Genomic DNA, 52,867 nt, shown 5'->3' with positions numbered 1-52,867 from the left:
CAATGCTTTGATAAATACGCATCCGTACGACTGAGCTCCGTAGGTGAGCTCAGCTATTTCGGACGGCACGCTCCCGCTACCACTGCACCACGCAGCGGTACATAACGCCATATTGATTTTACAGTAAGATATGAATATTTTATTTAGTATGGGGCGTAAGTACCGGCGGGTGCAAGTGCCTTTCGAAACATCTGAATCCCACCTCGGAGCGAGTACGGCAGGATGCGTTTATCAAAAATCAAAGCAGCAAAGCAATTAGACTTTTTGAAATCCGTAAGTGACAAGACAATTTTAATACCACCAGCTCACGGTTTCGTCAGATATCCTGAGGCAAAAATCTATATTAATTTTCCTCGGACATAAGAAATAGTATGGGCGCAATCCAATAATCGGTGTGCGAAGTTTGAGTTTAATGAAAATAAGAACGTCTCCGAGTTGTTTTGCTCGGAGGCGTTCTTTGAAAATATCGTTTTCACAGACTTATTCGGTACGTTCCTTTCCCCAGAAGAACAGAGCTACGGTTCCCGGACCGGTATGACTTCCAATCGTGGTACCGATATAATTGATCTCAACATGCCCCTTTAAATGTGGAAATGTCTGCTCAACCTTGTCGGCAACGGTTTTGGCATCTTCATAGCAGTCGGAGTGGGAGATAAAACATTTATCGGCATAATCCAGACCGTTCTCTGCATTTTCTTTCATACGTTCCACGATCGCTGCGATGACCTTTTTCTTGCTGCGGATCTTGTAGCGCGGGATCAGATGACCGGTGTTGTTGACATTTAATAAAGGGCAGATTCCAAGAACGGTTCCGACAGCACCGGAGGTCTTGGAGATACGTCCTCCTTTCACATAGAAGGAAAGGTCTGTAGAAAAGAACCAGTGCTGGGCGTTTAGGCGGTGATCCAGCGCAAACCGGCGAACCTCATCAATATCCTTTCCCTCATCGCGCAGATCGGCAAGCTTATCCATCAGCAGTCCGTAGCCGGAAGAAGCGGATAAAGAATCGACAACATATATTTTACGATCCGGAAATTCTTCGCGGAGAATTTCGGCAGCAATGTTAGCGGAATTGATCGAGCCGGAGATACCGGAGGAAAGGGTCAGATGGAGAATATCAAGACCCTGCTCCAGAAATTTGCGGAAATAGGATTCATATTCGTCTGCATTGACCTGGGATGTTTTAGTGTCCGAACCGGTTGCCATGCGGTGATAGAAATCCTTGAAATCCATGGATTGTCCCAGATCATCTGCGTAAGCGGTTCCGTCCAGCTCGTAGTGAAAACAGATATAAGAAATATTGCGTGCTTCAAACTGTTCCTTGGAAAGATCAGCTGTTGAGCAGCAACTTAAAATATATTGATCCATATTGACCTCCTTTAATGCGTGATTTTTACATAATTATATAAATTATACCATGAAATCATTAATCATACAAATAACTTCTGTGTATCCTGCCATAGGCGGAAAGTATCAGTGGCAGCATTGACAGTGAGATTTTGTATAGTTATACTTCTATAGGCGTAATTAGTCATTTTTATATCATGAAAGAAAAGAGGTTGTTGCCAAGTGGCAAAGAAGGGGTTCAATCTTGCGGAATTTCTGCCGCAGAGGCAGATGTCGGAGGCGTTCATCAATTCATTTTTTCTGGCATTGTCCGGTGGATTTCAGGACGCATATACATATAACTGCAGGGACGAGGTTTTTTCGAATGCACAGACGGGAAATGTTGTTCTTATGAGCCAGCATTTTATGGAAGGAAGATGGTACGAGGGGCTGCGTTATCTGTTGCCGCTTCTCGCGTTTGCGGCAGGAGTGCTTCTTGCGGAAAATGTTCAGTACCGTTACCGGAATGCAAAGCGGATTCATTGGAGACAGGGAATTTTGCTGGCAGAGATTGTGATATTGGCAGTGGTCGGTTTTATACCGCAGACGTATAATATGGCGGCGACAATATTAGTTTCCTTTGCCTGTGCCATGCAGGTGCAGTCGTTTCGGAAGGTCGGTGGATATTCGTATGCAAGCACGATGTGTATCGGTAATCTGCGGAGCGGTATGGCGGCGTTATCTTTATATGCAAGGGAACATAAGAAGGAGCAGCTTCGACAGATGGGATATTATTTTGGTGTGATCGCGACATTTGCGATTGGAGCCGGAATTGGAGGAATTACTTCCTCGTATTACGGTATTCATGTGATCTGGATTTCCTGTGTTCTTTTGGTGGTCAGCTTTGTATTGATGTCTCTGGAAAAGCTGAAATAGAAGTCGTTGTTGTGGAAAAGCAACAAATAGTAAGCGTGTTTATATAAAATATGTCATATATGTGTCAGATGAAATTGGTCATAATGTGCAGTTTGTTGGTTTTTTTTGAGAAAAAAAGAAAAAAATAGATGAAATTCACAAAACGAATCAATTGGCTGGGTGTTATCTTGACAATTGATATTCGATCAACTAAAATAAGTTTCGAAAATTGTTATATTAAACAACAAAATGCCTATCATTAAAATACCGATGGAGAAGAGATGAGATTTATCAGATTCAGTCTGGTATATCAGGGTGAGGGGCATAAATGTTAGGAGGCAAAACGATGAGAAGTAAGACAATCAAGAAAGCGATTGCTACAGTAGCCGCTGCAGCAATGGTAATCACATCAATCGTTCCTGCAGCACCGGCTCAGGCAGCGGTTAAGGCAAAGAAGCTCACAGTAAAGACAAAGAAGATCGTTCTTTACAAGGGCGCAGCTGCAGGTTATGGTTCAAAGCAGCTTAAGGTAACTGTAAAGCCTAAGAAGGCAAAGGTTACATACAAGATCAACAAGAAGAAAGTAGCTTCTGTATCTAAGAAGGGTCTTGTAAAGGCTAAGAAGCCGGGTAACGCTAAGATCACAATCAAGTCTGGCAGCAAGAAAGTTGTTGTAAAGGTTGTTGTTAAGAAAATCAAGAAGAAAGTAACAAAGGTTACAGCAACAAAGAACATTACAGTTAATGTTGGTGCAAAGCAGAAGATCAAGACATCTGTAAAGCCTAAGAAGGCTACACTCAAGGCTCTTGCATTCACATCAAATGCAAAGAAGATCGCTAAGGTTAACGCTAAGGGTGTTATCACAGGTATCAAGGCCGGTAATGCTAAGATCACTGTAAAGGCAGTGGACGGAAGCAAGAAGAAAGCAACTGTTGCAGTTCTTGTCACAGGTGCAGCTATCGCATCTAATCCTGCAATTACAACAGGTCCTTCCGTAACAACAGCTCCTACAGTAGCACCTACAGCTACAGTAGCTCCTACAACAGTTCCTACTGTTGCTCCAACAGCAGCACCTACAGAGACACCGGTAGTGTCACCATCTACAAGCCCAGTAGTGTCACCGTCTACCAGCCCGGTAGTATCGCCATCTACAGAGCCAACAGCAGCACCGGTTGAGACAATCGCTCCTGTTGTTAAGGATAATGGTGATCTGAGTTATAATCTTCCGGCTCTTGCTGAGGGATCTTCTTACAAGGTAAGCTTTGGAGAGGGTAACGATGCTGAGATTACAGCAGGTGCTGTTGCTGCAATCGAGACAATCCGCGACAGATTCGAGGCAAGTGCTCAGAAGGATGCTGTTAAGGCAGCGGAGTCTTTCGTAACAAAGGCATATGACAAAAAGGCGTTTGGTGGATTCGTTGTAAATAAGGAAGCTGGTAAGGATACAGCAGTTGTTTCTTACAATGGTAAGGACTACAATCTGACTGTTAAGGCTGACGGAGATGTTGCTAAGGTTGCTGTTGAGGGTGAGTTTTCTCTGACAGTTAAGGGTGCAAACGGATCTTATACAGTAAGTGACCTTAAGGTTGGTTCTGTAGAGGGTAATGGTGCATACGCAGCTACCGTAGCCGTTGCAGAGGATGGAACTGTTACAGCTACTATCACAGGCGCAGCAGGTGCTTGCACAGTGACTGTTCAGAATGGTAATGTAACATTGGATATCGCAAAGGCAGTTCAGGAGAAGTACGGATTCGTTATCTCAAAGTAATATCCAAGCGTAATAAGTAAACATGACAGGATCGTTACGTTTGTAACGATCCTGTTTTCATGAAATGATGATTGTTAAACTTCGAAATGGGGATAGAATATGGTGAGGGTTAGCAGAAAAGCAGGATGTATTCTTTTGGTGATTGCATTGCTTTGTCAGTTTAATGCTGCTTCGTCGGTCTGCCATGCCGGCAAGAAAGCTCTTTGGTTTAATACCACTAAAAAGACGATCACGGCAGGAAAAAGCTTCCGGCTTAAAGCAAAAGGAAAAGCGGCAAAGGGCAGATTAAAGTGGCGCAGCAGTAATAAGAAGATTGCTTCTGTTACAGCGAAGGGTAAAGTGACCGCCAAAAAGACCGGCAAGGTGAAAATAACGGTTCAGTCTGTAAAGAAGCCATCGCTAAAGGCTGTTTGTACCGTGACGGTGAAAAAGAAAAAGACGGCTGTACCGACGGAAAGCAGTAAGCCGGATTCGTCTGCAGCACCGGCGCCGATATCAACGTCACCGGCGGCAGCGACAGCGACAGCAGGTGTATCGTCAGCACCACAGGTAACACAGGAGCCGGCTGCTCCGACAGCAACCGTGTCACCGGTGCCTGCAGATGTCTCCACTCTGGTGGTTTCTACCAGTCTGGTGGAAAAGGACGGTATGACGATGACAGCGTATTTGATCAATAAGCAATATTATGGGAATATTACCGTTTGCTTAAATGGAAAGACGTATACCAAGAAAACAAGTGGAAGAAATCTTCTGTTCACGCTTGCGACCGGGGCAACCGGTGGCACTCCGGAGGTGAATCACGATGGCACGATCCGTGTCAGCAGGGAAAGTACCGATCTGGAGTACTGGACAGTAGAGGATCTGGAACTTCAGAAGACATATTATCTGAAGGGCGATCTGCAGAATGCCATAGATCCTTCTGTGGCAGACTGTGGAGTTGTTTATGTTCAGGGGGATGTTCGTTCTGATGTGCAAATATATACAAATGAACAGTAGGAAAGGGAAGTTATGAAACGCAGATTAACAGGATTAATAATTGGAATAGCGGCTTTTGCCCTAAGTGCTGTCAGTGTACAGGCAGGGGAGATCAATGCAAATGAGCAGAGTCTGATCTCTGCGGTGTCCCAGTCGTTTTCTTATAACGGTGCCACATATGTTGTGAAGAGCTCCTATATTGGGCAGGGACAGGCAAAGCTTGCGCAGGACGGTGTAGATCTTTCGGCGGCACAGGCACAGGGATACATTTCACAGTTCCATGGAAGTTATCAGGAGCTGGTACAGGAAGGATATTGTGATCTGATCTCAGAGGCGCCGGCATCCGGTAATGATACAGCAACGCCGGAACCGGAGCATTCCAAGAAGGAAGAGGCGAAGAATAAGCTTTTATTAAAGACAATCTTAGGAAAGCCGGGGACAAAGTCTGACGACAGCAAAAGTGATAAGACAGAGACACAGCAGATGGATGCTCAGACTGCCACGGCCACACCGGCAGCGGATCAGTCTTCTAACGGTGTGAATAACTGGGGGAAGGAAGAGGATCTTGGCAATTCCATCGGCTTTGAGGATGTGGACAGAGAGCAGGCAAAGCAGGGCAAAGTGACGATCTCAGGAAATGGATCAGCTTTTACTGTTCAGAATAACAATACCGATTCTAAAGACGACAACAGTAAAGCACAGGATGTGAAGGATAACTTTTTAAGTAAGATTGTTCATATTTCATTATGGAAAATTCTTTTCTGGGTGATTTCAGGAATTTCAGTTGCAGCAATTGCTGCTGTCGTATATTATATTGTTATGATCAAGCGCCAGCACAAAAAAAACCGCAGGCTTCGTGGAATTATTGCAGCAGGAGTAGGTGTTTCTGCCGGTGGATGGACGCTTCTTTTGATGGTTGCATTGGGATTATATTTTGGTGCATACAATAATAATTCCATTCAGCGCCAGTTGATGGAGAGTGACTATTTCCTCGGGGTGACTCAGATGATCCGCGAAACGGCACAGGGACAGCTTGAGGAAGCAGGCTATGATGGAAAGATTGCCTCTGAGGTTTATACATTGTCCAGTGTATATATTGAGGAGAAGCAGTATATCAGCAAGGTTCTTGCCGGAGAAAAGGATGCTGCTGTTTCAACAGATGGCATTGAAAATGCCCTGAAAACTGAGGTGACAGGCAAGAGTGATGAGAGTAATCAGCAGATGATTGAGACGCTGAAGGATACCTATGAGAACATGCTTCAGTTCAAGCTGGGCAGAGTGATCTATGAGAGTCGCACATCATTCCTTGGATGGTTTTATCTGACCTGTATTGTCAGCATTATTATGCTGTTAGTATTTTTTATACTTGCATGCAGATTGTATGGTTATCCGCATAAGGCGGCACGCATTATGTGCATTTCCATTCTGATATCATCCTGTCTTGTTGCAGGAGGTGCAGTGCTTGCAAAATTATTAAAGGTGACCGCAAAGATTGAGGCAACGCCGGTATATTATCTGCAGTTCTTACAGAAATATGCTGCGTGGAGCATCAATGTACTGATGTATATGGGATGTCTCGGCATTCTTGTTGCGATCGCGCTGATGATATGGAAACGTTATCTGCATACGATCTATGCAGAGTAGGGAGGGAGATTTCATGGAAACCGGGTTTTATGACATACATACGCATATCTTACCAGGAGTAGACGACGGTTCCAAAAGTCCGGATGAATCAAAGCACATGCTTCAGATGGCATATGATCAGGGAGTACGCCATATTGTGGCAACACCACATTTCTCTGTGAAGGGAGATAATCATCCGGTAGATGAACTCAAAGAAAAACTTGCCCTGCTTCAGAAGCAGGCGGACGAAATTGATCATTCCTTTACTGTTTCGCTTGGTAATGAACTGTTAAACGGTCCGGGGATGGTGGAGGAGCTGCAGAAGGGTCGTGCATTGACGATGGCTGGAACACGCTATATTCTGGTAGAATTTCTTCCATCTGACAAGTATCAGGTGCTTTACCATTCACTGCATGAGTACATTATGGCCGGATATATTCCGATCATTGCTCATATGGAACGCTATGAAGCACTGTATAAGAACTATGACCATATCGAGGAGCTTGCCAAGATGGGATGTTATTTCCAGATGAATACGGAAAGTATTGTGGGTGGCTTTTTACAGCGGAGAGCTGCTTACCATCGTCGGTTGATTTTGGATGGCTACATCCAGTTTATGGGAAGTGACTGTCATGGAATGGATTATCGTAAGCCGCTGATGAAAGATGCTCTTCGATATTTCGGGCAGAATCCGGATGCAGAACGCATTCTTCAAAAGATTCTGAACAAATATCCGGAGACAATGCTGTCTGACAAATATATTGATTAATCGGGAGATTAGAAAGATAAGAGGGAATCTATGGAAAAACAGCAAGATGAAGAAATCGAAATTGATTTATTAGAACTTTTTGGGGTAGTGCGCGCCAGATGGTTCAGCATACTGATGACAGGTATCATCCTTGCAGCAGTAGCCGGGATCGGAACCATGTTTCTGATCACGCCGAAGTATCAGTCCACTTCAAAGCTTTATATCGTAGGACAGACATCGGCACTCACATCACTGACCGATCTGCAGGCGGGAGCCCAGTTGACACAGGATTATATGGTGCTCGTACAGAGCCGTCCGGTGTTGGAGACTGTGATTGACAATCTCAGACTGGATATGGAATATGAGACACTCAAGGGTATGGTATCACTGAATAATCAGTCCGATACACGTATTCTTGATATTACCGTGACAGCAGATGATCCATATATGGCAAAGGAGATCGTGGACGAGATCAGCGAGGTATCTGTATCCAGAATCGCAGCAATCATGAATGTGGATGAGCCGACAACAGTAGAGTACGGTCATCTGGAGAACAGTCCAAGCAGTCCGAATACCAAGAAGAATATTGCTATCGGCGGTCTTTTAGGTCTCGTGGCAAGTGCCGGCTTTATCGTGCTGATGTATCTGTTAAATGATACGATCTGCAGCGAGGATGACGTTGAGAAGTATCTTGGTCTGAATAATCTGGGTGTCATTCCGATCGAGGAGGGCGCAATGGAACAGATGATGAAGGATAAGAGAAAACGTAAAGGTCATTCCGGTGGAATTTGGAATCGTCTTCTGTTAGGACAGCGTTCCAGGAAAGGAAATGGGTGAGAAGGTTGGCAAAGGTAAAGTTTGAAGGACGAAAGAAGTTAGATTATCGTGTCGATGAGGCATATAAATCACTTCGTACCAATGTCCAGTTCAGTGGATCAGGCGTTCAGGTAATTGATTTTACAAGCTGTACGCCAAACGAGGGTAAAAGTAGTGTGGCGTTCAATCTTGCCGTATCCTTTGCGGAGAGTGGCAAACGTGTTATCATGATCGATGCCGACATGAGAAAGTCTGTGCTGGCAGGACGATATAAGGTCGGAAGTGTGGATGCCGGACTTGCTCATTATTTATCCGGACAAAAGACGCTTGATGAAGTATGTCTGAATACAGATATCGATGGGATGGATATTATTTTTTCCGGTCCGTTTGTGCCAAATCCGGCAGAGCTTTTAGAGAGTACACATTTTCATGATCTGATTAAATACTGCAGAGAGAATTATGATTATGTGCTGATCGATACGCCGCCTCTTGGCTCTGTCATCGACAGTGCGATTGTTGCCAAGGAGTGTGACGGAGCAATCATCGTAGTTGAGGCAGATGCAATCAGTTATCATTTCGTACAGAATGTTAAGAACCAGCTTGCAAAAAGCGAGGTTAAGATTCTCGGAACAGTGCTTAACAAGGTTCCGATGGGTGGAGGAAAGTACGGATATGGTAAATATGGCTACGGCAAATACGGTTATGGAAAGTATGGTTATGGGAAGTACGGTCAGTATGGGCAATATGGGGAGTATGGTTCATATGGTCATGAAGATAAGTAAGATTCCCATAGCGTTGCGTACGATAGGGGGATATACAGCAGGATAATAAATTCTGCGTAAGTGGCAGATGTGCTGTGTGTGACAATTAAAGTGGGAGGTGTGATCACATGTATGTGAGAAGAGAAAAAAGCTGGCTGAAACATTTGGATTTCTGTATATTGGATATCATCAGCATTATTGTGGCATTTTATATTGGATATGTCTGCCGGCATGGTGCTGACAGCGGTATGGCAAACTATTATGTCAGACTGCTTTGTATCCTGGTTGTATTGGATATCTGTGTATCCTTGATCAGATCCAGTCATACCGCAATCGTGCGGAGAAGCTATCTTCGGGAGATGTTAGAGTCTGTGACACATTGTGTGTCGATTGACGGTATGGCGTTATTCTTGTTGTTCCTGATGCAGGAAACAGGAATTTATTCCAGAGAGAGTCTTCTGATTTATTTTGTATTACATGTTATTTTTACATATATTCTGCGCTGTGTGCGCAAGCATATGCTTCGAAAGAAGATGACATGCAATCCGAATGTCGAGCAGATGCTGATCTTTACGAACCGTGATGGGGCTGAGCAGTGTGTCCGTGAGCTTTCACAAGACGAATACAGAAATTATCAGGTCATCGGTGTTGTGCTGATGGATGATATTTATGAATCTGCGGATCAGACTGCTGCAGTGTCCGGAGCTGATCAGGATGCATTAAAGGTTATGCAGGAAGCGGCGGCAACAGAAGAGATCGAGGGAGTGCCGGTTGTTTCCGATTACCATGGTGTCAGAGATTATCTGATGGAGCATGTGGTAGACAGCGTTTTTTTGAATGTGTGGCTTGACAGCCGCAAAAGCCGCCGTCTGAATCATGAGCTGATCCGTGCCGGCGTTACGGTTCATATAAATCTGGTTCGTGTGCCGGATGATATTCCAAACCGCACAGTGGAGCGTCTGGGCAATTACACGGTTCTTACAACAGGTCTTCATCTGGCGAGTGCGCGTCAGGTAATGATGAAACGTTTGTTGGACATTGCAGGTGGACTGGTGGGAAGCTTTCTCACCGTGCTTATCAGCATTTTCATTGGACCGGTGATCTATCTGCAGTCTCCGGGACCAATCTTCTTTAAACAGACCCGTGTTGGTAAGAATGGTCGTACCTTTGAAATTTATAAGTTCCGTTCTATGTATATGGACGCAGAGGAACGTAAGAAAGAGCTGATGAAAGAGAATGAGATGGATGGTCTGATGTTTAAGATGAAGGACGATCCGCGAATCATTCCAATCGGAAAGTTTATCCGTAAGTATTCCATTGATGAGCTGCCGCAGTTTTTCAATGTACTGAAGGGAGATATGAGTATTGTTGGTACAAGACCGCCGACAGTGGATGAGTACGAGCAGTATCATGTACACCATAAGGGACGTCTTGCCTCCAAGCCGGGTATCACCGGACTTTGGCAGGTCAGTGGTCGCAATCAGATCACGGATTTCGAGGAAATCGTGGAGCTTGATACAGATTACATTATGAAGTGGTCTGTCAGCGAGGATATCCGTATTATCCTTAAAACAGTGCGTCTGGTTGTTGCAGGAGACGGCGAATAATGATATGTTAATAAGAGTATGTGAGTCTTGTTTGGGATTGCCGGAGAAGACCACATGCTCTTTTCTTTAATGTATGGGAAAAGGAAAATGCCGGTTATGAGCAGACGATGTTCAGAAATGGGGAATGATAATGCAAGAGAGCAGAAAAGTTTTATTTATTGAGGATGATGATACACTTGCGATGGGGACATCATACGCTCTGTCGAGCGAGGGGATTGATGTGACGCGTGTGTCTGACTGTGCCGGTGCGAAGACGTGCTGGAGAAGACAGGGGGATCAGTTTGATCTGGTGCTTTTGGATGTGATGTTGCCTGACGGTGATGGCTTTGCACTATGTGAGTGGTTCAAGGGAGAGAGAGAGGATATCCCGGTGATCTTTTTGACGGCCCTGGAGGATGAGGGCAATGTGGTTCATGGACTGCAGTATGGTGACGATTATGTGACGAAGCCGTTTCGGACGAAGGAACTGATCGCAAGGATCTACGCAAACACCAGGAAAGCAGGTCGGGAGAAATTAGTGCCGGTACAAAAGGAGACGGGGACATTCAATGGAGGATATAACAATGGAGAGCTTCGTCTTGATGAGGATACGATGAGTGCGTACCGCGGACAATTGCGGATGGAGCTGACCTTAAGTGAATATCGTTTATTTCAGGTGTTTATGCATCACATCGGACAGATATTGACCAGAGAGCAGCTGATGGAACGCCTGTGGTCAGTCGATGAGGCCTTTGTGGATGACAATACGCTGTCCGTCTATATGAGGAGACTGCGGCAGAAGCTTGATGCCGGAAGAGAGATATCCTGCATTACGACAATACGCGGTGTGGGGTATCGGATGGAGTCACTGAAGGAGTAAAGAACCGGAGGACAGGTCCCGAAGGTGCAGCTAACGATGGAAGAAGGAATTGGAAGGCAGAGGAAGACGCCGGACAACGATGAAAGAAAGGATTGAAGGCAGGATAAAATGCAGGAAAGAGCAGTCAGATTTTATTTATGGAGCAGTATCCTTCTGACCGGGATATGCAGTGGCGCAGTATATCTGATATGTCGTGTGATGGTGGGAAATACGCAGACGGATCTTTGTCAGAGAATTACTTTGCTGGCGGGTCTTATTGTATTATGGATATACGGGGGCTGGAGTCTTAGCAGACTCAGTAGACAAGTGGACCGGACCGGGGATGTGCTGGAGGAGATTCTCGCAGACAGCGCCAGGGAGGAGGAAATTCGTCAGCCGGAAATAGTGTGGGAAGAGAAGTTGTTTCACCGATATCAGGAAGGCGTTGTCGGACGGCTGGAAAGCCATCTGTTGGAATGTGTTCATATATTGGGACAGAGAGAAGTGTCGCATCATGCAGAGCAGAGATATTTAAAAGAGATGATGACAGATATTTCTCATCAGATCAAAACTCCGCTGGCATCGCTTCAGGTGTTTTTGGACATCTTTGAGAAGGAGCTCACGAAGCCGCCGATGTCGGATATGGTTGTGCAGGCACGAAGACAGGCAGACCGAATTCACAGGCTGGTGATGGGGCTTTTGAAGCTGACACAGCTTGAATCCGGGATGCTTCCGATGGAAAAGGAAGTCTGTAACCTGGAAATGATGTTGCGGGAATGTGGTCAGCTGGTGGCAGATGGGTTCCGGGATAAACAGCTTCAAATCCATTATCACGGAGCGCATGATTGCAGGGTATGGTGTGAAAGGGAATGGATGACAGAGGCGTTTCAGAATCTGATCAAAAACTGTTGTGAGTATAGTCCGCAGGAAGGAACGCTACAGATCCTGTGGTCGGAGACGCAGATGGCATATATTGTGCAGATCAGCGATCAGGGACCGGGCATCGAGCAGGGCGAGCTCCCAAAGATATTCAACCGTTTTTACAGGGTTCACCGGAGTGGTCAGGAAGGCAGTCCGGAGGGTATAGGTATTGGGCTGGCACTTGCAAAGGAGATCGTGGAGCGGCAGGGAGGAACCCTTGTGGCATACAGCAGCACCGATGCACCAAGCTTTACCCGTTTTGAGGTAACTCTGTTAAAGAACTTGCATTGATTACAAAGCGGATAGGGCATGGGAAGGCTTTTAATGCTACTCCGGGAGACAGAGGATGCGGATGCGATCCTGTGCTGTACGGGATACATGCCAGCGTTTGAAATACTGATGAGCTTCATCCAGATATTCCTGAGGAAGTCCGTTTTCGATACGCCAGATGTAGCGGCAGATCCTCTGGTAATGCAGAGGAAGCCAGCCTGCGGTCTGGGAACCGTTCTCCAATGGAAGGAATACTTCGTGAAGACCGGCTTCTGTCTCCTGCTGATAGATCTGTAAAAATACCGTAAGGATACAGAAAAGTTCATTGTCCTGATTTTGGGACAGATTCTCCTGTGTGAAATGAAGTGCCTCTTCGTAGTCGCGGAAGTCGATCATCGAGATCAGAGTGCTGACCGCATTGTCTCTGCTGACTGCGGTATTAGTGCTGCCATCCGTTGTCTGTGTCGCAATAAAGCGTTTACAGGCGTCAATCTCGACCTGATTATCCGGATAATATTCTTCGAGATAGGTCTTACGGTAGGTATGATAATCTTTCAGATTCTGTGCACCGCTGTCGTGCAGTACCCACGGTGTCTCCTGGTGTGGAACGGCAATGCGGTATCCGGCACGCGCAAATTCCTGACACTGGGACAGATCATAGAAATCCCATCCGGTAAACAGATCTGACCGCCAGAGGAAATCCTGTTGTGTCATCATAAGTAGTCCGTCGATCGCTTCAACAATAGCGAAGCTGCGGTTAGACGGAATCGGCACATCAAAATAATCATCGGAGGTTGTCAGCAGGTGGGAACGCAGTGCGCCGGTGCGCATTGGATTTGTCCAGATACAGCCGTTTTTGTGAAGCTGTTTCGTTCCAACCATACCGATCATACCGATCTGTGGGTTTTCCTGAAAGATTGCAAGTGTATCCTGAAGGAAGTTCTTATTAAGGATCAAAGCATCCTGATGAAGATATACTTTGTATTTGGCGTCGGTTTGAAGCATACCGGCATTGTAGCCCTCTGCCATGGAATTTGCACCGCGGATCGGCAGAACATTGACAACAAATCCCTCAGGAACCGTGAGCTGTTTGATATAAATCTCACACTCGTGAAGAGCGGACTCACTGTCGGTGCAAATAATAAAACTGACTTTTTGCGCATTCATATAGGCATCTTCCTTTCTGATCGATCATTATGCGGAATGTTATTATTTTCTCTTTTTCTTCTTTTTACTTTTATTATTTGACGGCTGGTTCGCTGCCGGTTCTGATGTCTCAAATACAAACGCCATGTCCTTTCGGAGCTTATAGTTGATGCCGAGCCCGATTCCGATCAGTGTGTAGAAGATTGGTGACAAAGCAACACAGGAATCGTTTGTCAGGCAGAGGATCAGGTACCCGATCACTGCACCAAGCACACCGACGCCGATAAAGGTCATATATTCGGAATAATGACATCTCCAGTAGATACGGATCGAATCGATCAGATACCAGCCGAAGAAGATCAGCAGTGCGATCAGTGAAAGCACACCGGTCTGCACACCAACCTGCAGATACATACAGTGCGGCTTGGTGATCAGCTCGTTGATATGACCGGAATTATACATGCCGACAAGGTCATTATTTGGAAATGCAATGATAAAGGTATCCGGACCGCTTCCGAGGAAGAAATATTTTTTCAGAAGAGGGATGGAACGATCCCACATGTAACCACGCATGTTGGCAAGCTTATAATGCTTGTCAAGATAAGGAACGCTCTCTTTGATCGTAGCAAGCTTCATCATAGCATTGTTGCCGCCGCGGCAATAGTAGCCGCTTTGTCCCTCTGTGTTCATCAGGTTGGAAAGATACCATGCATTGCCATCGATCGTAATCTCAAAACCATGGAAGGAATCATCCTGAACGGCCGCAAAGCTGAATGGGAAACGTGGGTCGGTGATATTGTTGGTCACACCGTCCTCTGCAAGTGCAAAACCAACTTCCTTGCCAGAGCCGTCTGTCAGCTCAAAATAGTCGGCTCCGTTTTTGTCCTGCAGCATCTTGATCACAAGCTGATCGTTTTTGGTGGTCTTGCCATTCTCTGCGGCGTTTCGCTCGGCAGACTGGTAGACAACCGTGACGTCATTCTCGTTTGTCTGGATCTCCTTGAGCGGATAATATTCTGCCTCAGAGGTAAACATCCCCTGCAGACGATTCAGCAAAACATTGTTGTTCATCGCATTGACGGCGAAGAAGGCGGCAATGATCAGAACGATACCGCTTGCAGCGATGATCCAGTTCTTGATGAAAACCTTTCTCATGCACAGAAGCATTACGATCAGTGAAACGGCAAGCGCAATGATACCGGCACGGGACTGGGATGCAAACAGGATAATAACGACGGCAACAAGTAATACAGCACTTGCAATACGCTGCCAGAGCTTTTTGACGGCAAAGATCAGTGTCAAAAGAACCGGAATGGTAAGTGCAGCATAAAATCCAACATAGTTTGGATTATATAAGGTCATATAAGGACGCCCCTTTTCGAAATTAAAAACGAGCTCTTCCTTGTAAGTAGACGGCTTGATCAGGCTCTGACCAAACTTAGTCTGGAAAAAGTCATGACCGAACGCCTGGGAAAGACCGAGGAATGACATGATGGCAATACCGATCATAAACCAGTTCATGGTTCGCTTCAAAGCCGATTCACTTTGCATGATAAAAAAGCTGTAGTAAACCATCAGACCGTACCCGAGAAGTACCCAGACAGATTCAAACTGCTCGAAGATTCCGTGGAAAGAGAAATAGGAATACTTGGATGCGATCGCAGAGAGAAGAGACAGTCCGCAGTAAACAGCGATCGGAATGAGCTGCTTGATCCAGATTGGATTCTTCTCAACGGCAAAGAAAAGATATATCAGGCAAAAGACCAGATAGCCACAGGTGATGATGATCCAGACCATTTTAAAATATAAGAAAAAGTCTGTGACATCCGTGTAGGTGGTAAACCACTCAAACTGGCCAAGATTGTTGTTATAGTTATGCATCATCGTGATCAGCGGAATGATCGCAAGAAATGCAATAATTGGAAGCAGCAGACCAAGAGGGAACTTTTCTTCCTTCTGGGGCTGTTTTCGTTTGTTTTTGTTGTATGACATAATTTCCTCCAGATAATATTATATTTACTTCGTAAAGTAACTCTTTCTAATTATAAACGTTTTCTTATGATTTCTCAACCGAAAAAGGAAAAACAGTGAGAGTCTCTTCTTATGTGCGTCTTCTCATGTGTATAGGATTGCCCCCTTTTAAATTGTGATAAGATATGTTATGATAACGGCAATGGTTAAGAATTAAGGAGCCGGACAGAAGGCTTCGGAGTGAGGATAGATATGGATAATTATAATGGAGAACGAGAAATGCCGGACAGATATTCGCTGAGAGGTAAGGTCTTTCATCGCCTGAGAGAGGATATACTGTCTGGAAAGTATGCACAGAATGATGAGCTGAGAGAGGCGGCGATCAGTAAGTCCATGGGGGTTTCCAGAACGCCGGTCAGGGAGGCATTAAGACAGCTTGAGCTGGAGGGGCTTGTGACGATCATTCCCAACAAGGGAGCTTACGTTAATGGCATCACCGCGAAGGACATTTTTGATATTTATGAGATCCGCTCTTATCTGGAGGGGCTTTGTGCCAAGTGGGCGTGCCGCAATATTACGGAGGAGCAGCTTGACAATCTGGATGAGATCACATATCTGAGTGATTTTCATATCCAGAGAGAACACTGGGAACAGATATTTGAACTGGATAACCGTTTCCATCTGCTGTTGTACAAGGCATGCGGCAGTACGGTGCTGGAGCATATTCTGTCGGACTATCATCATTATGTGGAGCGTGTCCGTAAGAATACGTTGTCCTCGCAGGGGCGTGCCGGCAAAGCGGCCGAAGAGCACAAGGCTATCTTAAACGCAGTCCGCGAGAAGAACGAGGAGCTGGCAGAGAAGCTTGCCAATGAGCACATTTACCGTTCCCTGGAAAATATTAAGAAGCAGGGCATGGAAAATCTGATGAAATAGACAAAGAGCCTGCGAGGGCTCTTAATGCGATGACAGGGGAGAAACAGGGGAAAGATATCAATGGAAAAAGAAATGAAAAATTACGACCCTTATAAAAGGACAATCTTATTTTTTGCATCCTTGGTCAATATTATATTAATGACAGCAATTTTTGCGTATGCCTGGTATGGTTACTATGCATCGACCATGTACCAGCTGACCTTCTACCGCAAAGGACATTATGCACTGCTTGCTTTGTATGCGCTGCTGATGTTCTTCTTTTCGACCATGTACGGCGGACTCAAGATCGGACAGCTTCGCCGGATCGAGGTGATGCTGTCTCAGTATCTGAGTCTTTTGTTTACGAATATAGTAGCATATATGGTGATCTGCCTTCTGGCGTTTGGCTTTGTAAATCCGGGGCAGCTTTGCCTGGTATTTCTGGTAGAGATGATCGTTTCTACAATATGGAATGTGATCATTATCTATTTTTATAACCGTATTTTCCAGCCATGGAAGATCCTGCTGATCTACGGGGAACGTCCGGCCGCCGATCTGGTGTATAAGGTGGAGGCAAGAAGAGACAAGTATGCGATCTACGATGCGATCAATGTGGATGAGGGCATTGATGCGATCGCCGAGAAGATGAAGTCGTTTCAGGCGGTGATCATCGGTGATATTTCTGCCATCAAGCGAAATGATATTCTGAAATACTGCTATGCGCATAAGATTCGTGCATATGTGATTCCGAAGGTGTCTGATATTATTCTGATGGGAGCGGACCGGATCCATGTATTTGATACACCGTTTCTTTTGTCGAAGGGATATACGTTAAGCTTTGACCAGCGTTTTGCCAAGAGAACACTTGATCTGGTCATTGCCGTACCGCTTACGGTACTTTTATCGCCGGTGATGCTGCTGACGGCTCTTGCAATCAAGCTGTATGACAGAGGACCGGTATTTTACAGGCAGGTGCGCTGCACCAAGAACAACCGGGAGTTTGAGATCATCAAGTTCCGCAGTATGATCGTCAATGCAGAGAGCGACGGCGTGGCGAAGTTAGCCTCGGAGAATGACAGCCGTATCACACCGGTCGGTCATTTTATCCGCGCTACACGTATTGATGAGCTGCCGCAGCTGTTTAATATCATTCGTGGGGATATGTCCTTTGTGGGACCAAGACCGGAGCGGCCGGAGATCATTAAAGAATACTGTGAGAATATGCCGGAATTTGCGTTCCGTACCAGAGTGAAGGCGGGACTCACCGGATTTGCTCAGGTCTACGGCAAATATAATACAACTCCTTACGATAAGCTGAAGCTGGATCTTTTCTATATTGAGAATTACTCCTTCTGGATGGATCTCAAGCTGATCCTGATGACTGTGAAAACAGTCCTGAAAAAGGACGCTACGGAGGGCGTTGCCGAGGGACAGGTGACGGCGCAGAAGGATGTGGCGGATCAGGATCCGGAATCAGTCGAAGAAATTGTGAAGGAAATCGTGAAAAAGTAGCGGGGATATTGGAATATGAAGGCATTGATAGTCACAAGGGTGAGCGGATTTTTGCCGCAGTTTGAAGCCAATAATGTGAAGATACTGCAGGAGATGGGCTTTGAGGTTCATTATGCTGCTAATTTTAATACGGTTGTATACGGAAAGGATAATCATCGTCTGGACGGGATGGGTCTGACCTGTCATCAGATCGATTTTGAGCGTTCACCGTTCTCGCCGGGCGTAAGCAAAGCATACCGGCAGTTAAAGAAGCTTTTAGAGCAGGAGAATTTTGACCTGATCCATTGTCATATGCCGATGAGTGGTGTTGTGGCACGTCTGGCAGCACAGGCGGTACGTAGGAAAACAGGACGCAAGGTGCCTGTTCTTTATACGGCGCACGGTCTTCATTTTTATGAGGGAGCACCGTGGAAGAACTGGATCTATTATCCGGTGGAGCGTTATCTGTCCCGATTTACGGACAGATTGATCCTGATCAATGACGAGGATTACCGCAGAGCGCAGAGCTTTCCGGTGCGTGGGAGCGTAGAGCGGATCATGGGAATCGGCATGCGGCTGGATGCACTGCAGGACAGCCGGAAGACCGATTATACCATGGGGAAGACCGATGCAAAGGTGGATCTTTATGAACGCTACAGCATTCCGGACAATTATGGAATACTGATCAGCGTCGGAGAGCTGACGAAGCGAAAGAATCATATTGTGATGATCGATGCGATGAAAGAGCTGTTGGATCTTCCTCTGGTCTATGTGATCTGCGGATCGGGACCGTGGGAGGACAAGCTTAAGGAGCATGTGAAGGAGCAGGGGCTTGAGAACCGCGTCAAGTTTGCCGGCTATGTGGATGAGGTGCCGGCGATGCTTCGCAAGGCAGATTGTTTTGTGTTTCCGTCCTTTCAGGAGGGACTGCCGGTAGCTGTGATGGAGCAATGGCAGTGGGACTGCCGGTGATCGCCACAAGGATCCGCGGAATCACTGATCTTCTGGAACATACGCAGGGCGGTTATCTGTCGATGACTGGGAGCCGGAGAATTACGCCGTGAAGGTGCGCCGTATGTTTTCGGAACGGGGCGGCAAAAGTGAGACAGACCGCGAGACGAGACGAGGTGAGATGGGACGCTGGAACCGCAGAAGAGTCAGGGACTTTGCTCTTCCGGTGGTAGAGCGCAAAATGCGTGAGATTTATCAGTCCGTGATGGAGGAGATCAATGAAAACACTACAAATACTGATGTCAACCTATAATGGAGCCGAATATATCAGAGAGCAGCTCGACTCGCTTCTGGAGCAGGACTGTGAGAAATATGCGAAGGCATCCTTTCAGATACAGATCCGGGACGACGGTTCGGTAGATGGAACACAGGATATTCTGGAGGAATATGCCGTAAGATATCCCGGAAAACTCCATTGGTATCAGGGAGAGAACGTCGGCGTGATCCGAAGCTTTTTTGAACTGCTTTCGCGGGCGGACGAGGCTGATTATTATGCGTTCAGCGATCAGGATGATTACTGGATGCCGGATAAGATGACAAGTGCCATCGAACGTCTGGAGACAATGACAAAGGAGAAGCCGGCACTTTACTGCTGTCGGCCAAAGCTTGTCGATCAAAAGCTGCAGCCGCTTACCTCAGAGATTGAACGGCCGCCGATGCGTCCGGGCTTTTGCAATGCCATGATCGAGAATATTGTGACAGGCTGTACGGCGGTATTTAACCGGGTGATGCGTGATATGATAGCCAGGGAACTTCCGCAGTTTACGGTGATGCATGACTGGTGGCTTTATCTGACAGCAGTCTGCTTTGGTGAGATTTATTATGATGAGACGCCGCATATTTGTTACAGACAGCATCAGGGCAATGTTCTCGGAACCAAGACAAAGCGCATGGATGAATGGAAAATGCGCCTGAAAAGATTCCGGGGCAATCGTGGGAATATCAGTCATCAGCTGGAGGAGTTTGTCCGTATTTTCGGGCAGACGGAACCGGATAATGAAAATATTAAACTCGCAGTAAAATTTCTGGAGGTTCGCAGGTCTTTCGTGGCAAGAAGCCGTTTCTTAAAGGAGTCAGGGATTTACAGACAGCGTCCGGAGGATGATCGGATCTTTCATATTATATTGCTGCTTGGTAACTATTAATACAGGAAAGGATCGGAGGAGACAGGCAGTTCATGAGCATGTTGGCAAAGGTTGGCAGATTCTGCCGGGATTACGGTGTCATTTATACTGCAAGAAAGGTACTTTACCGCACCTACATCAAATATTATCTGGGGGGCAGATACTGTCCGTTTGCAATATCGGAGGAGGAGCGAAATAAGCAGTCTGCCTGGGTGCCGGATAGAAAGGTAAAGATCAGCATTGTGGTACCGCTTTACAATACAAACGAGGAGTTTCTGGTGCAGATGCTGCAGTCTGTGATGGATCAGACCTATGCGGACTGGGAACTTTGTCTGGCAGATGCCAGTGATGATGAGGCATGCCGTGCGAGGATTGCAGAGCTTGTGCATAAGGCACAGGAAAAGGACGGGCGCATAAGCTATCAGAGACTTGCGTCCAACGAGGGAATTTCGGAGAATACCAACCGTGCGATCGAAATGAGCACAGGCGACTATATTGCGTTATTGGATCATGATGATCTTCTGCATCCGTCAGCACTTTACGATGTGATGCAGCAGATCAATTATCATCAGGGAGAGTTTGTGTATACGGATGAGCTTTCGTTCGACGGAACAACAAACCGTGTGCAGAATATCCACTTCAAACCGGATTTTTCGCCGGAAAGTTTTCGCAGCAACAATTACATCTGTCATTTTTCTGTATTTTCCAGACGCCTTCTGGAAAAGGTGGGAGGCTTCCGGAGTGAATTTGACGGAAGTCAGGATTATGATATGCTGCTTCGTCTGACGGATGAAGCGGACAATATCTGTCATGTATCAAGGGTTCGTTATTACTGGAGGATTCATGCCGGCTCTGTGGCATCCTCCTCTGCGGCAAAGCCGTATACGATAGATGCCGGGAAACGGGCCTTGGAGGAGCATCTTATGCGCCGCGGGATTGTCGGCAGAGTGCAGGCGGCAGAGGGCTATGGACCGTTTTACCGGGTACATTATGATGTGCCGCAGGATACAAAGGTGCTTGTAATGGCAGAGACGGAGCGGCTGGCGGAGAAGCTTAAACAGGAGTTGTCCGGGCTTCCTTATGAGATTGAGATCCACCCGGTGGTGCAGCCGAGGTTTGATGTGGATGAAAAGCAGTTTGATGTAATCGTGATGGTGCGTGCCGGATACCGCCCGGATCAGCCGGACGGGGCATGGCTGACGGAGCTTTTGTCCTGTCTTGTGCCAAGGGAGAATATGGTCGCAGCGCCGGTTGTCTATGACGGTCGGGGAAGGATCTTTCATGCGGGCTATGGTTATCGTCCGGACCGTCCGGAACAGATCATGAGCCTGTACCGGGGCGTGCCGGGAAAGGATCCCTCCTATATGTACCGCCTTGCATTCAGGCAGAATGTTTCTCTGGTGGGAGGTGCGGTGCTTGCTGTCCGGGAAGAGGTATACAGTGACTGGGTGGAGGAAAATCTGGAGGTGGGAACCAAGAAATGGAACGGCTGGGGTGCCTTTTCAGATCAGACCTGGTTTTCTTTTTGCCTCAAGGCGAAAAAGCGCTGGGGAGACTGCGTATATACGCCGTATGTATCCTTTACGAAGCTGCAGGGGCTGACCTGGCGCCAGAAGCAGAGATGCTCAAAGGCGAGTCAGGAGCACTGGCATCTGTTTTTTGCGATGTGGGATCGCATGCTGAAGAAGGAAGACCCGCATGGCAATCCGGGCATGAATATTTTTGGAAAATATTATTTTTTGGGTAAGAGCAATACTTTACTTTTATAATTTAGTGCGTTATGATAATAGATGCGGTTAAGACCGGCAGAAAAGCCGGAACCGTCACACAGGAGGGAAATATGAAGTATGATTATTTGATCGTGGGCGCAGGTCTGTTTGGCGCGGTGTTTGCGAGAGAGATGACGGATCAGGGAAAGAAATGTCTTGTCATTGAGAAGAGAGATCATATTGCAGGCAACATTTATACCGAAGAGGTCGATGGGATTCATGTTCATCGTTATGGTGCACACATTTTCCACACTTCTGACAAAAAGATCTGGCAATATGTAAACCGGTACACGGAATTTAATCAGTATATTAATTCACCGGTTGCTGTTTACGGGGACGAGCTTTACAATCTTCCGTTTAATATGAACACGTTTAGTAAGATGTGGGGGATTAAGACACCGGCGGAAGCAAAGGCGATCATTGATAAACAGATCATGGATGCCGGGATCGGTGAACCTGCAAATCTTGAGGAGCAGGCGATCCGTCTGGTGGGAACGGATGTGTATGAGAAGCTGATCAAGGGGTATACCCAGAAGCAGTGGGGCAGGAAATGTACGGAGCTTCCGGCATTTATCATAAAGAGACTGCCGCTGCGTTTTACCTACGATAATAATTATTTCAATGACCGTTATCAGGGAATCCCGATAGATGGCTATACGAAGATGGTAGAACGCCTTCTGGATGGAATCGAGGTACGGTGCAATACGGACTATTTTAAGGTTCGTGAACAGATTGAAGCGGATACAACGGTGTATACAGGACCGATTGATGAATATTTTGGATACAGTCTGGGACATTTGCAGTATCGTTCTCTGCGGTTTGAAACAGAGAAGTTAGACTGTGAGAATTACCAGGGGAATGCCGTGGTGAATTATACGGCGGCGGATGTGCCATACACGCGTATTATCGAGCATAAGCATTTCACGTTTGGCACACAGCCGGTGACGGTGATCACCAGAGAGTATTCTTCCGAATGGAAGCCGGGCGAGGAACCATATTATCCGGTCAACGATTCCAGAAATACGGAGTTGTATCAGCAGTATCATGCACTGGCAGAGAAGGAGAGCGGTCTGATCTTTGGGGGAAGATTGGGACAATATCAGTATTTTGATATGGACAAGGTGATCGCATCTGCTCTGGCATGTGCAGCGTCACAGAAGTAACAAGGGGAACTGTGACAGGAGAATGGATTAAATGGGGCGATGGCGGATAGAAATGGAGGAATAATATGAGATCCGTTATGAAGCGAATGATGGTAATTGTAATGATCGTGGCAGTTCTTACTGCACAGATGCCGGGGAAAGCAGCTGCGGCAGCAAAGCCGATCATGATGTCGTTGAACTACAGCACAGTTCTGGTGAAAGTGCATGGGAAACAGACACTGGGTGTTTCATCGATTGCGCCAAATGGAGCGAGTAAGGCGGTGAAGTATGAGATCGCCAACCGAAAGGTCGCAACCGTATCCAAAAAGGGTGTGGTCAAAGGAAAGAAAATAGGAGTAACAACAATTCGTGTTACTTCAAAGAAAAACAAAAAACTTAGAAAGTTGGTCAAGGTTATTGTAGCAGACAAGGTTCCGACAAAGGTAAAGATGTCTTCTTCATTGAAGATGAGGGTTGCACAGAAAAAGACCTTAAAGGCATCGGTCAGTCCTGCAAAGATGTTGAAAGTATATAAGAAGGGATCCTGGATAAGTACAGATACAGAGACGGTGTCCGTATCCTCGAAGGGAGTTCTTACTGCACACAGGGAAGGAACAGTTTCCGTTATATTTACAACATTGAATGGAAAACGTGCAGTCTGTCAGGTGACAGTGATGGCCGATCAGGCAGCTGCGGCTACAACTACAGTTGTTCCGGCAGCAGTGAATACGCCGGTACCGGCACAGCCTTCTTCCGGTGCAGCAGTGACAAGCGCCGGTGCAGTAACACGGTAGACACAGAAGAATATCAGATACATAATTTAGCACTCTTTATGAAAGAGTGCTAAATTTTTCTTGACAATTATTTTATTTCGTACTAAGATATCTACCAGAATGATTGTTAGCAGTCGATAAGGGTGATTGCTAATTGACAAAATGGCAGATTTTTTTGCATTTCAGACAGAATGCATATAAAGGAAGAAACAGGAGGTTGTAATTATGCAGATGGAAAAAGGCAGTTTATCAATTGAATCAGAGAATATGTTCCCGATCATTAAGAAATGGTTATATTCGGATCATGATATTTTTGTTCGTGAGCTGGTGTCCAACGGCTGTGATGCGATCACGAAGTTAAAGAAGCTGGAGGTCATGGGAGAGTATGATTTCCCGGAGGACTATAAGGCGAGCATTCAGGTTGAGGTAAGCCCGGAGCATAAGACATTGTCATTTACCGATACCGGTATCGGTATGACGGAGGCTGAGGTTAAGGAGTATATCAATCAGGTTGCATTTTCCGGTGCGACGGATTTCCTGGAGAAATATAAGGATAAGACAAATGAGGATCAGATCATCGGTCATTTTGGTCTTGGTTTTTATTCCGCATTTATGGTTGCAGACAAGGTAACAATCGATACCCTTTCCTGGCAGAAGGATGCGGTCCCGGTTCACTGGGAGTCCGAGGGCGGCATCAATTTCGAAATGTCTGACGGAGATAAGAAGGAAGTCGGAACGAAGATCACACTGTATCTGTCCGAGGACAGTGTAGAGTTTGCAAATGAGTACCGTATCAAGGAGATCATTGAGAAATACTGCTCCTTCATGCCGGTGAATATTTATCTTTCCAAGGAAGGAGCCGAGCAGGAGTACGAGACGATCGACGCAGCAGATATCCGTGAGGATGATGTCGTTGTTGAGAAGTTTACCGAGGAGGCAAAGACCGAGGAGAAGGAGAATGAAAACGGCGAGAAAGAGACCGTTGAGATCTCACCGGCTAAGGAAAAGGCAAAGATCAACAAGCGTCCGGTATCCTTAAGTGATACGACACCTCTGTGGATGAAGCATCCGAATGAGTGTACCGATGAGGAGTACAAGAGTTTCTACCGTAAGGTATTTAATGATTACAAGGAGCCTTTATTCTGGATTCATCTGAACATGGATTATCCATTTAATCTGAAGGGCATTTTATACTTCCCGAAGGTAAATACACAGTATGATAATCTTGAGGGAGTGATCAAGCTCTATAATAACCAGGTATTTATCGCCGATAATATCAAAGAAGTTATTCCGGAGTTTCTGATGCTGTTAAAGGGTGTGATCGATTGTCCGGATCTGCCACTGAATGTATCACGAAGCGCACTGCAGAACGATGGCTTTGTTAAGAAGATTTCTGATTACATTACCAAGAAGGTTGCGGACAAGCTGTCCGGTATGTACAAGGTTGACCGCGAGAATTACGAGAAATACTGGGATGATATCAGTCCATTCATCAAGTTTGGCTGCCTGAAGGATCAGAAATTCCAGGAGAAGATGAAGGATTTTATCATCTTTAAGAATCTGGACGATAAGTTCATTACCCTGCCGGAGTATGTGGAGAATGTCAAGGGCAATGATGAGGAGCAGCCGGAGGTTGTGGATGCTGAGGATGTCGCAAAGGAGGAAGCCGGCGAGGAGACCGAGAAGAAGGAAGAGGAGCCGACGACCGTTTACTATGTGACGGATGTACAGCAGCAGAGTCAGTATATCAATCTGTTCAGGGAGCAGGGAATGGATGCTCTGATCCTTGCGCATACGATTGACCAGCCATTCATCACACAGTTAGAGCAGAGTGAGGATGTCAAGGTACACTTCCAGAGAATTGATTCCGATATTTCCGATTCCATGAAGGAAGAAGGCGATGAGGAGACATTAAAGAAGCAGACAGAGACACTCAGTGATGTCTTCAAGAAAGCGCTCGGCAAGGATCAGCTTGAGGTGCAGGTCCAGAATCTGAAGAATGAGAATATCTCTTCTATGATCACGTTGTCCGAGGAGACACGCCGTATGCAGGATATGATGAAGATGTACAGCGCAGGCGGCATGGGCATGGATATGAGCATGTTTGGCGGCGGAGAGACTCTGATCTTAAATGCCAACAACGCTCTGGTCAAGTATATCCTTGAGCATACAGAGGGAGAGCATGTCGATATGTTCTGCAAGCAGCTTTATGATCTGGCAATGCTTGCCAATAAGCCGCTTCCTGCAGAGGAGATGACGGATTTTGTTGCACGCAGCAATGAGATCATGCTTCTTCTGACACAGGAGTAATATAATGTCCGGTGCAGACCGGATATGCATAAATTGTACCAAGAAGCCGGTGTTTTGGGGCATCCCAGAGCATCCGGCTTCTTTTGTTGAAAATATGCACAAAGGATTGCGGGATAAGTGATAAATAATTGACATTTTTTTGTTAATAAGAATATTGACCAATGGTCATTTTTGTGATATAGTACCCTTTAGATTAAAGAAAATGACTACCGGTCATTTTTTGAAAAATGAAAAGAGAAAGGAAGGAAAGTCATGAAGAAACTTGCAGAATTTATCACCAAGCATAAAAATATCATTATTTTGCTTGCTGTGATCCTGCTGATTCCAAGTGGGATCGGTTATGTTTCTACGAGAGTGAATTATGATATTCTGAGTTATCTCCCGGACAGTCTTGAGACGGTTAAGGGACAGGATGTCATGGTAGATGAGTTTGGTATGGGTGCCTTTTCCATGATCGTTGTGGAGGATATGTCGATGAAGGATGCGGCAGCCCTGGAGAAGAAGATCGAGGCGATCGATCATGTGGAGGATGTCCTCTGGTATGACGATGCACTGGATATCTCCGTGCCGACCAAGATGATGCCGGATAAGCTTCGGAAGGCATTTTTTAACGGAGATGCGACGATGATGATCGCGCTCTTTGATAATACGACGTCGGCGGATGATACGATGGATGCGATCGCCAATATCCGTAAGACGGTTGGAAAGAGTGCATTTGCCGCCGGTATGTCCGGTGTCGTTACCGACATCAAGGATCTGGCGCTCAAGGAAATGCCGGTATACGTTATGATCGCAGCAGCTCTGGTGCTTGTGGTGCTGCTGATCACGATGGAGTCGTTTGTGACACCGTTAATTTTCCTGGCGACGATCGGTATGTCGATCGTGTATAACCTTGGAAGCAACTTTATGCTGGGTGAGATCTCGTACATCACACAGGCGTTGGCGGCGGTGCTTCAGCTGGCGGTCACGATGGATTATTCCATCTTCCTGCTGGAAAGCTATGAGGCGAACAAGGAGAGATTCCCTGACGATAACAAGCGTGCGATGAAGCATGCGATCACGAATACCTTCGTATCCGTATCGAGCAGCTCCCTGACAACGATCGCCGGATTCCTGGCACTTTGCTCCATGACCTTCCGTCTTGGTACGAATATCGGAATCGTTATGTCAAAGGGTGTTATCATCGGTGTGATCGCCTGTGTAACTGTTCTTCCGGCATTGATCCTCACTTTTGACAAGGCAATTGAGAAAACTTCTCATAAATCACTCTTGCCAAATCTGGACGGTCTGTCTAAGATAATTGTGAAGTATCACTGGGTAGCACTGGCACTGTTTGTTGTGCTGATCGCGCCTGCAGCTTATGGTAATGCCAACTACAAGATTTACTATAACATTGATTCGTCTCTTCCAAAGACGATCCCTAGTGCAATCGCCAATGATAAGCTTTCCGAAGAATTTGATATGAGTAATATGCATATCGTTCTGATGAAAAACGGCGACCTGTCCGCAAAGGACAAAAAGAACATGAGCAATAAGATCGAGGAGGTTGATGGAGTAAAATGGGTGATCGGTCTTAGTTCGCTGATCGGACCGAACATGCCGGAGAGCATGATCCCGGACAGCCTGCGGGATATCCTTCAGACGAAGGATTACGAGCTGATGTTTATCTGCTCGGATTACAAGTCGGCGACGGATGAGGTCAATGCGCAGATCGCGGATATCAATAAGATCGTAAAGAGCTATCAGAAGGGTGCCATGGTTATTGGTGAGGCACCGCTGATGAAGGATCTGCAGGATGTAACGGATGTCGATCTGAAAAATGTAAATACGATCTCCATCGCGGCGATCTTCTTGATTATCTTGATTACCTTTAAATCCATCTCAATTCCGATCATTCTCGTATCGGTTATTGAGTTTGCAATTGCCTGCAACATGTCCGTTCCGTATTACACGAATACATCGCTTGCGTTTGTAACGAGTATCGTTATCGGAACGATCCAGCTTGGTGCGACCGTCGATTATGCGATTCTGATGACGAGCCGTTATCACAAGGAAAGGATCAACGGAGCGACAAAAGCAGAGGCTGTTGGAATTGCCCACAGAACTTCGATCAAGTCCATTTTGACAAGTGGTTTCGGATTCTTCGCCGCAACCTTCGGTGTGAGTCTGTATTCACAGATAGATATGATCAAATCAATTGTAACCCTGCTTGCACGTGGTGCAGTGATCAGTATGATCGTTGTTATCTGCATCCTTCCTGCAATGCTCTGGCTGTTTGACGGAGTGATCGTGCGGACTTCTTGGGATATGCGCAAGGCAGGAATTGTTCAGCGAGACAAGGCAGCAAAGAAAGAAAAGTTATCGTAAAGAGGATTAGCAGAAAGGATGTATTGTTATGAGAAAGAATATGAAACGAATCTTAGCGTTAGGCTTAACAGGTCTTCTGACAGCAGGTCTTCTGACGGGCAGTGTGGAGTATGCCGGTCATACATTCGCAGTAGATGCCATGGCAGCAAGTGTGTCAAGCACAGAGAAGGTTAAGACAAGCGAGTCAGGCGGACTGGATAAGGAGGATGTATCCAAGCAGGAAACCGTATATGTCAATACAGATGCGGCAGGTCAGGTAAAGGATGTTGTAGTATCTGACTGGCTGAAAAACTCCGGCATTAACGGAACCGTAAAGGATGTATCTGATCTGACGGATATTGAGAATGTTAAGGGTGATGAGAAGTTCACACAGAGCGGTGATTCCCTGACATGGAATACCGGTGATAAGGATATTTATTATCAGGGTAAGACAGACAAGAATCTGCCGGTAAGCATGAATATTACTTATAAGCTGGATGGTAAGGAGACAGCACCGAAGGATCTGATTGGTAAGAGTGGTAAGGTCGAGATGACGATCAAGTATACAAACCACTCTAAGCAGACCGTTTCACTGGGGGGAAAGCAGACAGATATTTATACACCGTTTATGATGGTGACAGGAATGATCCTTCCGGTTGATAAGTTTGAAAATGTAACAATTGACAATGGTACACTCGTATCTGAGGGTGACAATGATGTTGTTGTTGCTTATGGATTCCCGGGTCTGGCAGAAAGTCTTGATCTGGATAACCTTGACTTTGGTGATGATATGGATATCGATACCTCAAAGATCAGTGACAAGATTACCGACACTGTTACGATCAAGGCGGATGTCAAGAATTTCGAGATGAATTCCACTTATACAGTAGCAACGAATCAGCTGTTCAATGAGCTTGATTTTGACAAGATTGATGATATGGACGATTTTACGGATAAGATTGATGATCTGACCGATGCTTCTTCTCAGCTTGTCAATGGAAGTAAGAAGCTTCATGAAGGTACGGAGAAGTTAAGTGACAGCTTTTCCGAATATGCAGATGCGGTTAAGACAGCCAAGGATGGCGTAGGTACACTTAAGGATGGTGCCGGTACATTAAAGACCGGTATCGTAAGTTATACAAAGGGAACCGATAAGCTGCTTAATGGCGTGACCACTTATGTAAAGGGTGCCAAGACACTTTCAAAGGGTGTGCAGGCGTATACGACAGGAACAAGCCAGCTGGTTGATGCAATTGGTCAGCTTCGTACCGCAACAAAGGATCTTCCGGCACAGTATGAGAAGCTCGGGAGCGGTGTAGATACCTATGTGGCTTCTGTTAATAAACTTCTGGCAAAGGACAATATGGATCAGATGACGACAGGAACCAAGAGCTTAAAGGAGGGCATTGGTCAGCTGGATGATGGTCTTGGTCAGGCACAGCAGGGTGTTACTGCCCTGAATGCAGCAGCGAACAAGCTGAAGAAGACAGACGAGCTGGATCAGTGTGTTGCAGGTCTTGAGGCAATGGAGAAGCAGTACGAGGCAGCCGCAGCAGCCGGTGATGCCAGTGCAAAGCAGGCAGCCGCAGCACTTCAGGGCGCGATCCAGTATATTCAGGGCGGCGAGCAGGTGGCCGATGCTGTAGATGCAGCAACAAACGGCAAGGCAGATGGAGATGCCGATAAGAATGGTCAGACAGATCTGGCAGTCGCTCTTGCAACTATGAAGGCAGCAACCGACAAGACTGCAACCGGACAGAATCTGTACACAGGTGCAGCTTCTCTGGAGACGGCAGCCGGCACAATGTCCGGCTATGCATCACAGCTTCGTGACAGCTCCAAGGCTCTGACCGATGGAAATGCACAGATGAAGGCAGGCGTGACACAGTTATCTGACAGCATCAATCAGATGAACACAGCGGCAGGAACGCTGACGGACAATAACAAGGCACTTAACGATGGTGCATCCGGACTGATCAAGAATGCATCCACGATTACAAAGGGAGCAAAGAAACTGACTGGCAACAGCAGCAAGCTTCGCAAGGGAGCAGTGCAGCTTCAGCAGGGAACCGGCACACTGTTTGCCGGTATGACAAAGCTTGTTAATGCAACAGGAGCCGTTTCAGATGGCATTTCTTCCCTTAATGATGGTGCTTCTACTCTTGAAAACGGTATGAACGAGTTCGATAAGCAGGGTATCAGCAAGATCGCAGATGCGGTAACGGAAATGTTAGACAGTGCAGATGATCTGAACGACAGACTTTCCAAGATCAGCAGTATCTCCGGTGATTACACAAGCTTCAGCGGCAATGCGGATGGAATGGACGGAAGTGTGAAGTTCATCATGGCAACCGAAGAGCTGACAGCAGACGAAGATTAATCAAAGAACTTCAGATGTCCGGCGACAGATGACGTCCGGGCAGATAGAAATGAGGGATGATATGGCTGAGCGTGTTGCAGAAAAAAAGAAGCAGAAGCAGGAAGCTCTGCTGATGTCGGCATTCGAGCTGTTTACCTCCAAGGGAATCAATAATACCTCCATTTCCGATATTGCCAAGCAGGCAAAGATGGCGAAGGGAACCTTTTATCTTTATTTCAAAGACAAATACGATATCAGGGATCGTCTGATCGCCAACAAAGCAAGTAAGCTTTTTGAATGTGCCAAGGAAGCAATGGAGAATCAGGAATTTTCCGGTTTGGAAGATAAAGTTATTTTTCTGGTCAATCATGTCGTAGATCAGTTAAATGAGAATAAGGCACTGATGCGTTTTATCTCCAAAAATCTCAGTTGGGCGATGTTTTCCCATATCCGTATTTCCAATATGGGGAATATGAACTGTATGGATATCTTTGATGATATTCTGGGAGAATCCGACAGGAACTTCCGACAAAGGGAATTGATGATCTATATGATCGTGGAGCTGGTTAGTGCATCCTGCTACAGTGTGATCTTAAACGGAACACCCTGTAGTCTGGAGGAGTTAAAGCCAGAGTTAGACAGAGCAATATGTGGACTGATGAAGCAGTTTGAAGAATAAAGGGGCATACAATAAAAGAAGAGGATACCCGGGTTGATGAGACCGGGTATCCTCTTGCGTTTCTGCAGAAAATATGGCATCATGAAAGGTAAGAACATAAGAAGAGGAGGCGTTGGAACAGTGAATGAAGGTCTGCAGGAGTATGCACACCGTCTGCGTGTGATGGGACAGTTAAGCAGTGCCGAGTATGCGGAGCTTATCCGTTTCCGGGATGGGGAGCTCTTACAGCTTTTGTGCAGCTATACGGAGCAGATCCGCAAAAGCAGACCGGATTCATCCATTATGTGGGTGGGAACCATTGACCTGACCTCCTATTGCAAGAATAACTGTTATTATTGCGGCATGCGCAGAGATAACCGGTTTGCTGAGCGTTACCGGATGAGCACGGAGGAAGTGGTGGCGTGCTGTCTGGAAGGATTGGAGCATGGAATTTCCTGCTTTTTGCTGCAGGGTGGCGAGGATCTGTGGTATACACCGGATGTGGTTGCAGACATGATCCGGCGTATCTGTAGTCTGTCGGAGGATGTGACGGTACTTTTGTCCCTCGGCGAGAAGTCAAGAGCCGTTTATCAGAAGTGGAGGGATGCCGGTGCGACCGGGTATATTTTATGTCACCAGACCGCCAATGACAGCTTTTATAGGAAGCTTCATCCGGCGCAGATGTCCCTTCTTCGCCGGAAACAATGCTTGTGGGAGCTAAAGGAGCTTGGCTATCTGGTGGGAAGTGGTTTTATGATCGGCACACCGTATCAGCGTGTGGCAGAGCTGGCGGATGAGTTTGCGTTTCTGAGACAGCTTGCACCGGATATCATGATGGTCGATACCTTTCTGGCGGCGAACGGGACGCCGTTTGAGCAGGAGCGTAACGGCATGCCGGATCTGACCTATCTGATACTGTCCCTGCTGCGTTTGTCGTTTCCGGATATTTATCTGCCGGTATCACAGACGGTAGAGCTTACGGACAGAGAAGGCGTTTTGCGCGGTGTGCAGGCGGGAGCAGATATGGTACTGGCGGATCTGACACCGGAGCCGCTTCGTAGGAAGTATCACTGCTTTAAAGGACGGTTAATGCGTGGTCAGACGGGAGCAGAGAAGCTGGAGAAGTATCGCAGGAGCCTGCAGGAGGCACATTATGAGATTGCAGATATACACAGACGAATCGGACGGCGGTGAGCGGCTGATCCGGGCGGTGAAGCAGGAGGGCGTGACGGTGGTCCGTGAGGAGACAGAGGATGCAGATGCGGTGGTACTTTTTCTGAATGGACAGGAGAGTGGCTTTCGCAGACTGGAGGCACTCCGTATAAAGTGGCAGTGTCCGGTGGTTGTCGTCGGGCATGAAGAGCGTGTTTGTTGCTATGAGGAGATCCGAAGTCTGGAGCTTGGTGCGGACGATTATGTTCCGGCAGGGACTGCGTCCAATGTACTGCTTCTTCGTCTGCAGAGATTATTTCGCCTGTACCGGGGACAGAACGGACCGTTTTATTACCGGAATGGTCTTTTGGAGTGCCGGGACAAAAGAGACTATGAATGGCAGGGAAAGCCGCTTCGTCTTACCGGCAAAGAATACCAGCTGCTTCATCTTCTGCTCACTCATGCCGGGGAGATTGTGACGCTGCAGGAGATCCTGCGGCAGGTATGGAATCAGAAGGAAGAGGCCACAGATGCATTAAATACGATGCTTCGCAAGCTTCGTGGAAAATTACAGGGAACACCGCTTAAGATTGTGAACCGTTATGGCATGGGTTATCAGATCACAGCCGGTCAATGATGGCAGTATTTGCAAAGTATGGGACAATAAATGAATATTTGTTGCGTATATTGTTATATAGAATGAGTGTACACAAAATATATTGTTTATGCGGCAGGGAAACCTGACGGAAAGGAAGGGGATTTATGAAGTTTACGAAAATGCATGGGTGTGGTAATGATTATGTATATGTAAATTGTATGGAGAAAATGCTTGAGGATCCGGATAAAGTGTCCCGGTTTGTCAGCGACCGTCATTTCGGCGTGGGCTCTGATGGATTGATCCTGATCTGTCCGTCGGATCAGGCGGATTTTCGGATGGCAATGTATAATGCGGACGGATCCGAAGGAGAGATGTGCGGAAACGGTATCCGCTGCGTGGCAAAGTATGTTTATGATTATGGTCTGACGGACCAAACAAGTATTTCCGTGGAGACAAAAGGTGGTATTAAGTATCTGGATCTCACTGTGAAGGAGGGAAAGGTATCTCTTGTGAAGGTGAATATGGGGTCTCCGATCTTAAAGCCTTCCCTGATCCCGATCCGCTCCGACAAAGAGCAGTTTGTGGATGAACCGGTTACGGTAGACGGAAAGGTTTACCGTATGACAGGCGTTTCCATGGGGAATCCGCATGTCGTGACATTTGTGGATGACACGGCATCACTCAATCTGGAAAAGATCGGACCGTCCTTTGAGAATCATGAATTGTTTCCGAACCGGATCAATACCGAGTTTGTGCAGGTATTAAGCCGCCATGAGATCAATATGAGAGTGTGGGAGCGCGGCTCCGGAGAGACTCTTGCGTGCGGAACAGGAACCTGTGCGTCTGCAGTGGCATGCGTATTAAACGGAAAGACCGATGAGCATCTGACCGTACATTTGCTGGGAGGAGATCTTGAGATCTTCTATGACCGCGCGAATGACACGGTATGGATGACCGGTCCGGCATCAGTTGTTTTCGATGGAGAGCTCAGCGAGGAATCAATTAAGAAAATAGGATAGATGGAAAGGAAGAGATATCATGCAATTAAAAACATTGTTGGAGGATGTAGACTATCAGCTTGTACAGGGAAATGTAGAGCAGGAAATCTCTGCGCTGATCTATGATTCCAGAAAAGCAGCACCGGGAGCTGTTTTTGTCTGCATCTGTGGTGCGGTAAGAGACGGACACGATTTTGCGGCGGAGGTAACACAGAACGGCTGCCCGGTGTTGATTGTGCAGAGGGACGTGGATGTGGCAGAGGATGTGACAGTGATCCGTGTGGAGGATACAAGACTGGCACTGGCACAGACCTCGGCAGCATTTTTCGGACATCCGGCAAGAGAGCTGACAACGATCGGTATCACCGGCACCAAGGGAAAGACAACAGCGACCTATATGGTACGTTCCATTCTTGAGCATTCCGGCTATAAGACAGGTCTGATCGGTACGATCGAGACGATCATCGGAGAGGAAAAGATCCCGTCTGCCAATACTACACCGGAGTCTTATGTGGTGCAGGAATCCTTCCGGAAGATGGTGAATGCCGGCTGTAAATGTGTTGTCATGGAGGTGTCCAGCCAGGGACTGATGTTGCACAGAGTCAGCGGCTTTGTGTTTGACTATGGTATCTTTACGAATCTGGAGCCGGATCATATCGGACCAAACGAGCATAAGGATCTGGCAGATTATATCCACTGTAAGAGCCTGCTGTTTAAACAGTGCCGACAGGGTATTTTCAATGCCGATGATTCCCATCTGCAGGAGATATTAGAGGGACATACCTGTGAGGTGGAGACATACGGATTTTCAGAGGATGCAGATCTGCGTGCTTCCAATGTACATTTGATGGATAAGGGCGGTACACTCGGTGTGGCTTATCATATGAACGGCAAGCTTGATATGGATGTCGAGATCGATATTCCGGGCAAGTTCAGCGTTTATAATTCCATGACGGCGATCGCAATCTGCAGACATTTTGGCGTGAAGGAGGAGACAATTCTGGATTCTCTGTCAAAGATCCGTGTTAAGGGACGTGTAGAGATCGTTCCGGTATCATCAAAGTTTACACTGATGATCGATTATGCACATAATGCGATGAGTCTTGAGAGCCTTCTGTCAACCTTGAAGGAATATCATCCAAAGAGACTTGTCTGCCTGTTTGGATGCGGCGGCAACCGTTCCAGAGACCGCAGATTTCAGATGGGCGAGGTTTCCTCAAGACTTGCAGACTTGACGATCGTTACATCAGATAATCCGAGAAACGAGGAGCCGCAGGCGATCCTTGATGATATTGTAACCGGAGTGCAGAAGGCAGATGGCAAGTATGTAACGATCATTGACCGTGCGGAGGCAATCCGCTACGCAATTGAGAATGCGAAGGAGGGTGACGTTATCGTGCTTGCCGGCAAGGGGCATGAGGATTATCAGGAGATCAAAGGAAAGAAGCATCATATGGATGAGCGTGAGCTGGTAGCTGACGTTGTCCGTGATGGTAATTTTATTAAGTAAGGGAAAGAAGATTTATGATTTTTGCTGACGTGATAGTGGATATATCGGTCAAAAGCCTGGATCGTCCGTTTCAGTATATTGTGCCGGAGGAGATGATCGATGATGCCGTGATCGGTGCGATGGTCATCATCCCCTTTGGAAGCGGCAACCGGGAGCTTAAGGGCTATATCATCGGTCTGTCCGGTGAGGCAAAGTTTGACGTGGAAAGAACCAAAGCAATAAAGGAAATCGTGAAGCAGGGAGTGGTTGCAGAATCACACCTGCTTTCCCTTGCTTATTGGATCAAAGAAAATTACGGCTCCACAATGAACGATGCGATCAAAGCGGTGCTTCCGGTGCGGCGTGAGATCAAAAAGAAAGTAAGCAAAACCGTATATCCCTGCCAGACGCGCAGTGAACTGGAACAGACCATGCAGGAGTTTGCAAAAAAGCACAATCAGGCGAGAGTCCGGGTGCTGCAGGCACTTCTTAATCAGGAGGATTTTGAGCAGGGAATTCCTTATGAAAGGCTGAAACAGGAGGCTGGTACAACGATGGCAGTTCTGCACGGGCTTGAGGAAAAGGAAATCGTGTCCGTGACGGAGGAAAGGCAGTACCGCAATCCGGTCATGCGGGCAGGTGAAAGAGATCAACAACCGGTGTTAAATGACCAGCAGCGAAGGATTGTAGATACCGTGACCGGGGATTACCGGCAGGGTATCCGTAAAACATACCTGATCCATGGTGTGACAGGAAGCGGCAAAACAGAAGTCTATATGGGAATCATTGAGAAGGTGATTGCAGAGCATAAGCAGGTGATCGTGCTGATCCCCGAGATCGCGTTGACGTTTCAGACCGTGAGCCGTTTTTACCGGAGGTTTGGGGAGCGCGTATCGGTCATGCACTCCAGACTTTCCCAGGGAGAGAAGTTTGATCAGTTTGAACGTGCCAAGGCGGGGGAGATTGATATTATGATCGGACCACGCTCGGCACTGTTTACGCCGTTTGAACATCTGGGACTGATCGTGATAGATGAGGAGCATGAGACAAGCTATCAGAGTGAAATGCCGCCGAAATACCACGCCAGAGAGGTGGCAGTACATAGGGCGTCTATGGTCGGTGCGAGTGTGATCTTAGGCTCTGCCACACCTTCTCTGGAATCCTACTATCGGGCACAAAAGGGGCGTTATACGTTATTTACACTGACAAAAAGGGCGGGAGGAGCCAGTCTTCCGAAGGTCTGGGTGACGGACCTTCGCGAGGAGCTGGAACGGAAGAACCGGTCAATCTTTGGCGGAAAGCTGATGGAGCTTATGCAGGACCGGCTTGCGAAAAAGGAACAGATCATCCTGTTTTTAAACCGGCGCGGCTATGCGGGTTCCGTGCCTGCCGGAAGTGTGGTGAGGTCATCAAATGCCCGCACTGCTCCGTGTCGATGACAGCACATATGCATTATGGCAGACTCGAGCATCTGGTGTGTCATTACTGCGGCTATCAGGCAACGATGCCGGCTTTGTGTCCGAAATGCCGGTCGAGGTATATCGGAACCTTTGGCATCGGCACGCAGAAGGTGGAGCAGCTTGTCCGCGAACGTTTCCCACAGGCGCGTGTGCTACGGATGGATGCGGATACAACAACCGGCAAGGAAGGGCATGAAAAAATCCTTCGGGATTTTGCTGCGGGAAGTGCCGATATTCTGATCGGAACACAGATGATCGTGAAGGGACATGATTTTCCGAATGTAACGCTTGTAGGGATCCTTGCGGCGGATCTTTCCCTGAATGTGGGGGATTTCCGGGCAGCAGAGAGAACATATCAGCTTCTTGCACAGGCAGCAGGAAGAGCCGGGCGCGGTGAGAAGCCGGGAGATGTCGTGCTTCAGACATATCAGCCGGAGCATTACAGCATTGTTTCGGCTGCGAAGCAGGATTACCTCGGATTTTACGAGCAGGAACTGATCCAGAGACAAATCTTGCATTATCCGCCGGTTTCTAATATACTAGGGGTATTGGTGCTTTCCGAACAGCGTGGACATGCGCAGGAGCTTGCGGACAGGCTGGCAGAGCAGATGAGACGGTATGAGCAGGTAGTCATACTGGGACCGGCACCGGCATCCTTGTCCAAAGCGAAGGACGTATACCGGTATGTGATCTATGCTAAATGCGCAGATTACCGTATTCTGCGTCAGATCAAGAATGGACTGGAACAATATATGAAGGCACAGGAAACATACAGGGACTGCAGACTGCAGTTTGATTTTAATCTTTAAGTCAGGGAGCATTTCCCGGAGAAAGGCAGGTAACACTATGGCAATTCGTACAATACGAACCATTGGAGATGAATTATTATATCAGAAATCAAGGGAAGTTAAGAAAATGACCCCGAGAATACAGACACTGATCGAGGATATGTTAGAGACTATGTATGATGCGCAGGGCGTTGGTCTTGCGGCACCGCAGGTGGGTGTTTTGAAACGGATCGTTGTGATCGATGTGTCACCGGAGGGGGATCAGCCGATCATTCTGATCAATCCGGAGGTCATCGAAAAGTCCGGTGAGCAGACCGGTTACGAGGGATGCTTAAGTGTGCCGGGTAAAACGGGCATCGTTACAAGAGCCAATTACTGCAAGGTAAAGGCGTTAAATGAGAACATGGAAGAGATCATTGTCGAGGGAGAGGAGCTTTTGGCGAGAGCACTTCAGCATGAGATCGCTCATCTGGAGGGAGAGCTTTATGTTTCTCTGGTCGAGGGAGAGCTTTTGAACAATTCTGATCTGGAAGAAGAATAGACTTGTGGAGAGGTGACAGAGTATGAGAGTAGTATTTATGGGAACTCCGGATTTTGCCGTACCGACACTTGCGGCATTGTTAGAAAGCCGTCACGAAGTGGTCGGTGTTGTCACGCAGCCGGATCGTCCGAAAGGACGAAGCGGTAAGCTGCAGCCATCCCCGGTAAAGGAGAAGGCGCTGGAGGCAGATGTGCCGGTGCTGCAGCCGGAAAAGGTAAAGGATCCGGCATTTTTGCCGGAGCTTGAGAAGCTTGTACCGGATGTGATCGTTGTCGTTGCGTTTGGACAGATTCTGCCGGAAAGCGTATTAAACCTTCCGAAATACGGCTGTATGAATGTGCATGCATCACTGCTGCCAAAGCTGCGCGGTGCTGCACCGATCCAGTGGTCCGTGATCGACGGTGACAAAGAAAGCGGCGTGACGATCATGCAGATGGATAAGGGACTGGATACCGGAGATATTCTTCTGGTGGAGAAGTATACGCTCGATCCGAAGGAGACCGGAGGAAGTCTGTTTGACAAGCTTTCCGGGCTTGGAGGACCACTTTTATTACAGGCTTTAGAGCAGGCGGAGCAGGGAACCTTATCTCCGGTACCGCAGGAGCATGAGAAACATACCTATGCCAAAATGCTTTCCAAAGCACTGGGGGAGATTGATTTTACAAAGGATGCGATTGTGATAGAAAGACTGATCCGTGGTTTAAATCCGTGGCCGAGTGCATATACGCATCTGGATGGCAAAATGCTTAAGCTCTGGGATGCTGATGTGAAGGCTCAGGAGCAGACACCGGTAGCGAAGCCGGGGCAGATCGTGGAGGTTGGAAAGGATTACTTTACGGTGCAGACCGGAAGAGATCTTCTGGTGATCCGTTCTCTGCAGCTAGAGGGTAAGAAACGCATGGATACAGAAGCGTTTCTGCGGGGATATTCTCTGACAGAGGAAAGTATTCTTTCGTGATAAGAGGATTTATTTGTGAAAGAACCCGTTAAGGGTTCTTTCGTTTGTGTATATCGTTAGGGCATCGGGAAAGATGCGAATACAGAGATGGAGGATTCAGACGGAATGCCACAGGAGAGAAGACAAAATCAGTACACGGGAAAGAAGACAGGCGGAGCGGGCAGCCGGAGCGGGCAGATAAGAAGTGTAAGACAGCTTGCGCTGGAGGCGATGACAGCAGTAATGGATAACGGTGAATACTGTGATAAAGTGCTGCACCGCATATTGGAGCAACAGACGGGACTTGACCGGAGAGACAGAGCGTTTTTGATGCGTCTTGTCGAGGGAACGATCGAGCGCTGTGTGGAGATCGATTATGTAATCGACCGTTACTCCAAACTTCCGGTGGCAAAGCAGAAGCCGATGGTACGGCAGATCCTGCGTCTGGCGGTCTATCAGATCATGTATATGGATCAGGTGCCGGACAGTGCAGCGTGTAACGAAGCGGTCAGGCTTGCCTGCACGAATCATCTGATCCCGCTCAAGGGCTTTGTCAATGGTGTTTTGCGCAACGTGGTCCGTTTTCATGAGGATACACCGTACCCGAAGGCAAAGGAGAATCTTGTGCGTCATCTCAGTGTGTGGTACTCCATGCCGGAATGGATCGTGACACGTTTTATGGAGCAGTACGGTCCACAGCAAACAGAGGCGATATTAAGAAGCTTTCTGGATGAGGAACGCGGCATCAGTCTGCGATGTAATCTGTCCAGAGCGTCTAAGGAGGATATCGTAGCTTCTTTGCGTAAACAGGGCGTTACGGTAGAAGAGGGCAGACTGTTTCCGAATGCACTGCGTATCCGTGACTATGGCAGATTAAATGAACTGGAGGCATTTGAGAAGGGCTGGGTTCAGGTGCAGGATGAAAGTTCGCTGATCGTGGGAGAGGCAGCACCGGTAAACGAAGACAGCGTTGTGATCGACGTCTGTGCCGCACCGGGTGGAAAATCAATCCACATTGCCGACAAGATGCATGGGGAAGGACTGATCCGTGCGTGCGATCTCACCAAGGAAAAGGTTACACTGATCCGTCAGAATCTGATCCGGACAGGTTTTCATAATGTGAAGCTCAAAAAGCATGACGCGATGGAATTTATCCCGGAATGGGAAGAGACCGCTGATGTGGTCGTGGCGGATCTGCCATGCTCCGGTCTTGGTGTGATCGGACACAAGGCAGATATCAAATATAAGACAAAGCCGGAGGATATCCGGGCATTGGCTGTGCAGCAACGCAAGATACTGAAGAATGTATACCGTTATTTAAAGCCGGGCGGAACGCTTTTATACAGCACCTGTACGATCGCTCCGGAAGAGAATGAGGAGCAGGCGGCATGGATCGCAGAAAAGCTGCCGTTAGAGCCGGTGATGCTGAAAACACTTTTGCCGGAGAGCGTATTAGGGGAATGTGCTGAGAAAGGATATCTGCAGGTTTTGCCGGATCTTGCCGGTGGAGACGGATTCTTTCTGGCGGCATTTCGGAGAAAGGAGCAGGCGTGATGGAGCGGATTGATATTAAAAGCATGGATATGAAGGAGCTGCAGAGCTTCATCGAAGCCATGGGCGAAAAGAAGTTTCGTGCAAAACAGCTTTATTCCTGGATGCACCAGAAACTGGTGACAGATTTTGATGAGATGACCAATCTCTCAAAGGCTTTCAGAGACCGGTTAAAGGAAAAATGCAGTCTTGGCGGCGTGCAGATCCGGCGAGAGCAGATCTCGAAAAAGGACGGTACCCGCAAGTTTTTAATGGAGCTTTCCGATGGCAATATGGTGGAGACGGTGCTGATGAAATATCATCACGGCAACAGTGTCTGCGTGTCCTCGCAGGTTGGCTGCCGGATGGGCTGCCGTTTCTGTGCCTCCACCGTGGGAGGACTGACAAGAAGTCTGGCAACCTCGGAGATCTTAGATCAGATCTACGAGATTGAACGTCATATCGGAGAGCGAGTCTCCAATGTGATCATCATGGGAATTGGAGAGCCGCTTGACAATTATGAGAACGTGATCCGTTTTATCCGGATGCTGTCCGATGAAAACGGACTTCATATCAGTCAGCGTAACATTACGCTCTCTACGTGTGGTCTTGTGCCGAAGATCTATGATCTGATGAGGGAGGAGCTGACGATCACACTGGCAATCTCGCTTCATGCACCGAACGATGAGATCCGCCGGGAAATGATGCCGGTAGCAAACCGTTTCTCGATGAACGAGATCATGGATGCGTGTCGTAAGTACATTGAGGAGACGGGCAGACGTATCACATTTGAGTACACAATGGTACAGGGAACCAATGACAGCAGAGAGAATGCACTGGAGCTTGCCGCAAGGCTGCGCGGTATGCTGTGTCATGTCAATCTGATCCCTCTGAATGCAGTGGAGGGAAGGATGGGACACCGCTCGGTTCCTGAGAATATCCGTCAGTTTCAGAGTGTGCTTGAGTGCCACCATATTAATGTGACGATCCGGAGAGAAATGGGAAGCGATATTGACGCAGCATGTGGACAATTGCGCAATAAAAATCGCTGATATTGCTGCTTCCCTGATTTTACTTGCCTTTTTGGGGACACTATAGTAAAATGTAATATGTATATTAATGATTAAATACGAATGAAAACAATCAGACGGCCTTATGAACCGTCTGCAGTCAGTTACCAAATAAAGACAAAGGAGGGGAAACTACATGAAGTCATATTCAAAAACGGATGTCGGCATTAAGCGGACCATGAATCAGGATAGCTTGTTTTGCAGTGACAGCCCAGTGGGTAGTTTCCGGAATCTGTTTATCGTTGCCGATGGAATGGGTGGTCACAAGGCAGGCGACCGTGCATCGAGATTATGTATTGAGAATATGGTAGCACAGGTTCGAGAAAGCGCCAGCAAGACGCCGGTTACAATCTTTGAGGAGGCAATCACATATGCTAACCGCGCTGTTTATGAGTCGGCGAAGGAAGATATTGAATTTGAAGGCATGGGAACCACGATGGTGGCATGTACATTACAGGAGGATACTCTTTATGTTGCCAACATTGGCGATTCCCGTTTATATTTATTGAGAGATGAATTGCAGCAGATTACCACGGATCATTCTCTGGTGGAGGAGATGGTCAAGATAGGAAATATCACCGAGAGCGAGGCGAGAGTCCATCCGCAGAAGAACATTATCACGCGGGCACTCGGTATTGATGAGATGGTGCAGGCAGACTATTTTGAGCTTCAGGTCAGAGAGGGAGATGTGATCCTTCTTTGCAGCGACGGATTGACAAATATGGTGGAGGATGAGGAGATTGAATATATCATCCATCATGCAGGATCTCTGGAGGAAGCAGGAGATCGGCTGATTGATCAGGCAAATTATAACGGCGGCAGCGATAACATTACAGCCGTACTCGTTCAGGTATAGATTGGAGGAAAAGCATGATAGGTCCAGGTATGATGATAAGTGATCGTTATGAGATTATAGATAAAGTAGGATCCGGCGGAATGGCAGATGTGTATAAGGCGAAGGATCATCGTCTCAACCGTTTTGTTGCGATCAAGGTACTTCGTCAGGAATACAGCAGTGATGCGAAATTTGTGGCAAAGTTCCGTGCGGAAGCACAGTCGGTAGCAGGATTATCTCATCCGAATATTGTGAATGTATATGATGTTGACGAGGATGAGAATTACAATTATATCGTGATGGAGTTAGTTGAGGGAATCACGCTCAAGAAGTTCATCGAGAAAAAGGGCAAGCTGGAGGTCAACGAAGCTGTCGGTATCGCTGTGCAGATCGCACAGGGGATGGAGGCTGCACATGACAATCATATTATCCACCGTGATATCAAACCGCAGAATATCATTATCTCCAAGGAAGGCAAGGTGAAGGTGACAGACTTTGGAATCGCCAAGGCAGCCACCTCCAATACGATCACCTCAAATGCAATGGGATCTGTGCATTATATCAGCCCGGAGCAGGCAAGAGGCGGCTACAGTGACGAGAAGAGCGATATCTATTCATTGGGCGTTACAATGTATGAGATGCTCTCCGGCAATGTTCCTTTCGAGGGGGACAGCACGGTAGCAGTGGCATTGTCACACATTCAGGAGGAGGCAGCGCCTCTTCATGAACTGGATCCGGAGATCCCGATGAGCTTATCCAAGATTGTTCGCAAGTGTATGCAGAAGAAGCCGGAGCTGCGTTATCTGAATGCAGCAGCCCTGATCGCTGATCTGAAGCGTGCGGTCAGCGAGCCGGATGGAGAATATGTCAAGCTGGAATCTATGGTTGTAGATCCTTCTCCGACCAAGAAGATTTCTGATATCGAGTTAAATGCGATCAAGGAAGCATCCCGGGCAGTGGATCCGGTTACAGATGATAATTTTGAGGAAGAACCGTATTATGAGGATGATGCGATCGATCCGAAGTTGGAGAAGATCTTAAAAATCTGCAGTGCCGTAGTGGCAGTGATCATCATTATCGGTGTTGTTCTGATCATCGGCAAGTTCGCAGGTTGGTGGGGACATTCCGGCAAGGATAAGGATGTGGCAAGTGCGACAGCGACACCGACAGCAACGGCAGTTGTTGCGGAGGATGGTCAGGTTGTTGTGCCGGGCATCATTGGTAAGAGCCTGGAGGATGCGGAGCAGATGCTCACCGACAAGAATCTTCACTGGCAGCTTAAGCCGATCGAGGCAGATGAAGATCCGAACATCGTTACGGATCAGGAGCCTGCTGAGGGGGAGATAGTAGACGAGGGTGCCCGTGTGACTATTTACTACAGTCAGGGTGATTCCGGTGTGACGATTCCGGATGTATCCAATAAGACAGAGGCAGATGCCCGTACTATGATCGAGAATGCAAAGCTCAAGGTAGGATCTGTTTCCGAGGAATATAACAACACCGTTGCAAAGGGCAACGTGATCAGCACGGATCCGGTAATCGGCTCCAGTGTAGATGAGGGAACCAGTGTCAATCTCGTACTCAGTATGGGGGCAGAGGGCAATCAGGCAGTTGTACCAAACCTGGTCGGCAAGAAGGAGTCTGTAGCGCAGGAGCGTCTGACTTCCGCCGGCTTAAAGTCAAAAGTAACTTATATTTATTCCGATAAAACAAAAGGAACCGTAATCAGTCAGACACAGAAGTCGGGTTCGAAGGTAGAGAAGGGCAGCGTGGTCGAATATTCCGTCAGTCTTGGAACGAAGGCGGTTGAGCCGACCTCGACACCGAAGAGTGACAGCACCTCCTACAGCTATGAGGGAAGTGTTACCGTAGCGGATAATCCGTTCAGTAGTCCGGACGATGATCCGGCGATGATCAAGATAGTACTGACACAGGATGGCAAGTCACAGCCGGTATGGAGCGGAACGTTAAGCTACGACGATTTCCCGAAGGAGTTTCCTGTTAAGGGCTGGAGTGAGAACAGCGGAACGATTACTGTAACAAAAGACGGACAGACGATCGGTACCTATACCGTGGACTTCCAGAAGACGGCGAAATGATGAGAGGAAAGATTATACGAGGGGTCGGAGGCTTTTATTATATCCATCCGGAGTCTGCAGCAGCCGATGTACTGATCGAATGCAAGGCAAAGGGGATATTCCGCAACCGCAATATCAAACCGCTGGTCGGGGACAATGTGGAGTTTGAGATGTTGGATGAGCAGGCAGGAACCGGCAATATCACCGAGATACTGCCGCGCAGGAATGCATTGATCCGTCCGGCATCTGCCAATGTGGATCAGGCGGTCGTTGTGTTTGCACTGTCTTTTCCGAAGCCGAACTTAAATCTTCTTGACCGGTTTCTGCTGATGATGCAGACGCAGGATATTCCGGTGATCATCTGCTTTAATAAATCAGATGACCAGGAGGAAGAGGAGACGAAAAGAATTGTTTCCCAGTACAGGGCCTGTGGTGCAAGAGTACTTGTGACGAGTACCATAAATGGGACAGGTATGGAGGAGCTTCGAGAGCTTCTGGAGGGCAGGACAACCGTGATGGCAGGTCCTTCCGGAGTGGGGAAATCCTCCGTGATGAATATATTGTTTCCGAGGCTCAGATGGAGACCGGAGAGATCAGCCGCAAGATCAAACGCGGACGCCATACGACGCGTCATACAGAGTTGTTCTGTATTGGCGGTCAGACCTATATTATGGACACGCCGGGTTTTACCTCGCTGCGTCTTCCGGAAATTGAGAAGGAAGAGCTGCGAAATTATTATCCGGAATTTGCGGAGCCGTCTCAAGAGTGTCGTTTTCTGGGATGCGTTCATATCAATGAACCGGACTGCGGTGTCAAGAATGCACTGGAACGGCAGGAGATATCCAGGGATCGTTACGACAATTACAAGCAGTTTTATGAGGAACTGCGCCAGCAGAAAAAATATTAGGGTATAATCAAAGAAAGGCATGGTATCACTATATGAGCGAATTAGCACCGTCAATTTTATCGGCTGATTTTATGCGCTTGGGGGAGCAGTTGCATACTCTCGAGGAAAGCGGTTTGAAGGTTCTTCATGTGGATGTGATGGATGGAGTGTTTGTGCCATCGATTTCCTTTGGTATGCCCGTGATCAAATCAATCCGCACAGGTTGTCAGATGATGTTTGATGTGCATTTGATGATTAAAGAGCCGGCAAGATATATAAAGGAATTTGTCGAGGCGGGAGCGGACAGCATTACGGTTCATGTCGAGGCGTGCAGTGACATTGGTGAGACTATTACTGTTATGAAGCAGTATCCGGTCAAAAGAGCGCTCAGCGTGAATCCGGGAACGGATGTTAACGTGCTGATGCCGTATTTAGATCAGATCGATATGGTTCTTGTTATGGGGGTAGAACCGGGATTTGGCGGGCAGAAGCTGATACCGGAGACATTGGAGAAGGTAAAGAAACTGGATCAGATTCGTCGTGAGAATGGTTATGACTATCTGATCGAGTTTGATGGAGGAGTGACACGCGATAATCTGTGCGAGATCATACAGAACGGAACTGATCTTGCCGTAGCCGGGACGGCTGTTTTTCGCGGTAACATAAGAGAAAATGTATGGGATTTACAGGAGGTGATCGCCGGTGCTTCTTGAGAATATTGCACTTGGCAAAACGCTGGAGGTCTATGTGGATCGTGACGGATACCGTTATCGACTTGTCAGCAAGGTGGAAAAGACAGGGGTCAAGAGAGTGTGTCTGACCGCAATCATGGCGGGGGGAAGAGCGTTTAAATTTCGCCCGGAGGATAACATACGTCTGGTTTACCGCAGTGAGGATCAGATGTGGGAATGGCTGAATGTCAAGGCTGGTCTTGGTAAACTGGACGATGAACCGGTTCATTATTTTGAAATCGTCAACAAAGGTCAGTCGTTTAATCGTCGTCAGGCGTACCGGGTAGCCATTGATGCGGATGTGGATATCGTTTTTTATCAGGTGCCGGGCAACAGACAGCGTCTGTCGTATGCTCCGTTGGTGAAGGAAGAGTACGAAGCACTTGTGGACGTGAACGGTGTGGAGCTGGAGCGGGAAGAGGATTCCAGATCCGGCAAGATATTCATCGAAAAGCGTCTCAGAATGGTTCCGATGAAGGAAGCCGTTGAGAAGAAGGCGCGCGGCTTTGTGCATGATATCAGTGAGACGGGGATGGGATTTTACAGCAACGAGCTTTTGGAAAAGGATAACCGCTTCTACACAAGGATTCCGTCGGATTACGGTCCGCTGCTGGTTCGATGTGTTGTCGTGCGGGTGGACGACCAAGTCAAAGGAAACCGCAAGTACCGCTATTATTACGGCTGCATTTATGAGGAGTCTGATCAGAAGCTGATCCGTTATATTTATGATATTCAGCGTAAGCAAATTCAGAAACAGCGCGACCGCAGAGAGTTTGAGTCATCAGTAAGAGAGATTATGAAAGAACGGAAGAAGTAATATGCTTGGAAAAGTTTTATTGATAACAGGTGGAAAAGTAAATATGGATTTTGCGGAGGAGTACACAGCTTCCCAAGAATATGATACGGTTGTCTGTGCGGACTCCGGTTTAAACACGGCATACCGGCTTGGTATGCCGGTTCATTATTTTATGGGAGATTTTGACAGTGTATCCCCTGAAATCCTCGAGGCATACCGTGAGGGAAAGGTGGAAGGCTCCGAGCATTGCGAATGGGTTCGTTATCCCAAGGAGAAGGATTATGTGGATACGCAGCTTGTTCTTGAGTGGATCCTTGAAAAGGGAGCGGATGAGATCACTTTTCTGGGAGCAACCGGAGGAAGACTGGATCATTTTCTGGCAAATATTAATATATTAATGCTTGCATTGAAGCAGAAGGTTCCGGCATATATCGTGGACAGCCGTAACAGGATACGTTTGACCGACAGTACGCTTTCAATCGAAAGACAGGATATGTATGGAAAATATCTGTCCTTACTGCCGTTGACAAGTACCGTGACAGGAGTGACACTGCGAGGGCTGAAATACCTGATCGAGGACTATACGCTTGAAGTAGGGATTGCCAGAGCAATCAGCAATGAGATGGATGAGACATCGGATAAGGCAGAAATTCTTCTTCGCACCGGTGTTTTGATCGTTGTAGAATCAAAGGATTGATGAACGTGTCTGGATCGTTTAGGCCTCTGGGTGTATCCAGTTATTTCGGTCGGCACGCTTGCGCTACAATGCGCTACGCAGCACTACATAACGCCTTACAAAACAAGGCGTAAGTAGTGGTGAGCGCAAGTGCCTTTCGAAACACCTGGATACACCCAGAGGCAAATACGGGAAGGCACGTTCATCCAACCGTTAGTGACAAGTCAATTTCCAGATCACAGTCTTCTGGGTATTTTAAGTTTTTACAAAGTAAAATCATATATCAGCCGATACCACCCAGTGCGATGCCAAGGATCAGAACAAGAATACAGATCGGGCAGTAGATGTATTTGCAGATCGGAAGAAACTTATTGGTGAACGGTTTCTCACGCCCGGTATTTACCTGTGTTTCTACATATTTCTTACCACAAACCCAGAAGAACATAACGCCTGCAAGTCCGGCACCAAGCGGGCAGATATAGATAGAGAGAATATCCATCCAGTCGGATACGATTCCCTGAATACAGATGGAGATTGCGAGTGCGATAACAGCGATGATCCCGCAGGATATTTTACGATTCAGATGAAACAGCTCCTGTATTGTTGCGATCGGTGCTTCGTACAGATTGATCAGTGAGGACAGACCGGCAAAAAAGACAGCAACGAAAAAGATAATCGCGATCAGATATCCGCCCGGCATTGATTTAAATAACGCAGGAAGATAAATAAACATCAGTCCCGGTCCACCCTGATTTAATCTGGCACCGGTTGTCGCCATTGCCGGGATGATCACCATTGCAGCAAGAAGGGCAGCAAGTGTATCAAACAGGGCAACTCTGCCCGCAGCAGCCGGAATATCCTCAGAATCGGAGAGATAAGATCCGTAGATCAGAGTGCCGTTTCCGGCAACCGACAGGGAGAAAAACGCCTGTCCCAATGCGAAGATCCATGTTGTCGGATCAGCGAAAGCTTTTGGGTCGATCCGGAAGATGTATTTATAGCCGTCCACAGCACTGGCTGAAATGCCACATAAATACTGAGGATCACGAAAAGACAGAAAAAAACAGGCATCATGATCTTGTTTGCCATTTCGATACCAAGGCTGACGCCAAACATTAGAATGCACATTCCTGCAGCCAGTGCGAGGAGCTGCCAGAAATTGTTACCAAAGGCGGTTGCCATGCTGCCGAATTCTGTGCCAAAGCCCTCTGCGTCAGCCGGGGCAAGTGTCGTTCCGGTAAATGAACCGATCATATACTTGAGAATCCATCCCATCACAACGGTGTAACCGATCGCCATGGCAAGAGAACCGAGGACCGGAATGTATCCGAGGATACGTCCGATACATTTGTGACCACGCATTTCGCAGGCTGTGCCGAAGGCATCGACAGGTCCGGATTTGGTGGCACGTCCAAAGCTCATTTCCCCAATCACTCCGGTGGAGCCGATCAGCGCAACGAAAATGAAATAAGGTACGAGATAGGAACCGCCTCCGTACATGGAGACTCGGGTTGGAAACATCCAAAGATTGCCCATGCCCACTGCTGAGCCGATACAGGCAAGAATAAACCCCCATCTATTCTTAAATGAATCTCTATTGTTCATGATAAAATCCCCCATAACATAAATTGTGTGGCAAAAGCCACATATTACATACTACACCATTCTGCAGATAAAGTAAAATAGTAAATGAGAATGTGTCGGATTTCTAAATGAGAATATATTTAGTTGACATTAAATGATAATGCAGATATCATATATAATAAATGAAATAAGTAGAAAATGGTATACAGAAGGGCTGGAAGGAGAAGAGAAAGCGATGGAAAAGGAAAACGGGGGATTTTTCAATCCTACAATAAAGAAGTTTTGGAACTGTCTTTATCAGGAGGCGGTGGACTTAAAGCAGTGCGAGAAGTATATTGTGGATGCAATCGCTCTGGTGTCAGATGAGTTTGGGTTGATCAAGGTGGAAATGGAACTTACGATCCCGCCGAACCGTTATCAGCTTCACGGAGAGCAGCGCAGTGTCATGCTGGCAGCAAAGGAGGGCTTCGGAGAAAGCACGGACTTTTTGTTTGCCTTTACAACCGGAGGAAATGTGGTGTTTCATGTTGTATGGGACGAGGAACAGACAGATTACGGACGGGACGAGTTGGAAATCCTTCTGCGGGACGTATTTTTCTGGTATGACAGAAATATGAGACAGAATTTTCTGGAGCAGATCCTAAATACCGATATGGAGACCGGGGCTGCCAATCCATATGCATTTACCGGCTTTGCAGGGATGCTGATGGCACGCGGCATACTGGAACGATATTGTGTGGTATTTTTTAATATACATAATTTTAAATATGTCAATAAAGTCTTTAGCTACGCGGAGGGAGATCAGATCCTGCGTCAGTACACCTCGCAGATCCAGGCTCTTTTGCAGGAGGAGGAAAACCTTGCCAGACTGGGAGGTGATAATTTTGTTGCTCTGGTCCGGACAGAGAATACGGATGCGTTTATCCGGGAGCTGCAGGAAATGAAGGTGTTCTTCAGTAATAAACTAAAATCCCAAACCTTTATCTTCGGTGCGACGATCGGTGTCAGCCGTCTTGAAAAGGTTCTTACTGTAAGAGAGGTTATGTCGAGAGCAAGCATTGCCTATCAGGAGGCAAGAAGTTGTGGTGTGGGCGGCGTTGTCTGGTATTCCGATCAGATCTATCAGGAAATGATGGAACGCCAGAATGTGATCTCCAATTTTGCTTCTATTATGGAGCAGGGCGGCTTTGTTGTATATTATCAGCCCAAGGTAGACAGCCGTACCGACAGAATCTGTGGCGCGGAAGCACTTGTCCGCTGGGTGCAGGACGGAAAGTTGGTGCCGCCGGTTAAGTTCATTCCGCAATTAGAGCAGGAGGGAAGCATCTGCAGGCTGGATTATTATGTGCTTGAGCAGGTCTGCCGCCTGATCAAGTCAAGAGAAGAACGAGGGGAAGAGAACGTATGCATCTCTGTCAATTTCTCGCGGAAGCATCTGGAAGAGGTGGATTTTGTAGAGCATGTTATCCGGGTGATTGACCATTTTGGCATTTCGCATCATTATATTGAGGTGGAACTCACAGAGAGTGAGGATTTCCAGCAGTATGGGATCATGTCGGGGATTGTGGAAGGCTTTAAAAAATATGGGATCCATACCGCTATTGATGATTTCGGAACCGGATTTTCTTCATTGAATATGTTGAAGAAGGTAGACTTAGATATTGTAAAGATTGACAAGTCCTTTATTCCGTTGGAGGAGGAGTATGCCGGCAAAGACAAAGATATGATGATGCTGTGGAGCATTGTCGAGCTTTTGCACCAGCTTGGAAAGGAAATGGTTGCAGAGGGCGTAGAGACAAAGCAGCAGCTCGACTATCTTGAAAAGGTGGGGTGCCATATCATTCAGGGATATGTCTTTGACAAGCCTCTGCCGCAGAAGGACTTTGAAGAACGTCTTTTGCGGCAATACCAATAGAAAAGAGATAATATCCGCGGAATGAGACAAACAACAAAAAGTCTTGTAACTATAACATATTTGGAAAAAGCATGGTTACCGGGCTGGATGCTGGCGTCCTTCCGTATCGATTTCGGTGCTGTCCGGATAGATCAGTTGCGAGATAGGGACAAACTCATAGCCTTTTTCCTGCAATGTTGTGATCAGTGTGTCCAGTGCGTCTGCTGTATACTTTGCACCGTTATGGCACAGAATGATGGAACCGTTGCCAAGATGCTTGTGCTCACAGACCGTTTTATGATGGAATCGATTCCGTAATCCTTCCAGTCCAAGCTGTCTACATCCCATTGGATCGCGTGATAGCCGCATTCCTCCGTGGCGGTGATCAGCGTATCATTATAATCACCATAAGGCGGACGGAAAAGTATCATTTCTTTACCGGTAATCTCCTTTACCTTGTCATGGACGGACTGAATCTCCTGCTTACATTCTTCCAGAGAAAGCTTTGACATCTGCTTATGATTCTGGCTATGATTACCGAGGTCATGCCCGTGTCCGGCAATCATTTTGACGTCATCCGGGTAAGACTCCACCCAGCCGCCTGTCATAAAGAAGGTGACATGAACCTTATGCTTATCCAAAATATCCATGATCTTTTTCGTGTCTTCGTTCCCCCATGCGGCATCAAATGAGAGCGCAATCTTCTTATCAGAAGTGTCTACGCAATATATAGGAAGTTTTTTGCTGCTTTTACTGTAAGTGGCAGAAGGAGCCGGTGAAGCGGAGATGTTCTGCGAGGTTGTCATAGCTTCTTTTTTTAATTTAGTCTGTCCATATGCAATTGAGATTCCGGAGATCAGGATCACAGACAATACGAAAAGACTACATTGAAGAAGCGATCCCTGTTCCAAAGATGAAATAAACTGTTTCATGGCAGTATCCTTTCACATCATATAAGGAGCGATGCAATATGCTTATTTACAGAGTATGCGTGGTGACTTTGTCCTATGATATCAGGGCAGAAAACAGAAGAAAAACAAAAAAAATAAAAAAATTTCAAAAAAGGTGTTGACAAAAGTCGAAACGCGTGGTAAATTATATATCGTTGTCGCGCAAGACAAGCGAACAACAGACAAGCGGGAACGCTTGAGAGAAGCTTGATAATTGAACAGTAAAACAACCCTGAAAATTCTAATAAAAGATGTGAATCACATCTTAAAAAAGATTTTCAAGATCAAAAC

General features: G+C 47.1%; 38 protein-coding genes and 5 pseudogenes. 38 read left to right on the top strand and 5 right to left on the bottom strand.

Annotation, left to right across the window (positions count from 1 at the left end; all coding sequences use genetic code 11):
* Window positions 1–480: 480 nt before the first annotated feature.
* Entirely contained in the window at window positions 481–1,368 is an 888-nt protein-coding gene (locus tag DXA20_RS12515) for a DegV family protein (RefSeq protein ID WP_118561192.1), read from the bottom strand.
* 249 nt (window positions 1,369–1,617) lie between these two features.
* On the opposite strand from DXA20_RS12515, the gene DXA20_RS12510 reads away from it, so the two are divergent.
* The 10 genes from DXA20_RS12510 to DXA20_RS12465 all read left to right on the top strand — a co-directional run bounded on the left by DXA20_RS12510 (window position 1,618) and on the right by DXA20_RS12465 (window position 12,589).
* Window positions 1,618–2,262 carry a YoaK family protein gene (locus DXA20_RS12510; RefSeq protein WP_118561201.1) on the top strand — a complete coding sequence of 215 codons (645 nt, stop codon included), beginning with the start codon at window positions 1,618–1,620 and terminating at the stop codon, window positions 2,260–2,262.
* Between the two features lie 325 nt (window positions 2,263–2,587).
* The gene (locus tag DXA20_RS12505) at window positions 2,588–4,009 is read left to right on the top strand and encodes an Ig-like domain-containing protein (RefSeq protein ID WP_158577231.1); all 1,422 of its coding nucleotides are present in this window, start codon (window positions 2,588–2,590) and stop codon (window positions 4,007–4,009) included.
* A gap of 138 nt (window positions 4,010–4,147) precedes the next feature.
* Window positions 4,148–5,005 (top strand): Ig-like domain-containing protein, encoded by an 858-nt coding sequence (locus DXA20_RS12500; RefSeq protein ID WP_243100648.1) that lies wholly within the window; start codon window positions 4,148–4,150, stop codon window positions 5,003–5,005.
* A 12-nt stretch (window positions 5,006–5,017) separates the two neighbouring features.
* Window positions 5,018–6,628 carry a hypothetical protein gene (locus DXA20_RS12495; protein ID WP_118561186.1) on the top strand — a complete coding sequence of 537 codons (1,611 nt, stop codon included), beginning with the start codon at window positions 5,018–5,020 and terminating at the stop codon, window positions 6,626–6,628.
* 13 nt (window positions 6,629–6,641) lie between these two features.
* Complete coding sequence (locus DXA20_RS12490) at window positions 6,642–7,376, top strand: CpsB/CapC family capsule biosynthesis tyrosine phosphatase (RefSeq protein WP_022307086.1); 735 nt, start codon at window positions 6,642–6,644, stop codon at window positions 7,374–7,376.
* A 30-nt stretch (window positions 7,377–7,406) separates the two neighbouring features.
* Complete coding sequence (locus DXA20_RS12485; protein ID WP_118561184.1) at window positions 7,407–8,192, top strand: YveK family protein; 786 nt, start codon at window positions 7,407–7,409, stop codon at window positions 8,190–8,192.
* A complete protein-coding gene (locus DXA20_RS12480) occupies window positions 8,189–8,953 on the top strand; it encodes a CpsD/CapB family tyrosine-protein kinase (protein ID WP_022307084.1) in 765 nt (254 codons plus the stop codon). The genes DXA20_RS12485 and DXA20_RS12480 overlap by 4 nt, the downstream gene beginning before the upstream one ends.
* A 107-nt stretch (window positions 8,954–9,060) precedes the next feature.
* Window positions 9,061–10,539 carry a sugar transferase gene (locus DXA20_RS12475; protein ID WP_118561182.1) on the top strand — a complete coding sequence of 493 codons (1,479 nt, stop codon included), beginning with the start codon at window positions 9,061–9,063 and terminating at the stop codon, window positions 10,537–10,539.
* A 130-nt stretch (window positions 10,540–10,669) separates the two neighbouring features.
* Window positions 10,670–11,398 carry a response regulator transcription factor gene (locus tag DXA20_RS12470; protein WP_022307082.1) on the top strand — a complete coding sequence of 243 codons (729 nt, stop codon included), beginning with the start codon at window positions 10,670–10,672 and terminating at the stop codon, window positions 11,396–11,398.
* A gap of 108 nt (window positions 11,399–11,506) precedes the next feature.
* Window positions 11,507–12,589 carry a sensor histidine kinase gene (locus DXA20_RS12465; RefSeq protein ID WP_118561180.1) on the top strand — a complete coding sequence of 361 codons (1,083 nt, stop codon included), beginning with the start codon at window positions 11,507–11,509 and terminating at the stop codon, window positions 12,587–12,589.
* 36 nt (window positions 12,590–12,625) lie between these two features.
* Here DXA20_RS12465 and DXA20_RS12460 read toward each other — a convergent pair whose 3' ends face one another.
* A complete protein-coding gene (locus DXA20_RS12460; RefSeq protein WP_118561178.1) occupies window positions 12,626–13,735 on the bottom strand; it encodes a glycosyltransferase family protein in 1,110 nt (369 codons plus the stop codon).
* Window positions 13,736–13,777: 42 nt separating this feature from the next.
* Window positions 13,778–15,706, bottom strand: a complete 1,929-nt coding sequence (locus tag DXA20_RS12455; protein ID WP_118561176.1) for an O-antigen ligase family protein — start codon at window positions 15,704–15,706, stop codon at window positions 13,778–13,780.
* 231 nt (window positions 15,707–15,937) lie between these two features.
* On the opposite strand from DXA20_RS12455, the gene DXA20_RS12450 reads away from it, so the two are divergent.
* The 27 genes and pseudogenes from DXA20_RS12450 (at window position 15,938) to DXA20_RS12320 (ending at window position 48,169) form a co-directional block, all read left to right on the top strand.
* Window positions 15,938–16,621 (top strand): GntR family transcriptional regulator, encoded by a 684-nt coding sequence (locus DXA20_RS12450; RefSeq protein WP_118561174.1) that lies wholly within the window; start codon window positions 15,938–15,940, stop codon window positions 16,619–16,621.
* A gap of 60 nt (window positions 16,622–16,681) precedes the next feature.
* Complete coding sequence (locus DXA20_RS12445; protein WP_243100647.1) at window positions 16,682–18,112, top strand: sugar transferase; 1,431 nt, start codon at window positions 16,682–16,684, stop codon at window positions 18,110–18,112.
* Between the two features lie 15 nt (window positions 18,113–18,127).
* A pseudogene (locus tag DXA20_RS12440) lies at window positions 18,128–19,155 on the top strand (glycosyltransferase).
* A gap of 11 nt (window positions 19,156–19,166) precedes the next feature.
* Window positions 19,167–19,355: a hypothetical protein gene (locus tag DXA20_RS12435; RefSeq protein ID WP_118561170.1), complete on the top strand. Its 189-nt coding sequence runs from the start codon at window positions 19,167–19,169 to the stop codon at window positions 19,353–19,355.
* Window positions 19,321–20,247: a glycosyltransferase family 2 protein gene (locus DXA20_RS12430; RefSeq protein WP_118561168.1), complete on the top strand. Its 927-nt coding sequence runs from the start codon at window positions 19,321–19,323 to the stop codon at window positions 20,245–20,247. Before DXA20_RS12435 ends, DXA20_RS12430 begins: the two co-directional genes overlap by 35 nt.
* A 32-nt stretch (window positions 20,248–20,279) precedes the next feature.
* Entirely contained in the window at window positions 20,280–21,995 is a 1,716-nt protein-coding gene (locus DXA20_RS12425; RefSeq protein ID WP_118561166.1) for a glycosyltransferase family 2 protein, read from the top strand.
* A gap of 71 nt (window positions 21,996–22,066) precedes the next feature.
* Window positions 22,067–23,158: a UDP-galactopyranose mutase gene (gene glf, locus DXA20_RS12420; protein ID WP_118561194.1), complete on the top strand. Its 1,092-nt coding sequence runs from the start codon at window positions 22,067–22,069 to the stop codon at window positions 23,156–23,158.
* Between the two features lie 65 nt (window positions 23,159–23,223).
* Window positions 23,224–23,931, top strand: coding sequence for an Ig-like domain-containing protein (locus DXA20_RS12415; protein WP_118561164.1), 708 nt, complete (start codon window positions 23,224–23,226; stop codon window positions 23,929–23,931).
* Window positions 23,932–24,135: 204 nt separating this feature from the next.
* Window positions 24,136–26,220, top strand: coding sequence for a molecular chaperone HtpG (gene htpG, locus DXA20_RS12410; protein ID WP_118561162.1), 2,085 nt, complete (start codon window positions 24,136–24,138; stop codon window positions 26,218–26,220).
* Between the two features lie 252 nt (window positions 26,221–26,472).
* Entirely contained in the window at window positions 26,473–28,587 is a 2,115-nt protein-coding gene (locus DXA20_RS12405) for an efflux RND transporter permease subunit (RefSeq protein WP_118561160.1), read from the top strand.
* A gap of 28 nt (window positions 28,588–28,615) precedes the next feature.
* Window positions 28,616–30,946, top strand: coding sequence for a hypothetical protein (locus DXA20_RS12400; RefSeq protein WP_118561158.1), 2,331 nt, complete (start codon window positions 28,616–28,618; stop codon window positions 30,944–30,946).
* A gap of 61 nt (window positions 30,947–31,007) precedes the next feature.
* The gene (locus tag DXA20_RS12395; protein ID WP_022307067.1) at window positions 31,008–31,604 is read left to right on the top strand and encodes a TetR/AcrR family transcriptional regulator; all 597 of its coding nucleotides are present in this window, start codon (window positions 31,008–31,010) and stop codon (window positions 31,602–31,604) included.
* Between the two features lie 36 nt (window positions 31,605–31,640).
* Window positions 31,641–32,777 carry a [FeFe] hydrogenase H-cluster radical SAM maturase HydE gene (hydE, locus tag DXA20_RS12390; protein ID WP_118561154.1) on the top strand — a complete coding sequence of 379 codons (1,137 nt, stop codon included), beginning with the start codon at window positions 31,641–31,643 and terminating at the stop codon, window positions 32,775–32,777.
* Window positions 32,737–33,372, top strand: coding sequence for a winged helix-turn-helix domain-containing protein (locus DXA20_RS12385; protein WP_118561152.1), 636 nt, complete (start codon window positions 32,737–32,739; stop codon window positions 33,370–33,372). Before hydE ends, DXA20_RS12385 begins: the two co-directional genes overlap by 41 nt.
* Window positions 33,373–33,497: 125 nt before the next feature.
* Entirely contained in the window at window positions 33,498–34,352 is an 855-nt protein-coding gene (dapF, locus tag DXA20_RS12380; RefSeq protein ID WP_118561150.1) for a diaminopimelate epimerase, read from the top strand.
* Window positions 34,353–34,371: 19 nt separating this feature from the next.
* Complete coding sequence (locus DXA20_RS12375; RefSeq protein ID WP_118561148.1) at window positions 34,372–35,841, top strand: UDP-N-acetylmuramoyl-L-alanyl-D-glutamate--2,6-diaminopimelate ligase; 1,470 nt, start codon at window positions 34,372–34,374, stop codon at window positions 35,839–35,841.
* A 14-nt stretch (window positions 35,842–35,855) separates the two neighbouring features.
* Window positions 35,856–38,089: pseudogene (gene priA, locus DXA20_RS12370) on the top strand (replication restart helicase PriA).
* 37 nt (window positions 38,090–38,126) lie between these two features.
* Window positions 38,127–38,609, top strand: a complete 483-nt coding sequence (gene def / locus DXA20_RS12365; RefSeq protein ID WP_118561146.1) for a peptide deformylase — start codon at window positions 38,127–38,129, stop codon at window positions 38,607–38,609.
* A gap of 22 nt (window positions 38,610–38,631) precedes the next feature.
* Entirely contained in the window at window positions 38,632–39,567 is a 936-nt protein-coding gene (gene fmt / locus DXA20_RS12360) for a methionyl-tRNA formyltransferase (RefSeq protein WP_118561144.1), read from the top strand.
* 105 nt (window positions 39,568–39,672) lie between these two features.
* A complete protein-coding gene (gene rsmB, locus DXA20_RS12355; RefSeq protein WP_158577230.1) occupies window positions 39,673–41,100 on the top strand; it encodes a 16S rRNA (cytosine(967)-C(5))-methyltransferase RsmB in 1,428 nt (475 codons plus the stop codon).
* A complete protein-coding gene (gene rlmN / locus DXA20_RS12350) occupies window positions 41,100–42,128 on the top strand; it encodes a 23S rRNA (adenine(2503)-C(2))-methyltransferase RlmN (RefSeq protein ID WP_118561140.1) in 1,029 nt (342 codons plus the stop codon). The genes rsmB and rlmN overlap by 1 nt, the downstream gene beginning before the upstream one ends.
* A 154-nt stretch (window positions 42,129–42,282) precedes the next feature.
* Complete coding sequence (locus tag DXA20_RS12345; RefSeq protein ID WP_022307057.1) at window positions 42,283–43,002, top strand: Stp1/IreP family PP2C-type Ser/Thr phosphatase; 720 nt, start codon at window positions 42,283–42,285, stop codon at window positions 43,000–43,002.
* A gap of 14 nt (window positions 43,003–43,016) precedes the next feature.
* A complete protein-coding gene (gene pknB / locus DXA20_RS12340; protein WP_022307056.1) occupies window positions 43,017–45,080 on the top strand; it encodes a Stk1 family PASTA domain-containing Ser/Thr kinase in 2,064 nt (687 codons plus the stop codon).
* Window positions 45,080–45,966, top strand: a pseudogene (gene rsgA / locus DXA20_RS12335) (ribosome small subunit-dependent GTPase A). Before pknB ends, rsgA begins: the two are co-directional and overlap by 1 nt.
* 32 nt (window positions 45,967–45,998) lie before the next feature.
* Window positions 45,999–46,658, top strand: a complete 660-nt coding sequence (gene rpe, locus DXA20_RS12330; protein WP_022307054.1) for a ribulose-phosphate 3-epimerase — start codon at window positions 45,999–46,001, stop codon at window positions 46,656–46,658.
* A complete protein-coding gene (locus DXA20_RS12325) occupies window positions 46,648–47,493 on the top strand; it encodes a PilZ domain-containing protein (protein ID WP_022307053.1) in 846 nt (281 codons plus the stop codon). The genes rpe and DXA20_RS12325 overlap by 11 nt, the downstream gene beginning before the upstream one ends.
* Window position 47,494: 1 nt before the next feature.
* Entirely contained in the window at window positions 47,495–48,169 is a 675-nt protein-coding gene (locus tag DXA20_RS12320) for a thiamine diphosphokinase (protein WP_118561138.1), read from the top strand.
* A 262-nt stretch (window positions 48,170–48,431) separates the two neighbouring features.
* Here DXA20_RS12320 and DXA20_RS18475 read toward each other — a convergent pair.
* Window positions 48,432–49,753, bottom strand: a pseudogene (locus DXA20_RS18475) (sodium-dependent transporter).
* A 214-nt stretch (window positions 49,754–49,967) separates the two neighbouring features.
* On the opposite strand from DXA20_RS18475, the gene DXA20_RS12310 reads away from it, so the two are divergent.
* On the top strand, window positions 49,968–51,647 hold the full coding sequence (locus DXA20_RS12310; RefSeq protein ID WP_158577229.1) for a putative bifunctional diguanylate cyclase/phosphodiesterase: 1,680 nt from the start codon (window positions 49,968–49,970) through the stop codon (window positions 51,645–51,647).
* A gap of 75 nt (window positions 51,648–51,722) precedes the next feature.
* On the opposite strand, the pseudogene DXA20_RS12305 reads toward DXA20_RS12310, so the two are convergent.
* Window positions 51,723–52,432: pseudogene (locus DXA20_RS12305) on the bottom strand (polysaccharide deacetylase family protein).
* Window positions 52,433–52,867: the final 435 nt, after the last annotated feature.

The sequence above is a fragment of the Roseburia sp. AM59-24XD genome (assembly GCF_003478445.1).
GTDB lineage: Bacteria > Bacillota > Clostridia > Lachnospirales > Lachnospiraceae > Jutongia.
The sequence above is the reverse complement of the archived record's forward strand: the minus strand, read 5'-3'. Positions and strand labels throughout refer to the sequence as shown.

Coding starts and splice junctions, on each gene's coding strand:
- DXA20_RS12515 (WP_118561192.1), bottom strand. CDS start 1,368: ATGGATCAATATATTTTAAGTTGCTGCTCAACAGCTGATCTTTCCAAG.
- DXA20_RS12510 (WP_118561201.1), top strand. CDS start 1,618: ATGTCGGAGGCGTTCATCAATTCATTTTTTCTGGCATTGTCCGGTGGA.
- DXA20_RS12505 (WP_158577231.1), top strand. CDS start 2,588: ATGAGAAGTAAGACAATCAAGAAAGCGATTGCTACAGTAGCCGCTGCA.
- DXA20_RS12495 (WP_118561186.1), top strand. CDS start 5,018: ATGAAACGCAGATTAACAGGATTAATAATTGGAATAGCGGCTTTTGCC.
- DXA20_RS12490 (WP_022307086.1), top strand. CDS start 6,642: ATGGAAACCGGGTTTTATGACATACATACGCATATCTTACCAGGAGTA.
- DXA20_RS12485 (WP_118561184.1), top strand. CDS start 7,407: ATGGAAAAACAGCAAGATGAAGAAATCGAAATTGATTTATTAGAACTT.
- DXA20_RS12475 (WP_118561182.1), top strand. CDS start 9,061: ATGTATGTGAGAAGAGAAAAAAGCTGGCTGAAACATTTGGATTTCTGT.
- DXA20_RS12470 (WP_022307082.1), top strand. CDS start 10,670: ATGCAAGAGAGCAGAAAAGTTTTATTTATTGAGGATGATGATACACTT.
- DXA20_RS12465 (WP_118561180.1), top strand. CDS start 11,507: ATGCAGGAAAGAGCAGTCAGATTTTATTTATGGAGCAGTATCCTTCTG.
- DXA20_RS12460 (WP_118561178.1), bottom strand. CDS start 13,735: ATGAATGCGCAAAAAGTCAGTTTTATTATTTGCACCGACAGTGAGTCC.
- DXA20_RS12455 (WP_118561176.1), bottom strand. CDS start 15,706: ATGTCATACAACAAAAACAAACGAAAACAGCCCCAGAAGGAAGAAAAG.
- DXA20_RS12450 (WP_118561174.1), top strand. CDS start 15,938: ATGGATAATTATAATGGAGAACGAGAAATGCCGGACAGATATTCGCTG.
- DXA20_RS12445 (WP_243100647.1), top strand. CDS start 16,682: ATGGAAAAAGAAATGAAAAATTACGACCCTTATAAAAGGACAATCTTA.
- DXA20_RS12435 (WP_118561170.1), top strand. CDS start 19,167: ATGTTTTCGGAACGGGGCGGCAAAAGTGAGACAGACCGCGAGACGAGA.
- DXA20_RS12430 (WP_118561168.1), top strand. CDS start 19,321: ATGAAAACACTACAAATACTGATGTCAACCTATAATGGAGCCGAATAT.
- DXA20_RS12425 (WP_118561166.1), top strand. CDS start 20,280: ATGAGCATGTTGGCAAAGGTTGGCAGATTCTGCCGGGATTACGGTGTC.
- glf (WP_118561194.1), top strand. CDS start 22,067: ATGAAGTATGATTATTTGATCGTGGGCGCAGGTCTGTTTGGCGCGGTG.
- DXA20_RS12415 (WP_118561164.1), top strand. CDS start 23,224: ATGAGATCCGTTATGAAGCGAATGATGGTAATTGTAATGATCGTGGCA.
- htpG (WP_118561162.1), top strand. CDS start 24,136: ATGCAGATGGAAAAAGGCAGTTTATCAATTGAATCAGAGAATATGTTC.
- DXA20_RS12405 (WP_118561160.1), top strand. CDS start 26,473: ATGAAGAAACTTGCAGAATTTATCACCAAGCATAAAAATATCATTATT.
- DXA20_RS12400 (WP_118561158.1), top strand. CDS start 28,616: ATGAGAAAGAATATGAAACGAATCTTAGCGTTAGGCTTAACAGGTCTT.
- DXA20_RS12395 (WP_022307067.1), top strand. CDS start 31,008: ATGGCTGAGCGTGTTGCAGAAAAAAAGAAGCAGAAGCAGGAAGCTCTG.
- hydE (WP_118561154.1), top strand. CDS start 31,641: ATGAGACCGGGTATCCTCTTGCGTTTCTGCAGAAAATATGGCATCATG.
- DXA20_RS12385 (WP_118561152.1), top strand. CDS start 32,737: ATGAGATTGCAGATATACACAGACGAATCGGACGGCGGTGAGCGGCTG.
- dapF (WP_118561150.1), top strand. CDS start 33,498: ATGAAGTTTACGAAAATGCATGGGTGTGGTAATGATTATGTATATGTA.
- DXA20_RS12375 (WP_118561148.1), top strand. CDS start 34,372: ATGCAATTAAAAACATTGTTGGAGGATGTAGACTATCAGCTTGTACAG.
- def (WP_118561146.1), top strand. CDS start 38,127: ATGGCAATTCGTACAATACGAACCATTGGAGATGAATTATTATATCAG.
- fmt (WP_118561144.1), top strand. CDS start 38,632: ATGAGAGTAGTATTTATGGGAACTCCGGATTTTGCCGTACCGACACTT.
- rsmB (WP_158577230.1), top strand. CDS start 39,673: ATGCCACAGGAGAGAAGACAAAATCAGTACACGGGAAAGAAGACAGGC.
- rlmN (WP_118561140.1), top strand. CDS start 41,100: ATGGAGCGGATTGATATTAAAAGCATGGATATGAAGGAGCTGCAGAGC.
- DXA20_RS12345 (WP_022307057.1), top strand. CDS start 42,283: ATGAAGTCATATTCAAAAACGGATGTCGGCATTAAGCGGACCATGAAT.
- pknB (WP_022307056.1), top strand. CDS start 43,017: ATGATAGGTCCAGGTATGATGATAAGTGATCGTTATGAGATTATAGAT.
- rpe (WP_022307054.1), top strand. CDS start 45,999: ATGAGCGAATTAGCACCGTCAATTTTATCGGCTGATTTTATGCGCTTG.
- DXA20_RS12320 (WP_118561138.1), top strand. CDS start 47,495: ATGCTTGGAAAAGTTTTATTGATAACAGGTGGAAAAGTAAATATGGAT.
- DXA20_RS12310 (WP_158577229.1), top strand. CDS start 49,968: ATGGAAAAGGAAAACGGGGGATTTTTCAATCCTACAATAAAGAAGTTT.